General features: G+C 38.2%; 38 protein-coding genes, 1 tRNA gene and 1 other RNA gene (1 of these 40 only partly in view). 18 read left to right on the forward strand and 22 right to left on the reverse strand.

Annotated elements, in window-relative coordinates:
- Window positions 1–132 carry the final stretch of an alpha/beta hydrolase gene (locus tag ACUN24_RS18495; protein ID WP_445563840.1) on the forward strand. The gene continues 987 nt to the left of window position 1, outside the view, so the window shows 132 of its 1,119 coding nt (coding positions 988–1,119); its start codon lies beyond the left edge, outside the window; it ends in the stop codon at window positions 130–132.
- A 101-nt stretch (window positions 133–233) separates the two neighbouring features.
- On the opposite strand, the gene ku is transcribed toward ACUN24_RS18495, so the two are convergent.
- Complete coding sequence (ku, locus tag ACUN24_RS18500; protein ID WP_445563841.1) at window positions 234–1,004, reverse strand: non-homologous end joining protein Ku; 771 nt, start codon at window positions 1,002–1,004, stop codon at window positions 234–236.
- A 130-nt stretch (window positions 1,005–1,134) separates the two neighbouring features.
- On the opposite strand from ku, the gene ACUN24_RS18505 reads away from it, so the two are divergent.
- The gene (locus ACUN24_RS18505; RefSeq protein ID WP_445563842.1) at window positions 1,135–3,405 is read left to right on the forward strand and encodes a glycosyltransferase; all 2,271 of its coding nucleotides are present in this window, start codon (window positions 1,135–1,137) and stop codon (window positions 3,403–3,405) included.
- Between the two features lie 431 nt (window positions 3,406–3,836).
- Window positions 3,837–5,069 carry an IS4 family transposase gene (locus tag ACUN24_RS18510; protein WP_445565116.1) on the forward strand — a complete coding sequence of 411 codons (1,233 nt, stop codon included), beginning with the start codon at window positions 3,837–3,839 and terminating at the stop codon, window positions 5,067–5,069.
- A gap of 167 nt (window positions 5,070–5,236) precedes the next feature.
- Here the strand turns inward: ACUN24_RS18510 and ACUN24_RS18515 are convergent, their stop codons facing one another.
- The gene (locus ACUN24_RS18515; protein WP_445563843.1) at window positions 5,237–6,709 is read right to left on the reverse strand and encodes a glycoside hydrolase family 130 protein; all 1,473 of its coding nucleotides are present in this window, start codon (window positions 6,707–6,709) and stop codon (window positions 5,237–5,239) included.
- A 151-nt stretch (window positions 6,710–6,860) separates the two neighbouring features.
- Between ACUN24_RS18515 and ACUN24_RS18520 the strand changes: the two genes are divergently transcribed.
- Entirely contained in the window at window positions 6,861–7,928 is a 1,068-nt protein-coding gene (locus ACUN24_RS18520; RefSeq protein ID WP_445563844.1) for a sensor histidine kinase, read from the forward strand.
- Here ACUN24_RS18520 and ACUN24_RS18525 read toward each other — a convergent pair.
- Window positions 7,914–9,017: a metallophosphoesterase gene (locus tag ACUN24_RS18525; protein WP_445563845.1), complete on the reverse strand. Its 1,104-nt coding sequence runs from the start codon at window positions 9,015–9,017 to the stop codon at window positions 7,914–7,916. The two genes, ACUN24_RS18520 and ACUN24_RS18525, sit on opposite strands and share 15 nt — an antisense overlap.
- 373 nt (window positions 9,018–9,390) lie before the next feature.
- On the opposite strand from ACUN24_RS18525, the gene ACUN24_RS18530 reads away from it, so the two are divergent.
- A complete protein-coding gene (locus tag ACUN24_RS18530) occupies window positions 9,391–10,593 on the forward strand; it encodes a DUF763 domain-containing protein (protein ID WP_445563846.1) in 1,203 nt (400 codons plus the stop codon).
- Between the two features lie 913 nt (window positions 10,594–11,506).
- Here ACUN24_RS18530 and ACUN24_RS18535 read toward each other — a convergent pair.
- Window positions 11,507–12,973, reverse strand: coding sequence for a glutamate synthase subunit beta (locus ACUN24_RS18535; RefSeq protein ID WP_445563847.1), 1,467 nt, complete (start codon window positions 12,971–12,973; stop codon window positions 11,507–11,509).
- Window positions 12,974–12,976: 3 nt separating this feature from the next.
- Window positions 12,977–17,476, reverse strand: coding sequence for a glutamate synthase large subunit (gene gltB / locus ACUN24_RS18540; protein ID WP_445563848.1), 4,500 nt, complete (start codon window positions 17,474–17,476; stop codon window positions 12,977–12,979).
- Window positions 17,477–17,898: 422 nt separating this feature from the next.
- Here gltB and ffs point away from each other — a divergent pair.
- Both ffs and fsa read left to right on the forward strand, forming a co-directional pair.
- Window positions 17,899–17,998: signal recognition particle sRNA small type (gene ffs / locus ACUN24_RS18545), an RNA gene on the forward strand.
- Between the two features lie 91 nt (window positions 17,999–18,089).
- On the forward strand, window positions 18,090–18,749 hold the full coding sequence (fsa, locus tag ACUN24_RS18550) for a fructose-6-phosphate aldolase (protein ID WP_121287853.1): 660 nt from the start codon (window positions 18,090–18,092) through the stop codon (window positions 18,747–18,749).
- Between the two features lie 736 nt (window positions 18,750–19,485).
- On the opposite strand, the gene ACUN24_RS18555 is transcribed toward fsa, so the two are convergent.
- Both ACUN24_RS18555 and ACUN24_RS18560 read right to left on the reverse strand, forming a co-directional pair.
- The gene (locus tag ACUN24_RS18555; protein WP_445563849.1) at window positions 19,486–20,025 is read right to left on the reverse strand and encodes a D-glycero-alpha-D-manno-heptose-1,7-bisphosphate 7-phosphatase; all 540 of its coding nucleotides are present in this window, start codon (window positions 20,023–20,025) and stop codon (window positions 19,486–19,488) included.
- Window positions 20,026–20,166: 141 nt separating this feature from the next.
- A complete protein-coding gene (locus ACUN24_RS18560) occupies window positions 20,167–21,453 on the reverse strand; it encodes a sugar MFS transporter (RefSeq protein WP_445563850.1) in 1,287 nt (428 codons plus the stop codon).
- Window positions 21,454–21,947: 494 nt separating this feature from the next.
- On the opposite strand from ACUN24_RS18560, the gene ACUN24_RS18565 reads away from it, so the two are divergent.
- Window positions 21,948–22,020 (forward strand) — tRNA-Lys (locus ACUN24_RS18565).
- A gap of 141 nt (window positions 22,021–22,161) precedes the next feature.
- Here the strand turns inward: ACUN24_RS18565 and ACUN24_RS18570 are convergent.
- A complete protein-coding gene (locus tag ACUN24_RS18570; RefSeq protein ID WP_445563851.1) occupies window positions 22,162–23,097 on the reverse strand; it encodes an ISAon1 family transposase in 936 nt (311 codons plus the stop codon).
- A gap of 28 nt (window positions 23,098–23,125) precedes the next feature.
- Window positions 23,126–23,440, reverse strand: a complete 315-nt coding sequence (locus tag ACUN24_RS18575) for an ISAon1 family transposase N-terminal region protein (protein WP_445563852.1) — start codon at window positions 23,438–23,440, stop codon at window positions 23,126–23,128.
- A gap of 232 nt (window positions 23,441–23,672) precedes the next feature.
- On the opposite strand from ACUN24_RS18575, the gene ACUN24_RS18580 reads away from it, so the two are divergent.
- From ACUN24_RS18580 to ACUN24_RS18605, 6 genes are all read left to right on the forward strand, one after another.
- Window positions 23,673–23,909, forward strand: coding sequence for an Arm DNA-binding domain-containing protein (locus ACUN24_RS18580; RefSeq protein ID WP_445563853.1), 237 nt, complete (start codon window positions 23,673–23,675; stop codon window positions 23,907–23,909).
- Between the two features lie 63 nt (window positions 23,910–23,972).
- Window positions 23,973–24,788: an SDR family oxidoreductase gene (locus tag ACUN24_RS18585; RefSeq protein WP_445563854.1), complete on the forward strand. Its 816-nt coding sequence runs from the start codon at window positions 23,973–23,975 to the stop codon at window positions 24,786–24,788.
- A gap of 78 nt (window positions 24,789–24,866) precedes the next feature.
- The gene (locus tag ACUN24_RS18590; RefSeq protein ID WP_445563855.1) at window positions 24,867–25,781 is read left to right on the forward strand and encodes a helix-turn-helix domain-containing protein; all 915 of its coding nucleotides are present in this window, start codon (window positions 24,867–24,869) and stop codon (window positions 25,779–25,781) included.
- Between the two features lie 1,068 nt (window positions 25,782–26,849).
- Window positions 26,850–28,127: a DKNYY domain-containing protein gene (locus tag ACUN24_RS18595; protein ID WP_445563856.1), complete on the forward strand. Its 1,278-nt coding sequence runs from the start codon at window positions 26,850–26,852 to the stop codon at window positions 28,125–28,127.
- A gap of 451 nt (window positions 28,128–28,578) precedes the next feature.
- Window positions 28,579–30,267: a hypothetical protein gene (locus tag ACUN24_RS18600; RefSeq protein ID WP_445563857.1), complete on the forward strand. Its 1,689-nt coding sequence runs from the start codon at window positions 28,579–28,581 to the stop codon at window positions 30,265–30,267.
- A gap of 151 nt (window positions 30,268–30,418) precedes the next feature.
- A complete protein-coding gene (locus tag ACUN24_RS18605; RefSeq protein WP_445563858.1) occupies window positions 30,419–30,940 on the forward strand; it encodes a hypothetical protein in 522 nt (173 codons plus the stop codon).
- A gap of 67 nt (window positions 30,941–31,007) precedes the next feature.
- Here the strand turns inward: ACUN24_RS18605 and ACUN24_RS18610 are convergent, their stop codons facing one another.
- Window positions 31,008–31,538: a hypothetical protein gene (locus tag ACUN24_RS18610; RefSeq protein WP_445563859.1), complete on the reverse strand. Its 531-nt coding sequence runs from the start codon at window positions 31,536–31,538 to the stop codon at window positions 31,008–31,010.
- 376 nt (window positions 31,539–31,914) lie between these two features.
- On the opposite strand from ACUN24_RS18610, the gene ACUN24_RS18615 reads away from it, so the two are divergent.
- The gene (locus ACUN24_RS18615; protein WP_445563860.1) at window positions 31,915–32,703 is read left to right on the forward strand and encodes a M48 family metalloprotease; all 789 of its coding nucleotides are present in this window, start codon (window positions 31,915–31,917) and stop codon (window positions 32,701–32,703) included.
- 197 nt (window positions 32,704–32,900) lie between these two features.
- On the opposite strand, the gene ACUN24_RS18620 is transcribed toward ACUN24_RS18615, so the two are convergent.
- From ACUN24_RS18620 to ACUN24_RS18665, 10 genes are all read right to left on the reverse strand, one after another.
- Window positions 32,901–33,176 carry a hypothetical protein gene (locus tag ACUN24_RS18620; protein WP_445563861.1) on the reverse strand — a complete coding sequence of 92 codons (276 nt, stop codon included), beginning with the start codon at window positions 33,174–33,176 and terminating at the stop codon, window positions 32,901–32,903.
- Between the two features lie 199 nt (window positions 33,177–33,375).
- Window positions 33,376–36,138, reverse strand: a complete 2,763-nt coding sequence (locus ACUN24_RS18625; protein WP_445563862.1) for an outer membrane beta-barrel protein — start codon at window positions 36,136–36,138, stop codon at window positions 33,376–33,378.
- A 163-nt stretch (window positions 36,139–36,301) separates the two neighbouring features.
- The gene (locus ACUN24_RS18630) at window positions 36,302–37,288 is read right to left on the reverse strand and encodes a FecR family protein (RefSeq protein WP_445563863.1); all 987 of its coding nucleotides are present in this window, start codon (window positions 37,286–37,288) and stop codon (window positions 36,302–36,304) included.
- A gap of 87 nt (window positions 37,289–37,375) precedes the next feature.
- Entirely contained in the window at window positions 37,376–37,960 is a 585-nt protein-coding gene (locus ACUN24_RS18635) for an RNA polymerase sigma factor (protein WP_445563864.1), read from the reverse strand.
- 1,080 nt (window positions 37,961–39,040) lie between these two features.
- A complete protein-coding gene (locus ACUN24_RS18640) occupies window positions 39,041–39,718 on the reverse strand; it encodes a glycoside hydrolase family 11 protein (protein WP_445563865.1) in 678 nt (225 codons plus the stop codon).
- Between the two features lie 13 nt (window positions 39,719–39,731).
- Window positions 39,732–41,486: a S41 family peptidase gene (locus ACUN24_RS18645; RefSeq protein ID WP_445563866.1), complete on the reverse strand. Its 1,755-nt coding sequence runs from the start codon at window positions 41,484–41,486 to the stop codon at window positions 39,732–39,734.
- A 553-nt stretch (window positions 41,487–42,039) separates the two neighbouring features.
- Window positions 42,040–43,359 (reverse strand): gluconate:H+ symporter, encoded by a 1,320-nt coding sequence (locus ACUN24_RS18650; protein ID WP_445563867.1) that lies wholly within the window; start codon window positions 43,357–43,359, stop codon window positions 42,040–42,042.
- Window positions 43,360–43,368: 9 nt separating this feature from the next.
- Window positions 43,369–45,084, reverse strand: a complete 1,716-nt coding sequence (locus tag ACUN24_RS18655) for an IlvD/Edd family dehydratase (RefSeq protein ID WP_445563868.1) — start codon at window positions 45,082–45,084, stop codon at window positions 43,369–43,371.
- 134 nt (window positions 45,085–45,218) lie between these two features.
- Window positions 45,219–46,055: a fumarylacetoacetate hydrolase family protein gene (locus ACUN24_RS18660; protein WP_445563869.1), complete on the reverse strand. Its 837-nt coding sequence runs from the start codon at window positions 46,053–46,055 to the stop codon at window positions 45,219–45,221.
- A 602-nt stretch (window positions 46,056–46,657) separates the two neighbouring features.
- Entirely contained in the window at window positions 46,658–47,545 is an 888-nt protein-coding gene (locus ACUN24_RS18665) for an AraC family transcriptional regulator (RefSeq protein ID WP_445563870.1), read from the reverse strand.
- Between the two features lie 563 nt (window positions 47,546–48,108).
- Here ACUN24_RS18665 and ACUN24_RS18670 point away from each other — a divergent pair.
- Both ACUN24_RS18670 and ACUN24_RS18675 read left to right on the forward strand, forming a co-directional pair.
- Window positions 48,109–51,282, forward strand: coding sequence for a SusC/RagA family TonB-linked outer membrane protein (locus ACUN24_RS18670; protein ID WP_445563871.1), 3,174 nt, complete (start codon window positions 48,109–48,111; stop codon window positions 51,280–51,282).
- 13 nt (window positions 51,283–51,295) lie between these two features.
- Complete coding sequence (locus tag ACUN24_RS18675) at window positions 51,296–52,846, forward strand: SusD/RagB family nutrient-binding outer membrane lipoprotein (RefSeq protein WP_445563872.1); 1,551 nt, start codon at window positions 51,296–51,298, stop codon at window positions 52,844–52,846.
- A gap of 135 nt (window positions 52,847–52,981) precedes the next feature.
- Here the strand turns inward: ACUN24_RS18675 and ACUN24_RS18680 are convergent, their stop codons facing one another.
- Window positions 52,982–53,689 carry a LytR/AlgR family response regulator transcription factor gene (locus ACUN24_RS18680; protein ID WP_445563873.1) on the reverse strand — a complete coding sequence of 236 codons (708 nt, stop codon included), beginning with the start codon at window positions 53,687–53,689 and terminating at the stop codon, window positions 52,982–52,984.
- Complete coding sequence (locus ACUN24_RS18685; protein ID WP_445563874.1) at window positions 53,686–55,356, reverse strand: histidine kinase; 1,671 nt, start codon at window positions 55,354–55,356, stop codon at window positions 53,686–53,688. Before ACUN24_RS18685 ends, ACUN24_RS18680 begins: the two co-directional genes overlap by 4 nt.
- Before the next feature lie 114 nt (window positions 55,357–55,470).
- On the opposite strand from ACUN24_RS18685, the gene ACUN24_RS18690 reads away from it, so the two are divergent.
- Window positions 55,471–56,859 carry a serine hydrolase gene (locus ACUN24_RS18690; protein ID WP_445563875.1) on the forward strand — a complete coding sequence of 463 codons (1,389 nt, stop codon included), beginning with the start codon at window positions 55,471–55,473 and terminating at the stop codon, window positions 56,857–56,859.
- Window positions 56,860–57,671 lie beyond the last annotated feature (812 nt).

Here is a 57,671-nt window from a genome sequence, read left to right on the forward strand (position 1 = left end):
GCAGGCGTTAAAGTGAATACAAAGAATTATGAGGGCGTTACGCATGAGTTCTTTGGTATGGCTTCGCTTGTATCCGAAGCAAAGGCTGCTCAGGCTTATGCCGCTGATCAGTTAAAAGCTGCTTTTAAATAAAAAACAGCCCTGGAGTGGTATTTACTCCAGGGCTGTTCTTTCATGGCGTTTTGCGTTGAGCGTTTTTAACTCAAAACTCCCAACTGCAGACTCCAAACTAACTAAGCTCCTTTCTTCGAGCCTAAACTCTGCATCAATTGATCATACAAATCATCACTTGAAGCTTTTTGAGGTTTCATCTTTTTCACGGTAGCTCGTTTTCCTTTAGCTTTTGCCTTAATGATTTTCAATAATTCATTACTGTAATCATCTTTAAATGTACTGAGGTCAAATTTTGAGCTGTATTGTTTGATCAAAGCCAGCCCTACATCCATTTCTTTTTTGGTAATGGTAATATCATCAACCTTATTAATTTCCGACAGGCTCCTGATTTCCTGTTCGAATCTGATTTTTGTAATTACAATTACATGTTCCATAGGATGGATTACACAAAGGTTTTCTGTGTTCCTTAATACAAACCTGGCAACACCAGCTTTACCCGATTTCTCTAAGGCCTTTAGCAATAATCCATAAGCTTTTTTGCCTTGCTTTTCAGGCTCGGTATAATAAGAAGTTTCGTAATAAATAGGGTTTATATCCTTAATATCAACAAAATTCTCCAGTTCAATAATCTTAGTTTTTTCAGGTGCAGCCTCTTCAAAATCGTGCTTATCTAAAATAACGTACCTGTCTTTTAAAAAATAGCCTTTAACTATCTTCTCAAAGGGTACCTCTTTATGTGTATTTTCATTCACTCTTAGAAATTTAATCTTTGCCTGATCACGTTCATCGAGCATATCTAAATCAAGATTACTATTCTGGACTCCTGAAAACAACTTAATCGGGATATTTACCAAACCAAACCCAATCGAACCTTTCCATATTGATCTCATAGCTTAATATTTACTTACTAACAAGCTCCTAAAACAGATTGTTTTGGGTTTATTAAGTGTAAATTGAGGAAATCACAAACTATTTAGATAATGCAATGTTATTTAAGTATCAACCCTATCTGAAATACATATGAAAATTGCCTATATTTCAACCTATCCTCCTCGCGAATGTGGTTTAGCAACATTTAATCAGAATTTGGTTAACGCATTAAGTTTAAATCCTGCTTACAATCCGCAAAAAAGTTTTGTTGTTGCCTTAAATGAATCAGATGATGTTAATGAACACGATTACCCAAACGAAGTAAAATTTGTCATCCGTCAACAAAATCAAAAAGATTATATTGATGCTGCAGATTTTATCAATAACAGTGATGTAGATAGCTGTATCATTGAACATGAATTTGGTATATATGGAGGCAACAGCGGCGTATTTTTATTGTCTTTAATTAACAGATTAAAAAAACCATTCATTACCATTTTGCATACGGTTTTAAAAGAACCAAATTTTATGCAGCAAACCATTATTAAAGAGATTGCGGTTAAATCGTCTAAAATAGTGGTGATGAGCAAAAAAGCAGTCTTATTTTTAACTAGTATTTACCAAATCCCGAAGGTTTCTATCAAATTAATAGAGCATGGTGTTCCAGATCTGGAACCTATACCAAATAACGAAATTGCACAAAGTAAACTTTTTAAAAACCGAAAAGTGCTTTTTACTTTTGGTTTAATTAGCAGGAATAAAGGTTTAGAAACGGTAATTAAAGCTTTACCCAGCATTGTAGCGCAACATCCTGATGTTTTATATGTGATTTTAGGCAATACCCATCCTGGCGTGGTAAAGCATAATGGTGAAGAATATCGAGATAGTTTAAAAGCATTGGCGAAAGATTTAGGGGTTGAAAACAATATTGCTTTCGTCAATAAATTTGTATCTGAAGAAGAATTGCATCAATATTTAACGGCCTGTTATTTATATATTACGCCTTATTTAAATGAAGCCCAAATTACCAGCGGTACCTTATCTTATGCGGTAGGCGCTGGTGCGGCAGTAGTTTCTACCCCATACTGGCATGCGCAGGAGCTTTTAGCCGATAACAGAGGAAAATTATTTGATTTTAAGAACGATGTACAATTGGCAACCATTGTAAACGAACTTTTAAGTGACCAAGATAAATATCAAAAACTAAAGCAAAACGCTTACGAATATGGATTAAATCTTCGTTGGCCAGCTATTGGAAGTGTTTATCTTAATGTGTTGAATGAGGCATTATCAGCAGAAGCCAAATCTGAAAGAACGATCCCGCCAATAATAGATGTAGAAGGGATGCCTGTACTGAATTTAAATCACATTTCATTACTAACCGACGATACCGGAATTATACAACATGCGCGTTTTGGTATTCCAAATTTGAAGGAAGGCTATTGTATTGATGATAATGCCAGGGCCTTAATTATGGCACTAATGGCTATAGAGCAGGGTAAAAACCCTAAAGCTTTAAAATTGATGCCCGTTTATCTTAGTTTTATTCAATATATGCAAACAGATGATGGAAATTTCAGGAATTTCCTGAGTTTTAACCGCAATTATCTGGATGAAATAGGTTCTGAAGATTCTTTTGGCCGGACCATCTGGTCATTGGGCTATTTAGTTTGCAGTGCACCCAACAATTCTTACCGTGAATTCGGCAGGGAATTATTTTCGCATGCTATTCCACATTTCAGTGAATTAAAATACCTCCGAGGAAAAGCAAATACCATTATTGGTTTATCCTATTACCTGTGTGCTCATCCTGGTGATGAATTAATTACAAAAGAAATCAATTTGCTGGCCAATTCATTAATGGCATCATATAAAGACAATAAAGATGGCGATTGGCATTGGTTTGAAGATATTCTGACCTATGATAATGCAATACTTCCTTTGGCATTGCTTCATCATTATGAAGTTACCGGGAATACTGCATCTTATAAAATTGCCATGGAAAGTATCGAATTTTTAAATAGTTTCTCATTCGAAAACGGGTATTTAAATCCTGTCGGCAATGCCGGATGGATGAAAAAACACGGTAAAAATCCAATTTACGATCAACAGGCTATAGAAACAATGGCAATGGTTTTACTCTACGCTAAAAGCTTCGAGGTGACTAAAGATGATCAATATTTAAGTTTAATGCATATCAGCTATGAGTGGTTTTTAGGAAAAAATAGCTTACATATTCCTTTGTACGATTTTGAAACACATGGTTGTGCAGATGGGCTACAGTTTAATAGTGTAAACAGGAATCAAGGTGCTGAGAGTACTCTGGCTTATTTTATTTCACATTTGGCTATTCTAAAGGCAGCAGAAGCAGAATATGAAACCTTGTCTTCCCCCTTAGTGGAGGCAGATAAATGTAGCTAAAGATTAATTTGTCTTGGAAATATTAAGGCTGGTTCAGAATTGAGCCAGCTTTTTTTTTGCAGAAAAAAGCCAGAACATCCTTAAATGAATTAAGATGACTTAGGTGGTCAATATTATTTTGAAAATCAGGGTTTGGTGCGCTTCGGTTACAGCAGTCCTGCTATCTCTTCAAGTCCTCAACATGCTTCGCTCCGGGCTTTCCGTTCTATCAGGCTTATTTAAATTTGGCATGTGGTTCTTAGGATTTTAGATTCACAGCTACCCTCGGTCTGTGTCCTCACCAATGTTATTAACTTAGTGTTTTAAATATTTGAAAATCAAATTATTATGTTGATATTTAACTATTAAACAAGTAAAGTAAATGAGTATAATTTCTTCGAATCAAAAATTGGAGCAACATAAAGTGGCTCCTAAAAAAAACATTTGATTTCATTCAGGATAAAAACAGTTTTTCCCAATACCTTAAAGAACCAATCTTTTTTACCCGTAAGCGGAGTTTAAGCTTCCCTGTTGTTGTATCTATCGTATTAAATCTTTTTAAAGAATCTGTAGAGTATAATCTTTCTACAATTTTGCCTAGTTTATCCTCAAAAGCGGTAACAGGTGCAGCTTTTTCTAAGGCTCGATATAAAATATCCATCTCCTTTTTTAAGGATCTGAACAAAATACTGGCAGATTACCACAAACAGAACCCTTCACAACTTTGGAGGGGATATCAATTGATTGCCGGTGATGGCTCTACTGTTGGGTTACCACCTTCCAGGCAGATAAAAGACTTTTTTGGAATCTATTCAGAAAAAGGTGGTAGTGTAAAAAGTTGTTTAGCACAGATTTTTATGTTTTATGATGTTTTTAGTGGGGCAATTCTTTCTAAAAGGATATCAAAGATGGAGAAAACAGAAAAAACACTTTTTGATGCATGCATTGAAGAACTCCCAGGCCGTAAATCCATAGTTATTTTAGACCGGGGGTTTGGATATTTTCATATCTGCAAAAGCCTTTACGCAGTAAAACAGAATTTCTGCATTCGCATAAGCACCGCTCAGTCCTGTTTTGCAAAACGGATAACCCAACAGACTGAAAACGATTTTATAACAGAGTGGGATCCAAGCCCAAATGAAAGAAAATCCTGTTTAAAACATGGGTTAAATACTGAAAAAATCGTTGTTAGGGTTACAAAAATCCAATTGAAAACTGGAGAGATAGAAATACTTGTTTCTTCCTTATTTGATATGAATGATATCTGCACAGAGAATATGAAAGTGCTTTATGGCCTAAGATGGCCTGTAGAAGAAGGCTTTAAAAAACTAAAACCAAAGATGAAACTAGAGCAGTTTGGTTGTCGAAAACCTGATGGAATATTCCAGGAGTTTGAAGCACATATATTTATGATGAATCTGGTAGCTTTATTAGGCATCCAGGCACAGCAGGAGATCGACAAGAACAAAAAAAGAAAACTAAAATATAAATACAATTGGCAAAATGCTTTCAGGTTTGTTAGAAAAGTAATTATCCAAATACTAAATACGCTAAACCCAGAGCATATCATTCAATCTCTTATTAAACTAATAGCATCTTCTAAAATACCCATAAAACCAGACAGAAGCTTTATTAGGGTAACATTTAAAAAGAGGAAAAACAGAGCTCACCAAACATATAAATAGCTTAAGTTAATAGCATTGGTGTCCTCACAGACCGAAATTTCGATTAAATAACCATGGTCTGTGAGGACACAGACCATGGAAAGGGATCAAACCCCGCAGGTTTTCAAAACCTGCGGGGTTTGATGATATTAATTCATTGCCCACATTGTAACCAGAAATATCGTTAATTATTTATCATTATTCTCCAACAATTTATTCAACAGCAGCTCTAAATTTACCGTTGCAAAAGAAGAACTATAATCAGATAATCCGTAAGGAATAATCAGTTCACCGTTGCTGATGATCGAACCGCAGGAATATACCACGTTAGGCACATAACCTTCACGTTCATCATTATTAGGAATAATCAATGGTTCTTTTAAATGGCCTATTTCTATACTTGGGTCTTCAAGATCCAATAAACTTACGCCAATGCAGTACCTGCGCATTGGACCCACTCCATGCGTAATTACAATCCATCCTTTTTCTGTTTCTATCGGAGAACCACAATTGCCGATTTGTACCAGTTCCCAATCGTAACGGGGCTGTTTTAACAGGATTGGGTTTTCCCAAACATTAACTTTGTCCGAAAACATCAGGTAATTATTCCAGCCATCTATCCGGCTCATCATTACATATTTTCCTTTAATTTTTCTTGGAAATAAGGCCAGGTTTTTGTTTTGTGCACCATCGCCATAAAGTGGAATCACTTTAAACTCGTAAAAATCTTCAGTTTGTACCAGTTTGGGGATAATTAAAGAACCATCAAAAGCTGTATACGTGGCATAGTACAGCACTTTTCCATCATCTTTAATAAATTTCACGAAACGTGCATCCTCAATCCCTTTACGTTCAAATTCTGAAATAGGAAAAATTACACGATCAGATATGTCTGTATCTTTTGAGAAAGTGATGGTGTGATAGGTATCTGATAACCAAAGTACTTTATCGTATTCAATTAAACGGGAAGGATTTTCTTTATGTAAAATTTTAGAATCTTTGATGATATTGCTCAAACTGGTATATTCAAATTTGTCATCCAGTTTTGATTCAATTTCTTCTAATACTGAAGGATCAATCTGCGCATAAGCTGCTTTTTTAAGGAATAGTTTTTTAACGTAAATCGCATTTTTTACTACCTCGGCTTCATCAACATAATTCCCTACTGGCAAAACCTGGATATTATTGTTTTTATCAATTAATGCACGCCTGAAAACAATCGAAGAAATATGCCCCTCGCCTACGGCCCTAAAGCTGATGATTACCCTCTTTTCACCTTCCACTAAATCGGTTTGATCAGGATCATCAACAATACTGGGATTAAAAAAAGCAGCAGATTCTATTGAATATTCGTGGGTAAAGTAAGCACCAATCAGCAATCTGGTGTATTCATCTATATCTTCAAATTCGGTGCCTAATGCAGCAAATTGTTTTTTTAGCTTTTTACAGTGCCGGGTCAGGATTTTGGTAATATTCCGGTGTCTTTTAGAATATTCCTGTAATATGGGCGATATCAGCGAAAATACTTTTTCATCTGAAAACTCTAAAACCTTCCTGATTACCTCTAATGCTCTCTCCTCTCCATTAAAAAAAAAACGTGCAATAACTCTTTTAGTATCTGGGTTAACCTTAACAGGTTTACGTTCTATGTATAATCTCATTATTTTAGCTGTTTTATTGTAATTTTAACGCTTTCCGCATGATGTCATCCAACGCTATAATAACGGAAGTTACGACTTAATTGTTTATATTATTTACAGTATTTGCACATAATTTTTACCTTTAATTATTCTCCCTTTTAAAGCAGATAACATGATTCCATCAGACGAAACCTTACGTTTAGAAAAATTAAAATACTACGAAATTGTAAGCACGCCTGCAGAAAGTGCTTTTGATCAGATCGCACAATTGGCTGCTGAAATATTTGATGTTCCGAATGCAGGCATCGGTTTTCAGACAGAAGGGGACATTTTTGTGAAAGCTCAAATGGGATCAGCCATCGGCTTACCTTTAAAAAATGATGCCTTTACTTTTTTTACCTCTGCTCCCCTCATGTCGCCTGAAGGTTATCCTCTTGGTCTGATTTACGTTGCCGATACTAAATTTAAAACGGCCGAAGCGCAGCAGCTAAAAATGCTGAGTAATTTAGCGGATATGGTGATGGAAAAACTGGAGTCTAGAATTGCAGTTAGAAAAGCTTTAAGAGCCTACGATGATCGTTTACACGTGCTTGTTCATGATCTTAAAAACCCTATGACGACCATTTCACTTCAGTCTGAATTACTGGGACGCATCCCGGGTATTGATGATAAAGCTGCATTAATTGCTGGTAAGATTAATGCGCAATCGAAAAGAATGATTGATAATTTGAACGGTATTTTAAGCGCTGCCCGGAAAGAAGGTAACTCATTTAAGCCTAAGAAAGATAAAGTAGATATAAAAGCAATATTAGAACAGGTAAAACTTGCACTCAATTTATCCCTTAAACATAAAAATCAATCCGTTTTAATTGATATTAACGAACCCGTTGAAATTTTTGCTGATCCTGATAAATTAGCAACGATTTTTAGTGAATTACTTAACAATGCCATCAAGTTTTCTCCAGCAGGAAAAGAGATTTACATCACCCATGAAATAGCTGATAATGCGGTAACGATTGCGATAAAAGACAATGGCGTGGGCCTGAACGAAGAAGACCTGGAAAAAGTTTTTATGAAATTCGCCCGGTTGAGTCCGGTAAGCACCAATCAGGAAAACACTTATGGGTTAGGACTGATTACCGCAAATGCATTAGTAGATATCCATAAAGGAAAGTTATGGGTAGAAAGCGATGGAAAAGACCTGGGCACAACTTTTTACGTAACATTACCCATTAAATAGGTTTGAATCTGATAATTCGCTGAGTTTCATTTCTTCGAGCAAAATTCTTTCAGGAATGGCATTTCTATGATATGACCATTTTATTAATCTTATAAGGCCGTTTTCAATTTCAATACCCGTTATATCGCCATCACTAAAACAGCAACATCCGCTATTAAAGTAACCTGGTTTGTATTTACCGAAGCTTGGTGCTTTATCTCCTTCTTTTATCCGCTTATGAAGCTCTGTGTTTAAAAAAGCAAGATCAGCAGCATTCTTTTCCTTTTTCGCTTTTTTTAATTTCACATAAATCCGTTCCAGATGAGTTAAAGATGCAAAAACCGGCTGATGCGTGTGCCCGGTAATTAAAGCCATATTCTTTTTTGTCATTATCCAGTTGTACATCAATGTATTATGCGCTGTTTTAAGCTGATTGTCATAGGCCGGTGTATTGGGATTAATTTGCAGGTACGATTGTAGTGGTGCCCAAATGGTACTCACAAACCACTTGCTAAACCAGTTTCCGTCACTCTGTAAATCGCCCTGGTGTCCGTGAGTTAAAAAAATATCAAGTTTACTTTCTCCTACTGGCAACCTTAAAATAGCTCCTTCGTAAATACGGATTTTAGTTCCATAAATTCTGTTGAGGTTAAACCCGGCTAAAGGATCATTATCCCAATATAAATCATGGTTACCAAATATCTTAGTGAATCGTTTTTTTGAAATAAAGGCTTTTTCTGCTTCGAAAGTAGCCTGATTGTGTTTAATCACAGATTCCAACAAATTCTCCCAAAGTTCCTCGCTATCGCCCAGATTGATATAATGGAAATCTTGTTGATTATAAAATTCGAGTGCTTTCAGGTAATTCTTTTCGGCTAAAGTGAAATCATCAGCATAATCGCGGGCACCTTTATGCTGATCTGATAAAATGATAAATTTATCTGTATCAGCAATTTCAAAAATAAGTCCCCGTTTCCCTGGTGTTGCATTGATGTTTTTGTAAAGTTTATTTAAAGCTTCATGGATACGTTTACGGTTGGGCCTTGAGCCAAATCTATTCGACATGCGGATAATCCAGGCACTGAGTAAACGTTGTAAAAGTCGTCGCATGTATAAAATGAGCCTTAGCTGGTAAATAGTTTCTTAAAATAACAAAAAATATCATGAATCGTTTTTGTCATTACGTCATTCCCAACTTGATTGGGAATCTTAAAGCAAATATAAATTGTTAATGCTTAGGCCCTTAAATGACCTCATATGTCTTATATGGTTAAAAAAATAATAATTCTAATTATATGGCAATAATTTAACCATATAAGGCATTTAAGAAAATATAAGCTTATGCCTCTTCAAATGCATTTCAAAAGATCTTTCATTACATCAAATAGCTATCACATTAGTGTAATACATTTAATTGGTTTATTTCCGCTCTTTCCATAGTAAAATTAGTTTCATCAAATATATTTTACTAATTTTGTTAGCATTGAAAAGATCAGGAAGCGCAGATTTACCCTTACACTATGGCCACGTGCCGCCATGGTTGGCCCAGCGTATGGCTACACTTGGTTTAGCGATAACGGAAGCTATATTACTGGAATATGGTAAAGCAGAAGTAATACGCCGTTTAAGCAGTCCCTTTTGGTTTCAGAGTTTAGGTGCGGTAATGGGGATGGATTGGCATTCTTCCGGAATTACCACATCGGTGATGGGTGCCTTAAAGAAATCGATTAATCCCTTGTCAAAAGAGCTAGGCATTTACATTTGTGGAGGCAAAGGAAAACACAGCAGAGAAACGCCAAATGAACTTTTAAAAATTGCTGATAAAACGGGGTTAAATGGAACCGAATTGGTTCGGGCAAGTAAACTCAGTGCAAAGGTAGACAATACTGCCATTCAAGACAGTTTTCAATTGTACCTTCATAGTTTTATTTTAAGCAGCGAAGGCGATTGGGCTGTAGTGCAACAAGGCATGAGCGATAGCAGCTCAACAGCAAGAAGATACCACTGGCATTCTGAAAATTTAAAATCTTTTGTAGAAGAACCGCATACAGGCATTTGTGGTATTAATCAAGGTAAAATCCTGAACCTAACGGCTAATGATGCTGATCAGGCAAGGCAGAGCATGATGAGTATGACGGCTGAATCGCCAACACGGATGATCAGTGAAATACAAAAGCTGGTAATGCCCGATCATCATGAGGTAAAATCGAAAGATGTAGATTTAAAACGTTTGGGAAGTATTTTGTGGCTGGCCCAGGAAAAGCAACCCAGCGATTTTGAAGAATTATTATTACTCGAAGGCATGGGACCAAGAACCTTACAATCTATGGCTTTAGTGAGTGAGGTGATTTACGGTACGCCTTCACGGTTTACCGATCCCGCCCGTTATTCTTTTGCGCATGGAGGCAAAGATGGGCATCCCTTCCCTGTTCCGGTAAACGTTTATGATGAAACGATAAATGTTTTACAAAAAGCAATTGAAAAAGCGAAGATTGGAAACACCGATAAACAACAAGCCATTAAATCATTGCATCAAATTGCGCGTAATGCAGAAAAAGACTTTGTTCCGAATATGGATTTTGAAAAGGTGATTCAAAAAGAACGTGCTGAAAGCTGGAAATATTGTGGCAGAACAATTTTTGGGAAAGAAAAGCCACCAAAAAGTGAACAGTTAAAGTTGTTTTAAACACTATAAATAATCCTCCTCTAGTGAGGGCTATATCCCGTAAAGAATCGTCATCCTGAATTTATTTCAGGATCTATCCCAGTAATTATGTTTTAAGTATTCCATTCCGTGGTTTCTGTGTTTCCGTGGCAGAAATTGCGCATATGATGAAAGGTCTTAGCGAGACGCTAAGACTAGAAAAAGGGAGTTAACTTATTGTATAAAATTAAAAAGAGATGACAGAGGCGTTTTTTTAGTTTTAGGCCGCGAAGAATCGTCATTGCGAGAAGGCTTTTTCAGCCGACGAAGCAATCTTACAACGATCGCTACCAGCGTGCGCATTAAGATTGCTTCGTTCCTCGCAATGACGACCTTTCTTGCGAGATCTGTCATTGATAGTGAAGCCAAAGAATCTTTTCCAAAGACCATTTTTTCTCGCGACATTAATAAATCTGTGTTCATCCTGTTTATCTGTGTTAATTAATTCCGTGGTCTCAATGTTTCCGTGGCGGAAATAGCGCATATGATGAAAAGTCTTAGCGAGACGCTAAGACTAGAGAAGATTCGTCATTCCCAACTTGATTGGGAATCGTAATGCAAGCGCTTTAAGATTCCCGCCTGCGCGGGAAAGACTACCACTTTATTGGAGTCTGTCATTAATAGCGAAGTTGAAGAATCGTTCCAAATACTATTTTTTCTCACGACATTAACAAATGTGTGTTCATCCCATTTATCTGTGGTTAATTAATTCCGTGGCAGAAATAGCGCATATGATGAAAGGTCTTAGCGAGACGCTAAGACTAGAAAATTAATGGCTAAAACAACTACTAAACAGCATAATAGATACTGAAACAAGTTCAGTATGACGACATTATAAAAACAAAAAAGGTCGTGGTTTGCACCAAGACCCTAAAAATATAGAATTTAAAACCTACTAAGCGTATGCAACTGCATCTTTAGATGCCAGTTTAGTTGTTCCCATTAAGTATTCGTCTACCTTACGGCCAGCTTCTCTACCTTCTGAAATGGCCCAAACCACTAATGATTGTCCGCGGCGAACATCACCTGCGGCAAAAATCTTTCCGATATTGGTTTGGTAGGTGTGTTCAGATGCTTTTACGTTTCCGCGGTTATCTAACTCCACACCTAATTTCTCAATTAAACCTTCTTTTTGAGGATGTAAGAAGCCCATTGCTAAAAGTACGAGTTCGCATGGAAGATCTCTTTCGGTACCAGCTACTTCTTTAAAAGTAACCGGACGCCCGTTTGCATCAATTTCCCATTCTACATCAACTACTTTTAATGCTTTAAGGTTTCCTTTTTCGTCAGCAATAAAGTTTTTGGTATTTACCGACCAAGCCCTTTGTGCACCTTCCTCGTGAGAAGAAGTATTTTTTAGCAACATTGGGTAATTTGGCCAGGGCATATGCTCGTTACGTGCCTGTGGTGGCATCGGCATAATCTCAAATTGTGTTACTGATTTCGCCCCGTGACGGTTAGAAGTACCGATACAATCAGAGCCCGTATCGCCACCACCAATTACGATTACATTTTTACCTGTAGCCATAATATCTTCCGCTTCAACGGCTCTGCTCGCTACACGTTTATTTTGTTGTTTCAGGAAATCCATTGCAAAATGAACCCCTTTAGCAGAACGGCCATCAATTGGTAAATCGCGTGGAATAGTTGAACCGCCAGCTAGTACAATCGCATTAAAATCGCGTAACAATGTACCTATCTCAACATTCTCACCTACATTGGCATTACATTTAAAAATGATGCCCTCTTCTTTCATTAAATCAATACGGCGATCTACTACATTTTTCTGTAGTTTAAAATCAGGAATACCGTACCTCAATAAACCACCCGGAGCATCATCACGTTCGAAAACGGTAACTTCATGCCCAACTTTATTTAACTGAGCAGCAGCAGCTAAGCCCGCCGGACCTGAACCAATTACAGCCACTTTTTTACCAGTTCTGATTAATGGTGCTTTTGCTTTGATAAATCCTTTTTCGAAAGCAATTTCAATGATATGTTTTTCAATTTCCTCAATAGAAACCGGTGGACGATTAATGCCTAATACACATGCAGATTCGCATGGTGCAGGGCAAATTCTGCCTGTAAATTCAGGGAAATTATTGGTACTTAATAAAATATTGGCAGCTAATTCCCATTTACCTTGATAAACTGCGTCGTTAAATTCTGGTATCACGTTACCCAACGGGCAGCCTGACTGGCAGAATGGTACGCCGCAATCCATACAACGGGCAGCCTGATTGTTTAATTCTTTTGAGGGTAATTCATTTAAAAATTCCCCATAGTGTTTTACACGTGTTGCAGCCGCTTCTCTGGTGGGCGCAACTCTGTCGTATTCCTGAAATCCTGTTACTTTTCCCATGGCCTAGTGTGTTTTTACTTGTTGGTTACGTTTGCTTAAAACTGCTTTGTATTCTTTAGGGAATACTTTTACGAAATGAGCAGATTGAGTTTTCCAGTCGCTTAAGATAAACTCAGCTACCTTACTATCCGTTAGGCGGATATGCGTTTTAAGTAAAGCTAAAATACGCTCTTCATCTTCAGCTTGTAATGGATCAAGATCAACCATTTCTTTATTGCATTTGCGTGCAAAAGTTCCATTGGCATCATAAATCCAGGCCACACCGCCACTCATACCTGCAGCGAAATTGCTTCCGGTATCACCAAGAATCAGCACTTCGCCACCGGTCATGTATTCACAACCATGGTCGCCTACTCCTTCCACAACAGCTGTTGCACCAGAGTTACGTACGGCAAAACGCTCACCTGCTTTACCACGGGCAAATAACTCGCCGGAAGTTGCGCCATAAAGGGCTACGTTACCGATAATGATATTTTGTTCTGGAATAAAAGTGGAGTTGGAGAAAGGGTAAATCGCTAACCTCGCACCTGATAAACCTTTACCCACGTAATCGTTTGCTTCACCTTCCAGTGATAAGGTTACCCCACGGGTATTGAAAGCACCGAAACTCTGTCCGGCCGAACCTACAAATTTAAAGTTGATCGTATCCGGAGGTAAACCAGCACCTAAATGAACTTTAGAGATTTCATTCGATAACATGGTACCCAATGCACGGTCGGTATTTTTCACTTCGAAACTGGCAAATACAGGTTCGTTATTGTCAATAGCAGGCTGTGCAGCAGCAATTAATTGATGATCTAAAACATGATCCAAACCATGATCCTGACCCTCTGTATTAAATAAAGGCAAGCCATTTTCCTCTGCTTTATATAAGATAGCTGACAAATCAAGATGTTTCAGTTTCCAGTCTTCAGCAGGCAGTTCGCGTACTTTTAAAATGTCAGCCTGACCGATCATTTCGTGGATGGTTCTGAAACCTAATTCAGCCATAATCTCACGTAATTCCTCGGCAAGGAAATGAAATAAGTTTACTACATGATCAGCATCGCCGGTAAATAACTTTCTTAATTCCGGATCTTGTGTTGCAACACCAACCGGACAAGTATTTAAATGGCATTTACGCATCATAATACATCCCGAAGTTACCAGGGCTGCTGTAGCAACCCCCCATTCTTCGGCGCCTAATAATGCAGCAATAGCGATATCTCTACCTGTTTTAAGCTGACCATCTGTTTGTAACACAATACGGTTACGCAATTTGTTTTTAACTAATGTTTGGTGTGCTTCTGCCAAACCTAACTCCCATGGTAAACCAGCATGTTGGATAGAGGTTAAAGGAGATGCTCCCGTTCCACCATCAAAACCAGATACCAGAATCACATCAGCGTGCGCTTTAGCAACACCCGCGGCAATGGTACCCACACCAGCTTTAGAAACCAATTTCACATTGATTCTTGCGGCACGGTTGGCATTTTTTAAATCAAAAATCAGCTGGGCCAAATCTTCGATCGAATAAATATCATGATGCGGTGGAGGTGAAATTAAACCAACCCCTGGCGTAGAGTGACGAACTTTTGCAATCCAGTCATCCACTTTGTGTCCTGGTAATTGACCACCTTCTCCCGGTTTAGCTCCCTGAGCCATTTTAATCTGTAACTCATCAGCATTGGTTAAATAATAACTCGTTACACCAAAACGTGCGGAAGCAACTTGTTTAATGGCAGAACGCATGCTATCGCCATTTGGCAATTTCGTATAACGCATTTCATCTTCACCACCTTCGCCGGTATTGCTCTTGCCACCGATACGGTTCATGGCAATAGCTAAAGTAGAGTGTGCTTCATGAGAAATTGAACCGAATGACATTGCCCCGGTTGCAAATCTTTTTAAAATTGCCTCAGTTGATTCTACCTCACTTAAAGGTACTGAAGGGCGACTATAGTTGAATTCGAACAATCCACGGATGGTGTAAGCTTGTTGTGTTTGCTCATTCACCAATTTAGAGTATTGTTTAAAAATATTGTAATCGTTTTTACGTGTTGCGTTTTGTAACAAGTGAATGGTTTGCGGATTAAACAAATGCGCTTCACCTTTACGGCGGAATTTATACGTTCCGCCTGCTGGCAACAAGTTTTCGGTTTGTGTTACGGGGCCAAAACTGCGGTGATGTTTAATTAACGTTTCTTTTGCAATTTCATCCAGCCCTAAACCACCAATACGTGAAACCGCACCGGTGAAATAAGTATTCACTACTTGTTTATTTAAACCTAAAATTTCGAAAATCTGTGCACCTTGATAAGACTGCAAGGTAGAGATGCCCATTTTAGAGAAAATTTTAAGTAATCCACTGTTTACTGCGTAGATATAGTTTTTAGTCAACTGCTCAACGGATAAACCTGACTCTTCTTTAAACTCATTAATGGTTTCTAAAGCCAGGTAAGGGTTAATTGCGGTAACACCAAAGCCCAATAAAGTGGCAAAATGATGTACTTCCCAGATATCGCCAGCCTCTATCACAATACCTACCGCACCACGGTATCCTTTGCGGATTAAATGATGGTGTACAGCAGAAACGGCCAATAAAGAAGGCATTGCAGCATGCTCAGAGTCAATAGCCCTGTCAGTTAATACAATTACCTGGAAACCATCCTCAACCGCATCAACCGCATAACGGCACAAACGGTCTAAGGCTTTTGCCATAGCGCCGGGCTTGCCATCAGCCCTGAAATAAGTCTGTAAAGTTTTCGCCTGGAAAACACCTGTATCAATACTTCTTAACTTCTCTAATTCCTGGTTGGTTAAAATCGGATGTTTAATGGCAACGCAATGTGCTTGTAATGGATTTTCTTCCAAAAGATTGCCATTACTACCCATAAAACTAGCCAAACTCATCACCACCTTTTCACGGATAGGATCTATCGGCGGATTGGTTACCTGGGCAAATAACTGCTTAAAATAAGATGATAAATGCTGGGGACGTTTTGATAATATAGCCAGCGGAGTATCCGTACCCATTGAGCCAATTGGTTCTTTGGCTTCGATGGCCATTGGCTTAAGCAAAAGATCAATATCTTCCCTGCTGTAACCAAAAACCTGTTGATATTTAAAAATAGACTCAGTAGATAAGCCGGTGAACATTACACGTGGCTCCGGTAATTCCTCCAAACGGATCTGGTATTGATTAATCCAATCGCTATAAGGGCTTTTACCACAAACTTCTCCTTTAATTTCGTTATCGCTGATAATTCTGCCCTGCTCCATATCCACCACGAACATTTTGCCTGGCGTTAAACGGCCTTTTTCGATTACAGTACTTTGATCGATGGCTAATGCACCAGCCTCAGACCCCATAATTACGCGGTCATCTGAAGTAATGGCATACCGGGAAGGACGAAGTCCGTTACGATCTAAAGTTGCACCGATTAATTTACCATCGGTAAAAGCAATGGCAGCAGGTCCGTCCCATGGCTCCATTAAAGTAGCGTGAAATTCGTAGAATGCCTTTTTAACAGGATCCATATCTTCATTGCCATCCCATGCCTCCGGAACCAACATCATTAATACATGAGGCAGGGTTCTTCCAGAATGAAGCAATAATTCAATAACATTATCTAAACAGCCTGAATCTGAATTCGTTTCGTCAATTACAGGCAGTAACATATCCAGTTCTTCTGGTGTAAAGTAAGCAGAAGCAAAAGACTTAACGCCTGCCCTGAACCAGTTTAAATTTCCTTGCAAAGTATTAATCTCACCATTATGTGCAATAAAGCGGAATGGTTGTGCTAACCTCCATGAAGGGAAAGTATTGGTTGCAAAACGCGAGTGAACCAGGCCTAAAGCCGAAACCATGCGCTTATCAGAAAGATCGGTAAAATAGGTACGTACCTGTAAGGAAGTTAGCTGACCTTTGTATATAATGGTTTGCGCAGAAAGCGAAACAATATAAAAGTCTTTACCACCATGAACGGTGTTTACGATCAGTTTAATCAGGTAATTTTTAAAAATATAAAGTTTACGTTCAAAATCAGCACCTGGCGCTACCGCATAAGGACGAGCGATAAACACCTGCTCAATTTCTGGCTCAACAGAAAGGGCCATATTGCCAATATCCGTTGTGTCAACATCAACTTTTCTAAAGCCTAAAATTTCCAGGCCTAGTTTTTCGGCGGCACGGTAAATCAATTCTCTGCACTCTTCTCTGGATCTGATATCCTTTGGCATAAATAACATACCAACACCATAATTATTGGTTTCAGGTAAGCTAAAGCCAGCTTTTAAACATTCGTCGTAAAAAAATTCGTGAGGAATCTGAATCATAATACCTGCACCATCGCCTGTATTTGGTTCTGCTCCACATGCCCCTCTATGATCTAGATTCTCTAAAATAGTAAGTGCATCAGAGATGATTTGATGCGATTTTCGCCCTTTCACATGCGCAACGAACCCAATACCGCAGGCATCGTGTTCAAATTGCGCATCGTACAATCCACTGTTTGGTTCCATTCTTTGCTCGTTAGTTGTTAGTGTATAGGAAACACTAAGATATAAAAAACAAACCTTAAATTACAGAGTTGACATGATTTTTAGAATAATTTTAGTCCTTAGGTAATATAAAGTGTTTCTATTAAAAAAATGACAATTATTCATTTAAAAAATTACCATATTGACAATGATAATATTATACAATTAATTCATTTTTTAACCCAAAATCAGACATAAATCGTTTTAATTATTGATTTATTAATGAATATTTAATTTAAATACAAATACCTCATACATGAAGTTATTTAACTTGCATTTCCTCCTGTTGTTTAAAAATACACATTTCAATTTTATTAATTTACTAATCAGCCACATAGCCTAAAAGATAAAAAAAATGCAAAAATGCATTTCGTGAAACAACTTCTTTTTCTACCTTTGTGGCCGGGCAAGTCTTTTACGACCAGCTCCCTTTGAACTCCCCCAGGGTGGGAACACAGCAAGGGTAGAAGGTTGTAGCGGTGCGATAGAAGGTGCTTGCCCTTTTTTTTACCCCCTAACCCCCTGAAGGGGGGATATTAAATTCTTCAGGGGTTCTAGCAGCAGAACCTAATAATCATTTTAAGAATTTATAAACATGAAATTTTTTATTGACACAGCAAATCTTGATCAAATCAAAGAAGCACAAGATCTTGGCATTTTAGATGGCGTAACCACCAACCCTAGCTTAATGGCTAAAGAAGGTATTACCGGCGAAGAAAATGTAATTAACCATTATAAAGCGATTTGCGATATCGTTGACGATAATGTAAGTGCTGAAGTTATTGCGACTACTTTCGATGAGATTGTTAAAGAAGGTGAAGCTTTAGCTGCTTTAAACCCTAAAATTGTGGTTAAAGTTCCCATGATTAAAGATGGCGTTAAAGCCATTAAATATTTCTCTTCAAAAGGAATTAAAACCAATTGTACTTTAATTTTCTCTGCCGGACAAGCTTTATTGGCTGCAAAAGCAGGAGCTACTTACGTTTCTCCGTTTTTAGGCCGTTTAGATGATATTTCTAGCGATGGTTTGGTTTTAATTGAAGATATCAGGACTATTTTTGATAACTACGGTTACGAAACTCAGATTTTAGCTGCATCAATCCGCGGACCATTACACATTGTAAACTGCGCAAAATTAGGTGCTGATGTAATTACTGCACCATTAGCTGCTATTGTAGGCTTATTAAAACACCCACTAACAGATAGCGGTTTAGCTACATTTTTAGCTGACCACGCTAAAGCTGCTGGCAAATAAGAATAATAAAGTCGAAAGTCTTTAGTCCTAAGTTTTGAGTCGGGTTTCCGGTTTAAGACTTAGGATTTTTTGTTTTATGGGCACCTTACGAAATCTCAATGGGCAAGCGCGTGGAAGGATTTCGTAAGTATGAGTAGGAAAATCGTAATAGAATTTCAGAAGCTTACGACTGACGAAGTTACCCACCACTCCTTCCCTTTCTAAACTTCGTAAGTCATTGCGATTTTTTTGGAGCGCAGAAACAGTGCTAATCGGTTTCTGTAGTCCCGCTCATTATATTCCGGTAAATGTTCGATAATGACAAATTTATCGGAAACCGGAATGCCATTTCAATCAGGGCTAGGTGGCCAGGGCATCTTACGAAATCTCAAAGGGCGAGGGCATGGAAGGATTTCGTAAGTATTGGGCAAGGAAAAGCGCAGTAGAGATCACAGGCTTCTGACTGACGAAGTTACCCACCACTCTTTCCCTTTTCTAAACTTCGTAAGTCATTGCTGCATTTCTGCGTTAACGATGGAAACGGCATCCTTTTTGGCTGTCATCCTGAGCGTAGTCGAAGGACAGCCAAAAAGATATAGTGTACAGCGTGTTAAAACGCCCAAATCATTGAAATAGATAATGTAAGGTGGATGATGGGCAAATTGCAGGTTACATCTCCCATATTACATTTTCCATATTATATCCTTTTTTGACCATTAAGAAGTTAAGATCATTAAGGTTGTTATGGGCGATTTGCTTATTCCAAACTCCTAACTCCGGACTCTAGACTAAAGACTAAAGACTCACGACTAAGGACTTCCTTAATCTTCTCATAACTGATCTGCTCATCAGGTTCAATCAGAATACCCTTCACTCCTGCCCCATTTGCGGCTTCAACGTCTCTGGGTTTATCACCGATCATGACAGATTGTGCCGGGTCGATATCGTACATGTCAATGGCATCTAAAATCATTCCGGAAGCTGGTTTTCTGCATTTGCACTCACCGCCAACAGTTGGGTGATGCGGGCAATAATAAAAACCAGCAATATCGGCTCCTTTAGCCACAAAAGCATTGCGGAGCATTTGGTGCATAATGGCCAGTTCCTGCTCGGTATAGCGCTTTAAGGCAATGCCACCCTGATTGGTAATTACTATGAGGAGATAACCTTCATCAAATAGTTTTTTTAATACTGGAATTTGATAATCTAAGATTTTAAAATCTTCAACACGGCAGATGTAATCGTAAATTTCGTGGTTAAGTACACCGTCACGGTCGAGAAAAATAGCTTTGTTCATTATTGAGATATGAGATTTGAGAAATGAGATTTTAGACTCAGATCTCGTTTATAATTCGCCAAAATAACTGAAAATTAAGGACAAAAGAAAGCCCAATCTTTAATGCGATCGGGCTTAATCATAAAATTTATTTGGTTCTGGTTATTTTAAATTCAATCCTGCCTTGTGGCCTTTTATCGCAAAAAACAGGATATATAAGTAACAAGGCAATACGGTTAAAAGATAGGCCAATTGAAAGTTAACATGTAATTTTTCATTTAAAAAAGCGTATAGAAGTGGCATTATGGCTCCTCCAGCTATCCCCATTACCATAATCGCCGAACCGATTTTGGTAAATTTACCTAAGTGGCTAATGCCAAGCGGGAAAATTGCCGGCCACATGAGCGAATTGGCTAAACCCAATAAGGCTACAAAAATTACGGCAAACCAACTCGAAATGGCAAAAGATAAAATGGTAAAGATAATGCCTAAAATGGCGCATATTCTAAGGGCTTTTTGCTGAGAGATATATTTGGGAATGGTAACGATACCAATAATATAGCCGATTAACATACTAAACAATGTAATTGAAGTTAATTTACCACTAATCTCGGTGCTAATCCCTAACTCGCGACCATAAATACCAATAATATCACCAGCCATCACTTCTGCACCTACATACACAAAAATACAAAGGGCGCCCAGGAATAAATGCGGAAACTGGAATATACTTTGATGTTTTACAACAGCGCCTTTACTTTCATCTATAACATCCTCTTCAACCTCTACCTCAGGTAAATCAGTAAATTTAATAAAAACAGCAAAAACGCAAAAAACGATAGCTAAAACAATATAAGGCATATTTACACGACCCAAAACATCGTTCAATAACTGCTCGTGAACAGCGCCGGTTGCCGCTTTGATCTGTTTCTCTACTTCTGAGGCATTTTTCAAAAACAAACTGCCCATAACCAAAGGCACAATCATTCCGGCAAATTTATTACAGATCCCTGCAATACTGATGCGTTTTGCAGCACTTTCTATTGGGCCAATAATAGTTAAATACGGATTTGATGCTGTTTGCAGCAAAGCCAATGCGGCTCCCTGAACAAAAATCCCGGTTAAGAACAAGCCAAAAGTCCTGGTTTGGGCTGCAGGTATAAATATCAACGACCCCAGTCCTAAAATTACCAGACCTAAAATAATTCCATTTTTAAAACCCACTTTCTTCAGGATCCATGAAGATGGCAGCGCCAGAAAGAAGTAAGCCATGTATGATGCAAAGGTTACAAAGAAGGCCTGTAAGTTTGATAATCCGAAAGATAATTTAAAAAAAGGAATTAAGGTTCCATTTGCCCAGGTTACAAAGCCAAAAATAAAGAATAGGGCGCATATAATAATAAGCGGTTTCGGCCCTTGCGCTTGCCCCGGTTTTGTTGTTTGTTGCATAAAGTTTTGGTTCGGTTTATTTGATTTGACCAAACTAAACAATAATATTTAATAAAAATCGATCAAACGTTTGCGTAATTTCAACTTTGACCAAAAAGGGCTTTCGTTAGTGCTCAAGCACATAAAACAGGTATGCTCCAGACCGGTATCAATAGCAGTTTTCATTCTCGAAATTACCTGGTAACCTTGCAATATTCAAAAGGAAAGAATCTTGTACGTGTTTTGCCCTTTCCTCTTTTTACCTTTATGGTATTGGCATTATGATATGGAGCGTGTTAGCAAAAAAATAGCGCAATAAAGGAAGCGGGCATGGGTTAACATTAAATCAGCGCAATAAAACTGTCAAATCTATTTTAAAAAGTAGAGCTAAATAATTAATTTACCTATAAATCAATACACTAACACCTTTCTCGATTTTTTATTTGCATGAAACAGTGTATAACCGTATATTTGCACCACTTTAAAGGAAACGGATAACGTTTTTAAACAAAGTAGATTCCGTAGCTCAGCTGGTAGAGCATTACACTTTTAATGTAGTGGTCCTGGGTTCGAATCCCAGCGGGATCACAGAAGATAGTATCAAAACTACGTAAAAGCTTGCAAATCAAACGATTGCAAGCTTTTTTTGTTTTACCGGAAACACCAAAATATGCAATAAATCGCATAAAAAATTGAGTGATTCGGTGAGTAGTTTTACAGAGTGGCATTTTAGGCATATATCTGAGTTAGTCTATAAAGAAAGAATTTGATGCACCTGACTCCCCTAAACTGCGACCTGAACGCCTTGATCTTAGCATTAAAAGATTCTGCAGAAGCATTTGTCGACCTGTTATCGAAATAATTTAAGATAGTTTCGGAATGGTTCTGAATTGATCTAGAAATAGTGCCAAATGCCTTGAATCCTGCTTGTCTAACTTTTTCGTGCCATTTGGCCAACTTGGCCAGGCCCAGTAGCTTTTCAGTTGTACCATCGAATATTTGGCTCAGCTCCATGCTCAATGAATAAGCTTCATTAAGGTCTGGGTACCTTTCGAATAATAACGCTGCCCGTTCTTTTTGGTTTGGCGTCCATTCGAAAGCTTTTTTATACAGTACATACCTGCTCCTGGCAAGAAGCTGTTTGAGGGAGTCCCCATTATGAAAAATTTCGGGACTAAAGGTGCTGTTGTGTTTTTTGGCATGTTCAATTGCCCCGTTCTCCATATCGATCGCATCCCATCGGTATCTGATCCTGATCTCCTGAACAGCTTCTGTTGCAAGTTTTTGAACATGGAAACGGTCAGTTACCCTTACAGCACAGGGAAAACATTTTTTGGCGATGAGCTCCATATTCCCTGCCATGTCCAGTGTGATCTCCAAAACCTTTTTGCGTTCCCTTTCTGGGATTTTATTAATAATGGAAATTACTGCTTCGGCTTTTGTACCTGCAACAACGGCTATGATAGCCCCCTTTTTACCCTTTGCTGCCTTGTTGGTCAGGACCGTATAAAGCTCACCATGGGACAGGCTGGTTTCATCTATGGAAAGGTACTTACCCAGGTTATGGGGATAAAGTAGCCATTTATCGGCATGTTTTCTCTGTTCCCATACTTTAAATTCGCTTAGGTAATCGCGGTAGTGGCGCAACAGTTTTCTGCCATCCACACCATAGAATTTGCCGATGGTATGGATATCATTCGGTGCTGTATCGATTGATCTCTTTTAAAAAAGCCGCGAATTCCCCTGTCATTCGCGTCCCTTTTTCAACTAATGTCCAGTTCCGGTACATTAACATACCCGTTTCGGTGTTGATCCATCTACGGCGTTTGATGTGCAAAAACACCTTGTGCCCACGGATAGGGAAATCCTGGACACTTATCTCAGGGAAAAAGCCCTTAGATAGTAATTTGACCGGTCCCCAGTCTAATGGTGGGGTTTTGAACTCTTCAAGATGGATATGGAAAATGTCTGAGTCTTCGATAACTCCTGTGAATTCAAAATTTTCCAATATAAAGTCTGGCAAAAATAATCTAAGTAATGAACTAATGTCCGATGGCATATATAGAGATAAGTATAAAATACAAAGATATTTTTTTACTAGTGCTCCACAACTTTTGGCATTGATCCTGGCATACTCACTAAAAACGATGTAAGTTGTTGACTTACATAAAGTTAAATTATTAAACGCCTTAATACGATTAGACTGCAAGGCTAAATTGTTAACTTTAAATCAGTCGATTATGAAAACTAATTTCAGTCTGCTCTTCTACCTGAAGAAACCAAAAAACTATCTTAAAGGTGCTGTTCCTGTTTATCTAAGGATTACCGTTGACGGAAAACGTGTGGAAATGTCCGCCAGTAGAAAATGTGAGCCGGAATTGTGGAACATCAGCTCAGGCACCATATATACCTGTTTTATGGCTGTCTGTTCCCCCTTTTTGGCACAAAGTTCAGTAAAAACAATACAAATTTCCTGAATTCGTCTTACCTGCCATCAATTCGTTAATTCGACCTTTATACCATAATTTAAAATTAAAAAAATGAGGAAGACAATTTTAATAACCGGAGCAAGCAGTGGGTTAGGAAAAGAAACGGCAAAACTATTTCAGAGAGAAGGTTGGAACGTTATTGCCACAATGCGTAAACCTGAAAGTGAAACGGAATTAAATCTATTAGAAAATGTTCTGGTAACCAGACTGGACGTTTTGGATTTAGATTCTATTGAAACCGCGGTAAATAAGGGGATCGAAACATTTGGAAGGATTGATGTCTTACTTAATAATGCGGGTTATGGTGCCTATGGTCCTTTAGAATCTTTTTCAAGAGAGCAAATCATCCGTCAGTTTAATACAAACGTGATTGGCCTTTTAGATGTTACCAAAGCATTGCTACCACATTTTCGTGGAAATAGCAGCGGCACAATCATTAACATTTCTTCTATTGGAGGCAAAATGGCATTTCCGTTAGGAGCGCTGTACCATGGAACTAAATTTGCTGTGGAAGGCATTTCTGAATCCTTGAAATATGAAGTTTCAGAATTTGGAGGTAAAGTAAAGATCATCGAGCCAGGTGCTATCACTACTGACTTTACGAGCCGTTCACTTGATTTTAGCAACAATGAGACTTACACAGAATACCAACCCTTTATTGGAAAAATCATGTCAGCTATGCATTCCTTATTTCAAAATGCTTCACCGGCAAGTGTTATTGCTAATGTCATTTACCTGGCAGCTACAGATGATACTATGCAATTGAGATACATAGCAGGCGAAGATGCGGAATTTATGATCGCAAATCACAAGCAGAATGATGATGAATCTTTTGAGGCAGGAATAAAAGCCCAATTCGGAATTTAGTCCCATTAACCTGATTATTGGAACCATTGCATTGGTAACGGCTTCAATAATCACCATATTTACGAAAATCCCTATGACATGATGAGTAAAATTATTCATTTACAAACGATCTCAGAGATATTTTTACTATTCGGACTTGGTAGCGATATCCACCATCCTCTAGTTGGCGTGGTAGACTTTAGCAAAGTGAATCAGCAAATAGACTGTGAAATAAAAATGTCTGCAGATTACTACTCAATCATGTTTAAAAACTACCCTGATAATAAAATCAAGTATGGTCGCAAGATCATTGATTTTCAGGATGGTAGTTTAATCTGCATGGCACCCAATCAGGTCCTTGAAATTGACAATAATGAGCAAGCGTCAGAAAACATAATGGGTTGGGGATTATTCTTTCATCCTGATCTAATCCGGGCAACCTCCTTAAATGACAAAATGAAGGACTACAGCTTTTTTTCTTATGAAACTTCCGAAGCGCTTCATTTGTCCGAAAAGGAAAAGCATGTGTTATATGACTGCATATCCAAAATTAACACTGAACTTGAAGAAAATATAGACGTACATAGCCAAAACATTATCGTTTCCACGATTGAATTGCTGCTCAATTATTGCAGCCGTTTTTACGGACGGCAATTTATAACAAGGAAGAGTTCCAATAATTCAGTTCTCGTTCAGTTTGAGAAAATCCTCACCGAGTATTACAACCTGGACAATAAAAAAGAAAAGGGCTTGCCTACTGTAAAATACCTATCCGAAAAGGTGCATTTATCACCTGGATATTTAAGCGATTTACTCAAAAAAGAAACCGGTAAAAATACCCAGGACCATATTCATTTTTATTTAATTGAGGAAGCTAAAAGCAAGCTGATAAGTACAAATAAATCTGTAAGTGAGATCGCATATGAATTAGGCTTTGATTATCCTCAATACTTTAATAAACTATTCAAACAAAAAACAGGGAAAACTCCTATCGAATTCAGGAATATGAATTGATGCTAGCAATGAAAAAAGAATAATAAAAATCAAGAGAACGTTTTGCAGATTAAGATATCTTCAAACTTATTAGATATAAATAAGTGGTTCGGCATAACACAATTGAATTATTATCATTAAATGGTGAGGTACTAACGCAGTTATTTTTTAAGCTTTGTGATCTGCTCATACCAAAATCATATTTGATTTCATCTTTGTATGCGTTGACTTAGATCCATACCTTTTTTCTTTTCTCCTTGTATCTTGATGGTTCTACTGGGGTGTCTTGTGGCGCTATGTAAACGGTTCCATAAGGATACTTAGCAGATCAACGCCCAGCTTTCCGGTTGTTCCGATAATAGAAATCCTTGAAAAATATTTATCAAAGCATTTTTAATGACTTCTAAACCTTCCTATCATGAAAGTGATTAAATTTCAAAATGGTAATGCAAAAAACATATCCTATCTAGAAGATGAATTTTAAATTGAGTTACCAATTGATTACAGAAATTTTTTAATTGAGAACAATGGAGAAAATCCAAAATTTATATCAGTTAATCTTCCTTTTTCAGATTGGCAATGCGTTCCTCAAGCTTAGCTAGTACAACTTACCACAACAATTAAAAATGAAAATCCAATGCACTTTGGAATAATCTATTGTAAGAAGAACACTGAATATAACACCGCGATCAGGAGTAGTATTGAAAGCAAGCATGCTCCGACTAGCCTGTCATTCTTTGAGTTGCGATTGATTATATAAACACTCAGAATAATGCCAAGTAGTGCAAATATTGCATAGACAGCTTTCATTGATTATTCGGGTTCATTGAGTGAAGATATGTAATATCCCGATTAGTCACAACATACTATTCTTAAGAAGAAATTATTAACTTCTGGATATTAATAATTATCGTATCGCCAATACCATCATAAAATGGCACACATCACCAATAAAGATTCTATCATAAACAGTATATGGGCATGCATCTTATTACACTCATTGGCGAATTTCGTTCATTTGTGAAGAATAGGAGAAACAAACAGTTTCAAAAGAAAATTGTATCTATGTAGCAGATCAAATGCACGTTTATGAAGCCTGTTAAAATTGTAGCCATCCTGATCATCTTAATTTCATTAGTGGGAGGTTACCTGATCTTTAAAAAAACCCAGTATAATAATGCACATGAGGGCATCAACTTAACATCGGAGGTAATTAACTACCCCTACAGCAGATACTGCTTCAGTAAAGGAAAGATTTATTTTAACAAACCCGGATTAGGTTACTTTTGGGTAAAAGGTGCTGATTTAGCTACCTTCCTGCCTCTAAAGGACTTGTCATATAAGGGGAACATGGGAAAAGATTCCCATCATGTTTTTTTCAAGGCAGATAAAGTAGCCGGCTTGAGGCCCGCAACGACAACGTATTTAGGCAATAATTTTTGTAGGGATGGACGAAAGGTATTTTACGCCAATATGGAGATGAAAGAAGCAGATGCTGCCACCTTTGCCCATTTGCGTGGCTATTATGCCTTCGATAAAAATCACCTCTATTACAAACAGAACATCATATCGGGAGCTGATGTAAACTCCTTGCACCAGATGGAATATGGACCCGATGGATCGGCACAGGCAGATGAATACATTTCCGACAGGAAGAATGTATTTTTCAAAGGCGTAAAAATCAAGGGAGCAAATCCATTAAGATTTAAGGTATTGAATTCACCAGATGACCAAGCACAATATGCCTTCGACGGGAATCATTATTTCAGCGATCAACACATTATATCTGCAGAAAAGCATAAGCCTGAAAAAGGTGGCTTAAAACTGCTCTCCCTTGACGGGGATTTCGGCCGGCACCCGATTTTTTACAGCGGAACCGATTTTTATTGCTATGATAACCAACGTCATGAACTTGTTTCTATGGGGAGCCTTGATAATACTGCGCCATTGACTACGATTGACAATGGCATTTACACTGACGGAAAACAGGTATATTTTACATTTGGCAAATGGAACAAAACGGGTGGGCGCATGCCACGCTACACCGGGCACACAACAGGTATATGTGCTGTGGATGGAGTTGATGCCAGAGATTTTAAGCCTTCAAGTAGCGATGTAACTATAGAGGGTACAGCAGGAACAATTTACCATTGCGGCAGCCAATACTATTTTCATCCTAAATACAGAAACAACGGTAACTACCATCAGGCTTTAATGATTATTGGAACAGATGGAAAAATAAAGGAGCTCCCAATAAAAAATGCCTTGTCTAAATCCATCGATGACTATGAAGGCCCTTCCATATTTAGTAGGGAATTTTATAGGCGTTTATTTAATCCGGATTGGGACGACCATGCCAGCTTATAACGTAAAAAACATGACGTTCAGCATGAATACTTTGAACATTTAAATCGCTTTTTTTTTGCTAATGGAACCTATAATAGAAGATTTAGAGCGAAAAAAATTCATCTTAAACATAGTGCTATAATCAAGATGAATTTTAATTAAACTACCTTGAAAAGATTGTCTATGATAAATTTAAACCTTATCCTATAAAAGGAAGAGAAATCTATTCCCTTTTAGGCAAGCCATAAGTTTCTTCAGCACTTTTTATTCCAGATTTAACCAATGGTAAAGGAAATATAGACGATAAAAAACCTGCGGTTAACAGCTACAATAGAAATAATCAAGATTACGCTTCCTTTCAAAGGTTTTTTAGGTTAAACGATTTCTTCGATTTTTATGATAAAAACAATAAATAGCCTTTAGATAATAATGAATTAAGGCCAAAGAATATTTTAAAACAATATATTTATATATGAAAAGGAACCGTCTACTAATTATATGTTTAAGCATCAGTTTTTTTGTGAGTATATTAACAAGTTCTTGCACCTCTGGGTTAAATGACAGGCAAAAATTATTTCTTGATTACGCAAAACTGGAGGATAAATATCACGGCACCGGATATTATCATAATTTCGACTTATATGACGTAAACACAAAAGCTCCAGTTTATATGGATAGCGCTTTCAATATTGCTCGTTTTAAAACAAAACTTTTAAAAAACTTCAAACTGATTGATAATGGTGGTGAGTTTACGGCAGATTTTGGAGGCCTGGAACTTCAGTACCCTCATCAATTGGTGATGATAAAAAATGAAAACGGCACTGTAAGTACAAAGCTCTCTGTTTTTGTACCCGATAAATATTACAAATTTTCTGTCGATAAAGATGATCTCGGCAAATCCATCATGAAAGATAGTGTTGAAGTAACCCTACTCGACATGACAAATGATGGCGCAACCTTAATGATCGAAAATAAAGGCATGAGACAGAGTTACGACTACACATATGACAATGTTGACAAGAAAGATTTTAGTGAAAAAGAAAAATATAAAGAACCAAAATTGCCCGGATATCATAACTATTTATTTATTGGCGAACAGGTAGATTCACCGAACATGCCTACAACGAGCAATAAAGATAATTTAATAAAAAAAGATTTTTCTCGCTTGGCCATCACCTTATCCAACGAAAAAGGGAAGACGCTGGAAAGCAAAGGTGATATTAATGATTTTAGACATTATTTATGGTACAGAAATAATGACATGCCCTACCCCGAATTAACTGCTAATTACGCTGACATCAAACAGAAGTACAAAGAATTGGATGAAGACACATTGCATAAATTTCATCCGATTTATATCGTAACACTTAGAGCAAGCGGCAAGGTTGGTAAAGTAGATTTCTTTTTAAGATCAGATAAAGGACATATAGAAACAATCGATATTGGCGATGTCATTACTCAAAAAAAAGAAAATCAGTCTACTGTGATCCCACAAAATGAAATACTGCCCATTGCAAACATCACTAAAGATAACATGGGTAAATTATTGAAGATAAATTGTACAACAGTATCCGGGAAATTAAATGAACCAGACCAGATCCTGATTTATGCATCACTGCCGCATAGTTACAATGCGAGAAGCATGAGTATAAGCTTTAGTGATATCAAACTTATTGGAGATGCAAAAGACACCACTGCTGTGAATGAATCTGAAGACGGAGACGATTATTTTGATGTAGGTTACAATAATCAGGGCAGTAATTTAAGTGCGATAAAGTTTTCGCCCAATCAGCAAATTGCAAAAAAAGTTGTCGGAAAAATAGCTGTGGATGTCGCCTATTACTACGATAAAACTTTTACCCTCCATAATTTACCTAAGTGGATAAAAATAGATAAAGACGGCACAACTTTAAGCTTTTACAATAATGAACCTGCACTATTGACATTGGTAGAATTTTTAGTGTTCGGAAAAGGATCCGCAACAATACCAATGGATATTCTCGTTCAAAAGTACGACGATGCAACTAAACTGCTTACCAATAAATATGCTACAAAAGTAAATCAAATTACCATCAGGTTTAAAAAGACTGATAGTGGTTTGAGCGAAGAAATTCCTTTTGAATTGGATATTCCGCAGGCAAAAAAAGAAGATAAGAATTAATTTTTCGGGTATGGAGTCGAAAAGCGGCCAGGCTGTTTTGCTTTTTTATTCCATCATTGATTAATTTAAAAAAAACGAAGTAGCATCACGTGTGTGAATAAGTTAACACTAAATGATAATAAAAATGTTATTCAATAAAACACAAGTAATTATGAGAAAGCAATTCATTATCGTCTGTTTAGTTTTAACTGGTATATTTAACGTTGCCCAGGCACAGGAAAACTTACAAATAGCATGGCCGGGTGAGTACAAATGGAAAATAGGTTCTGACCAAAAAAGTGGAAATACGCGTATGGTTGAACTGTTAGCTGGAAATGAGTCTTTTAAAAACTGGACCATCATCGGCACCATGCTGTCGTTGATGGGATCTACATCCGTTTCCGTAGAACAGGCCATGAACGCGACCTATAATCGAACCCTAAAAAACGCCCCTAAAGCAAAGCTCAAAATGATTGAAAAGGGAACCAAATCGGGTTCGCCCTGGATATTGTTCCGCATCGAGTCGCCAAGGTTCAACAATAGCGCCATCCCCGAGTCGCAACTCTATTACATCATTCAGGGTAAAAGTGCTTTATACTCCAATTTCGTAGCTGTGAAGCAACCCACCCTGAGTGTGCTGTTCGTAGAAAAATGGGCTAAGGTTTTTAAAAATAGTATGTTGGTGAGTAAATAACGGAGACTGCAAAAGTGATCACCTCGTAGATGACACTTCCTTCGTAGCATCAGTACAAGATCATAGGTTATAAACCAGTTTTATCGATTTTATGACCAAATCGTCCTGGTTTTACTTTCACATCTCCATCTATCCATTCTGACTGGACATAAAATTGACCATGATCTTTGATTAAAATAAATTCGGGGTTCATCCTTTTACCTGTTTGATAGCCAGATACATTTTTAAGATGAGTTAAAATTAGTTTAGAACCCTTTGCTGTAGCGCTTAACTCATCAACAAACGCCATTTGGAAACCTTTTCCTTCCGCGGTAATCTTTTTGTTTGTGATCTTGATGTCTAATTCCCAGCCTGCGTTTTGCCCGGCGATATCGCCATAACTGAAATAGGCGGAATATTTGCCGACCCAGGTTGATGGGATTGCCGCATCGGTACACTCAGCTTTTTGTTCGTATGGCTGTTCGGCGTTATGATCGCTGTAACTTGTTGCAAAAAATGAACTTGCAGGAGCCTGAATTGCATCTTGACTCACCGTTTTTTCCCTGCAGCTGCTCAATATGATCAAACTTGCTGCGCTGATTAAAAATACCCTTTTCATGGATTTAAAACAGATTAAGTCTAAAAATGATTTAATTAATTTTCCACTACCTCAACGTTGTCAATAAAAGCTATCGGCCTATTCTCTTAAAAAAACCTGTACCTACCCTATTTAATCATATAGAAAGTGCTGTTTTATTTTTTGTGGTTAATCAAATCCATAACAATCAACGGCTCCCTGGCAATCGCCATGCTACAAAATCTATTGAAAGGCCGAAGTAAAACCATGGAAATATTTTCAATTTCCAAAAAAAAATTAACCAGCAGCTAAACCATTTTATAATTTTCGGTGCCTTTTTAATGATATTGCTAACTACAACTCAAACATTTAAACCATGTTGCTGTTATGCTATCAATCTTATATAAACGAAATCATTATGAAAAACAAAATTACCCATTTAGCACTTAGCGCATTGTTGCTTGGCTCCGTATCATTTGCATCGGCACAAATTAAATTAAATTCCAAGGGTATTGGTGCGCTTGAAAAAGGCGTAAAGGCCGCAACTTTCTCAGATGCAGACGCATCGAGGCTTGCTAAAGAAGCAGTGGGTTACATGGATACGCACAATACTGTAGCGTCGGAAAAAGATCCATATACCATTAGACTTAAAAAAATATTCGCCAAACACAAGAATGAAGGTGGATTGGCGCTCAATTTTAAAGTGTATAAAGTAAAAGATATCAATGCTTTCGCATGTGCAGATGGTAGTGTGCGCGTATTTTCATCATTGATGGATATCATGACCGACGACGAATTGTTAGGAATTATCGGTCACGAAATTGGACACGTTGCCAATAAAGATTCTCGTGATGCAGTAAAAAGTGCTTATAAAAGAGAAGCAATGATGGATGCTGCAGCCTCGCAATCTGGCGTAGTTAACAGCTTATCAGAAAGTCAGTTGGGGAGTTTTGCTATCGCGATTTTAGATAGCAAATATAGCCGTAAACAAGAAAGTGAAGCCGATGAGTATGCATACAATTTCATGAAGAAACACAACTATAAAGTAACAGCCCTGGCCAGTGCATTTAATAAGTTTGCTGAAATGGAAAATTCTTCAGGTACCAAAAAGAGCAATTCAGAAAAGATGCTAAGCTCACATCCAGATAGCGCCGACCGTGCTGCGAAAGTGCTTGCAAGAGCGAAAAAAGATGGCTTAGCAGGATAGATACACTGTGAAGTCTTTTTTTTTAGTTACACGCTTTAAAATTCTGCTAATTAAAAAATACTTCCGCTCATAACGGCAATTTAAAGCTGGCAAACCTAAGGTTTGCCAGCTTTTTTTTAGTGATCCTAAAACTCACCCTATCACGCATGATGGCGCTTTAAACCTTTTAGAGGAAATCACTATTGGGAAATGGCACATTACTTCCACCACTGTCGTTTTTCTTCAGTTATAGCCGCTTTACTGGCCGGGCGATTATCATTAGAGATTGCGCTTACATAATTCTGCCAGCCATACTTTTCATATTGTGGCGGAACCGTGATGCCATCAATATCGCTAAACGGAGAATCATAGATAGTAATATCACCCAATTGCAGCTTTTGCGATTGTTTACTGCCATTTGCGATCCAATTGCCGCTGAACTGATTGTGGCCTTTATAAGACATTATACCATTACCTGAACAAGCTATTTTCAATCGTTCTTTTACATTCACATTAGCTTCCCCCCGAACCGCTTAAATTTATCATGCCTTCTTTGTTAACCAAATCAAATGCATTAAGATACATCATATCCCTCTTTAGTTATGATTTTACTAAACTGACGAAGTGTGTGCAATTCTTTCTGCTGAGCATTTGCTGCCAATTCACTGAACAAGACAAGCTCTCACCATCTAATTATTTTAAATAATCATCATTATTTATACCTCTTTTGTTTTTCTTAATCGCCGACTTAAGACCTCCAAACTTATAGTTTACGCTAAAATTGAATCTTCGGAAATTGTTTCTGAAATTGTAATCTGAGACAAAATCCGGCGTAGTAAACCTGGTATACCAATTTCTGTACCTTTCAAATGGATTACTAACAGAGGCTGATAGGGAAAGACTTTTATTAAAAAACTTCTTATTTAAACTAAGTGAAGAATTGTATGATGATCTTGATTTCCCCTGAAGATATATTTCAGGGCTATTCGTTCCGAAATCCAAAGAAATGCGGAAGTCATACTTTTCTAAAAACTTGGAAAACGAAACATTTGTATTCCCTTTAAACCCCCGGTTAGAAGCAAAATGTCCGTTTGATGTGCCATTAAGCCATAAATATGATATTCTACCATTGGCATTTACGGTAAAACCTGTTGCTATAGGGTAGCTGAAACTTAGGTTGAAACCTAGATCATCATTTTTTCCGATATTTTGATAGGTATATCTTGTTACGGAATCTTTACCCAAGGCAGCGACCTCTTGAACTGAGTTATTGGCAAAAAGATAATTGACCGAAAGATTTAAAGAGCCCTTTTTAGAATTACTATAGGTTAACTCAAAATTATGGTTTAAAACCGGTAGTAAGTCGGGGTTTCCGGTTTCCCAATATAGGGTATTCGATTTATTTTCAAATGGATTAAGTTGCGTAATACCTGGTCTTTGAATTCGTTGGGTATATCCTAATGTTAGGTTGCTCTGACTTCCAAAATTTCTTTGAAAAACTACAGTTGGAATAAAATTGCTATAAGTACGGTCCACTTTCGAATTAACGGATATAAAATCAGCATTAATTGTCGTAATTTCAAGGCGCATACCTGCTTTAACGCCCCATTTCTTGAACTTTAAATGATAACTATTATAAAAGCCATAAACGTTATTTGAATATTTAAAGGAGTTAAGTGTATTGTTAGACACATCATCTTCGCTTCCAGGCACAAAACTTTTATAGCTAAAATCGCTATAGTTATCCCTTAATATCGCTTTTGCACCGCCCTCAATATTCAAAGACTTAAAGGGGTGTACATAATCCAATTGGATGGTCTGTTCTTTCGCTCCCGACTTATTGAATTGCCCCCTGTCATTTTCAAGATAATTGAAACGTTCAGTTGCAATACGACCGTTATTTTCCGTATAATTGGATTCGTTGTATTTGTAAGACGCAGTTAAAAACTGGTCTTTCTTCCCGGGAAATCCTAATTGATAATTTAGTCCAAGATCTTTTCCTTGCGTATGATCTTTCCCCGAATAATCAATATGATAGGATTGTTCAATAACACGCTGACTATTCATCAAACTAAAAAATTGATCACTTTCCTGGAGATTCTTGTTGTTGTTTAAGCCTAATGTACCTGTTATTAAATTAAGGGAGTCAATTTCGTAGCTAATTTCTACATTTCCATACAAAGCATTTCTTGAGTTGGTCATCACTCCCTGTTCAGTAGAAAGTGTATTGATGAACGATGTGCCTAATTGGGAATTTTTAAAAGTTGAGGAGGGACTATCTTGCCAATTGCTCCCAAAAAAGCCATTAATTCCAATTTTGTTAGATTTTAAGGTAAGCGAACCACTTACACCCCTTTGATTTAAAGTGTTATAAGATGTACCCAGGGATGCATTATAACCTTGTTCTATTTTTTTATTAGTGATGACATTTATTATTCCTGCTATGCCTTCAGCATCATATTTAGAAGGAGGATTGGTAATTACCTCAATACTTTGGATGGTATTTGCTGGCATAGTCCTAAAAACATCTGACGGGTTATTTGCTATGAGTGAAGATGGACGCCCATTAATTAAAACCCTGAAATTAGTGTTGCCTTTTACTTCTATTTTATCGTCACCAGTTACCGATACCATGGGAACTTTTCTTAATAAATCCAAAACACTTAGAATATCCTTTTCCGGGTCTGATTGCACATTATATGTCAAACGATCAATTTCCTGCTTAATTAGCGGCCTGGACGCGGTTACTATAACTTCTTTCAATTTGGTTGAAGATGTAGTGAGTGTAATATCAGGCAATTGGATTACTTTATTGTCGGCCAATGTAAGTGAAACAGACAGACTATCCATCCCTAAAGCGTATATTTTAACTAAATAATCTCCCTTTTTGCTGGCCGCAAGTTTAAAATTTCCGCTGGTATCTGTTTGGACAGTCTGGATGGTTTTATTAATATCCAGCTGAATTAAACTTACTGTAGCAAAGGGTAAGCCCTGTTTGTTGATGTCAATAACACGGCCATCTATTAAATATCCCGTTTGCTGGTTATTTCTTTCCAATAAAATATTGCCATCTATCTGTCTAAAAGAAAAAAATGTATTGTGTAATAATTCGTTAAGCGTTTCTTGCACCGTTCTTACCCGAAAAGGCAAATTTAGGCTCTTAAGCGCTTTAACATCTGCCTTGCGGTAAAAAAAGCGGAGGCTTGTTTGCCTTTCGATTTTTTCAAGGCCGCTGATCAAACTTTCATACCGTAAGCCAATAGATACCTTTTCTGTAGACATATCTTGCCCTCTACCCGGCTTAGCGATCAGCACTCCGAACGTTGTTGACAACAAAATAACTACTATTCCACTTACGCGCATCAATTGACGGGTTAATAATTTATTACACAGTTTATTACCGGTTAAAAAGGCACACAATGCCACCGGTTTCTGCTTTTTTGCAGAAATATTCATACTTTTATATGTTTTAAGTGATTACCAAATGATTTAAAACCCCGGTTTCCGGGACACCTGTAAGCCGATGGCCGTCGGCTTGCAGGTTCTATTCTTGCTACTATACTTCCTGGAGTACAAATTAGCCCTGAATGCTATTATTTTTCCTTGTTCATTTCTTTTATTAGTTACATCCCTCCCCGTCTATGAGAATACTTCCATCTGATTTAGTTTGATAGGTTGCATTGTTAAAGGCACAGATCACCTTTAATATTTTATCTAATTTATCACCTTCAAGTGCTGTCCCTGTAAAGCGACAGTCTTTGGTTTTATCATTTTTAAAATTGATCTTCACGTTGAAACGCTCCTCTAGCTCCAAAGCCGCATCGGCAAAAGTGACGTCCTCGAAATGCAGATCGGCTTTCTGCCAGGCAATGGCCTGTTTGGCATCCACATTAGTTTGGATAGATTTACTATTCAGTAAATTATAACTTATCTGTTGATTAGGCGTAAGAATGCCTAACTGCTTATCGCCATTAGCAACGCTAACCTTCCCACGTGTTACCGTTACAACAATGGTATGGCTGGTTTTATCTTCTTTAATATCAAAAGCCGTCCCCAAAACAGTAGTAACTACCTTTCCCGTATGTATAATAAATGGCTTGCCTGCATCATGTTTAATGTCAAAATAAGCTTGTCCTGAAAGATAAACCTCTCTTGTTTTACCATTAAATTCTTTAGGATACTCTAACTGAGAATTTGAATTTATCCAAACCTTACTACCATCCGCTAATGTGATCTGCTTTTGTTGATTTAAGGGAACGCTCAATGCAATTAACTGTGTGGGGCGTACAAGGCTTTGCAATGCTGGCCATTCCAGGTATAGGGTAAAACAAATTGCGAGTACAGCTGCTACTGCAGCAATGCGCCGCCACAAGTAATTGCGTTGCAGGATCACAACTCGCTCAGATTTAGTTGCCTGGATGCTATTTTGTATCTCGCCGAGTACCTCTGCCAGCCATTGATTTTTACGGCTTTGATTAAGATGCTTCCATTTTGAATGTGGGTTATTGCTTTGCTCAAGCCAATTTTCTACCATTTCATTTTCTTCCTGTGAAGTTTTTCCTTCCAGGTACCGGTCCAATAAAGCTTCTATGATATTTCGATTCATCTTATAGAAATTTAACAGTAGTCGTATGAACTGCTGTTTGGTACTATAAGAAAATGATATTTTTTTTTCTGACGTGCAAACCTGGGCTTAAGAAAGCCACAAAACCAAAAGAATTGAAAAATAAGTGCCTGATAATGATTTTCTTATATGGGTTAAAGCGGTAGACAACTGGTTTTTTACCGTTTGCTCCGACAATTGAAGCTTTTCTGCAATTTCAGAAATACTTAGATTTTCTTCCCGGCTTAAATGATAAATTTCTTTTACTTTGGGCGATAACCCATTAATACAATTTTCGATGGTTCGCTGAAGTTCTTTAGCGGCTATTTGCTGTTCAACATTCGGCTGATAAGCATTCGACAATGATTGCAGCATTACAGCATACTCTTCGCGGGTAGTATTCCGCCGTATTTTATCGATAATGCGATAGCGGGTAATTGCAAACAGATAGGTTTTTAAATTAGAAGTGATATTTAATTGTTTCCTGTCTTCCCAAAGCTTTAGAAAAAGATCATGAATAATATCCCTCGCATCCTCCAGACTATATAACTTTGATGCTGCGAAATTTGAAAGACTTTCTGCATAGCGACTATAAATTTCGGCAATAGCTGTTTCATCATCATCCCGCAAAAGTTGAATCAGTTGACTATCCGCTAATTGTTTTACTGTCCCCATTTGTCAAAGTACCAAATATAAGGTTTTAATGATACTCTACAATTCAGCCGCATCAACCAGTCGAATGAAATATCAAATACCTTGATTAATTTAAGCCAACTTAATGTAAATCTCATTTTTGCAATTGTCCACATGATTAGTCCTTCTAAAGCGTACTTCACTTTCTCATTTCATGTCAACCACCATTCCCAATCGGCCCCGTTCATTCCTTCCTCATATTTATTAAAAACACGGATATGGATTTCATTTGGATGTTGGCTCTTGAGGTCTAGCAGATCCTGATCAGTGAGCGTTTCCTCCTTAAATTGAAAACTTACGGTTTTAGAACGTTCTATCTTTTCCCATGCCTCCTTTGCCTGGAAAAGGCTTTAGAGATAATTAAATAATCTTGTTTATCCAGTTAAAATACTGGTTAGATAACTTACCATTTATTGTACAGATTGTACAAACCGAACATCTTGTGTATTTTAAGAAGCAAAGCTATGCTTTACAGTGGGCGGGGTTCGTGCGGAAATGTCAACATTTTTTTTGCGTAAATTTAAAAATATGAAAAACAAATTAGCTCTTATTTTATCTATTACAATAAGTTTTCCGATATTAATTATTTCAGTATATTTTTTATTAAAAAAATCAGACTCTACGAACCTACTTCTGTCTCTAATTGGTTTAGGCTGCATGATAGGATCATTTATACTAATAATTCTAACTTTTTATCCACGAAAAGGAAAGGGCTTGGAATGAAAGATAGGGATATTTTCCATCAAAAAAACCGTGAGGTACTGATAAACTTATCGTAGTTATTTTCTAAGCTTAGAATCTCTCTGGAGAACTGTGTGATTATATAGTCTCTTGAATGTGGCTTCTTCAAAATACCTTAAAGGTATAGTAAATTAGCTGGGTCTGCCTTCTATATACGAAATATACTACTGGTTTAAATTTACCACTCCTTCTTTGTCTTTTATCTCAAGGTTCTGGACAGCCATGTTAGTCTTTTCACCCGATCCATTGCTAACTTGGTGGTTCCGCAAATATCGAAATCGCCAATCTGAGAACTTATTGAGCTGTGTATCATTTGTAGACTTAGGGAACTTTCGATTTACTTGTTTCATCTACAGTAATATCTGAACTTCCACTACTTTTACTTCCTTCTGATTCCATTATCTGATAATCCCAAGTAGTCCCCAAATTCATGTCCTTGCTTTTCCATGCGGCAACATGATTTGCAAAGGTCACAGTTCCACTTGAACGTTTTGTTTTCCTGACACTCCAATACTGCTGAAAAGTTTGATTGCCGTCAATCGAAGGTTGATTGGTTCGTGTAGTCTGATATATATTGTACGTTCCTCCATCGCTTGAAAAGGTGCCTTTTGATATTCCACCTGGAGGTATCCAATCACCATAATTTTCAACAACGTAATATTCAATAAGTGGATTTCTTGTCCAACCATAAACAGCCAGATATCCGTTCTTACCACCATCAAAACTTCCTGAAAAACTAATAACCCGATCAGCTTTTCCAATCATCCAACCTTTCCCCGCGGTAAAATTCCCAATATTAGACCATACAGTTTTATATCTACCATTAGGTCCTAAAACCATAGAGGCTGTTCCACTATTCCTATCGTTCCAAAAAGAGTAGTAAAAGCCATTATTTATTCCTGTTTGATTATTCGTTATGCTTTGTCCGTTCGATTGTTGCTCGATAAATAAAAATATCAACAGTAGAAATACTCCGAATTTGTTTTTTGAAGTTAACATACGATTTATTGAATTAGTATAGACGTTTAATATGCAATAAGTTCTTAAATACAAATTCTATAGCTGCATCTCTATTTTCCAATACGTCCTGAACAGAATTAGATACCTCATAATCAGGAATAGTTCCTCTTTTCTGTAAAACTGGGGATATTGCTAACACGGAATGTAAAAGTGGTATTGTAATGGCAGTTTCGGTATGGCCACCTAATATTGATATTTTTTGGACGCCATTACTAAGTCCAGCATATCCGGACGTTTCACTTCCGACCAAAATGGCATTCGTATACTCTTTGAAAAGTCCTGCGGCTGTACCGCCCGCAGAAACCATTCCGCCATTAATCAGCACAACCAACTTCCCGTTAAAATGATATTCTTCGATTGGATCAAATTTCTTTAAGTCACGTAAGGCCTCATATCTGGTCACCTTAAAAGTTCCATCCTTTTGCCTAGCCAGACCATAGTCTTCATCTAATCTAAGTTTAACCCCGGTTGTTTTCAAAAAGTATTCATCATTCCCCAACGCAATTATTTCTTTTGATGGAATTATGGGCTTATCAATAAAGTATTGAAGTAAAAAAGCAGCATTTTCTCCCCTACCACCACTATTATCTCTTAAATCGATAATTAAGTTTCCAATTCTGTTAGCAGAAATTTCCTTAAAACATTTTTTATAATAATCAGGAAAGGTATTTTCGGGTTCACTGAAGCTGTTTTTAAAAAATCTATCAATCTTGAGAATTGCATAATTTCCATGCTTATTAACCTCAAAATTGAAGGCATCTTTAGATGGGATTGAAGATGGATATCGTTTAGCTCTGAGTGCTATGTAATTTTGTTCAGAGATTGGTTCCACTTGTGCGGTCAAAATTTTATTAGACTTATAATCCCGGTAGGAAATATTGTAAGATACTTTTTCTCCAAAGATCTGCGGATATAATTTACCAAACAGCATAAAGTAAGAAACTCCTATTTTATGTAGTGTAGGAGATATACTTTTACCATCGGAAGAAAAATGTTCCAATATTTCTGATAAAATCTCATTACTTAAATGATCGTCTATTGCCAGAATTTCGGAGCCTTCCGGAATTTGCAGATTACTCAAGTTGTTTACTATGAAAATCCGCTCATCTTTAACATAAATTTGAAAGGGTAGCCATTTTTGATTAGCTATAATATCGCCCAAATGGTTAAAAGCCTTTACACTTGTATGGTCATCGTGAATAGTGGCAATCATTTTAAGTACAATTTTGTAAAAATCTTTTGCCTGCAAAGGTTTGGAAGCGTCCAACATTAATTTGTCTACCATTTCCTCAAATTCCTCTGGCGATTGATTTGTATAAAGTCCTGGATGTGTTTTGATAAGAGCTCTTTTAAACTTATTGAGATCTGCCTGCATGTCTTCGGGCTGATAGATTGTGGGTTTTTGTGCAATTCCAGCTTCAGGTGTAAAGTTATCCTTGATAAACAAAGATATGTCACCGTCCTGGTTCACCGTCATTTCACCTTTGGAAGTATCAAATAACAACTCAATACCAGCCTTATAATACATGAATTGATCTTTGACACCAGCTTCCAGCGGAAATGCACTCTGCCCGCTCGCCTGGGCTGTTAATGCCGTATCATTTTTACTGATGGTTATTTTGAGTGTCGATTTTTTGCTACTATAAATACCTAAGTAGCTGTCTCTGGCTTGCATCTTAATCGTTTGTGCAGCTACGCCAAAGGTAAATTTGATAAAGATTGATAAGAATATAAAGATTTTTTTCATGATAAGAGCTTTCTTATAAGACGAATATAATATAAAATGCATCACTTTAATAACTTTCCGGATGGCTTTTAAACTGTGAGAATTGACCCAAATTCATATCATATCAGGTTACAAAAAATAGTGTTAAAAAAATACGTACAGGTTTTAAAGGCCAGATAATTACAAGGGTTTTATGTCAAAACATGCAAATGCCTTTGGTAATTAGTAGTTCTAACTATTTGGAAGTCTATAAAATAAATTATTGTTCGATCCACTTTATTTCCTATTAGAATATTAGGTGCAAATCCCAGCGGGATCAAAGAAGATAGCATCAGAACTAAGTAAAAGCTTTAAAAGTAAATGACTAAAGGCTTTTTTGTTTGCCGGAAGAGCCTAAAAAAGGCTAATAAATCACAATAAATTCACAAAACTTTAGTAAGGGATTCTGGCGTAAATTAAAATCTATATTTTGCTTTTCAAATTATAGAAACACGTGCCAATTAAGCGGACGCATTGAAAATCTTAAACGCGTACCGGAAAATTCAAAACGATTATTAAAGGTAATGATGATGATCTATCTAAACATCACCTCGTTCATAATCAGTATTCCGATAAGTCCGATAACCGAAACCAGCGTTTCCATGAGCGACCAGGACAAAAATGTTTGTTTGATAGATAATCCTAAATACTCTTTGAATAGCCAGAAAGAGGAGTCATTTACGTGAGAACAAAACAGGCTCCCTGATCCAACTGCAAGCACCATTAAATTTGGATCGGCACCATGAGGCCCAACAAGCGGATAAACGATACCGGCAGCGGTGAGGCCAGCTACGGTAGCCGAACCCAGGCAAAGCCTTAACACCGCCGTTATTAACCAGGCCAATAATAAAGGTGGCAGGGTTAGCCCTTGCAAAATTGCGGCAAGGCTGTTGCTCACCCCTGTTTCTACAAATACTTGTTTCAAAATGCCAGCGCTGCCAATTATTAAAAGAATCATCGCTATATCTTTTGTTGCATCAACATAAATAGCCATGATGTCAATCAGCTTTTTACCTGACCTAACTCCTAGTGTAAATGTTGCAATACAAATGGTTAATATCATGGCAATAGTTGGATCACCAATAAATCCGGCAAAATTTACAACAACCATATTGTCACTACATATCCGGGTGATCAACGTGGTACCCAAAATGATAAGCACAGGTAACAATGCAGAAACCACACTATTTGTGATCCCCGGCAATTCATGATCAGGCAATTCATCGGCCCGCAAGGTAACTGTTGGGCTGGATTTCATATTGATTAATACTTTTGCAAAAAGTGGCCCCGCAATAATGATGGCAGGTATGGCCACAATTAAACCATAGGTAAAAGTCTTAACCAGATCTGCATTAAACTGGGTAACCAAAGCCATGGGCGATGGATGAGGTGGCAAAAAACCATGCATTACGGAAAGCGATGCAAGCATAGGCAAGCCTACATATACCAGGGGTAATTTATAGTTGTACGCTACCGAAAAAATAATTGGAATAAGCAATACAAACCCAACATTATAAAACAATGGAATGCCTACTATAAAACCTGTTAAAGACATGGCCCAGGTGATGTGTTTAGCGCCGAATGTTTTTTTTAATACCGAAGCTATTTTTTGAGCGGCACCACTCGAGGCGACGAGTTTTCCGAGCATGGCACCCAAAACGATGATGATAGCCAGCGATCCTAATGTATCACCTAATCCTTTATTAACCGTTTGCGGAATACTGGCGGCGGGCATACCTAACAATAAAGCTGCCCCTACCGATACGATTAAAAACGCAAGAAAGGTATTAACCTTCGCCCAGGCAATTAATAATACAAGTGTAATTATACAGCCAAAAAGAATCAGTACATCCATGTTTCTGCTTTAATGAGAGTCTCTGGTTACTGTTGAACCTGAGCCACCTACTAAAAAGTCCAGATCTGCACCTTTATCTGCCTGCTGAACATGGTTTACATATAAGTTTACATAACCACGTGTTGCAGCAGGAATTGGCGGTACCCAATTGCTTCGCCTCAGGGCTAATTCTTCATCACTCACTTCAAGGTGGATACGTTTATTGGCTACATCCAGCTCAATCATGTCGCCGTTTTCTACCAGCGCTAAATTCCCACCAATAGCAGACTCTGGCGATACGTGCAGTATAACCGTGCCATAGGCCGTACCACTCATCCTGCCATCCGATATCCTTACCATATCGGTTACGCCTTTGTCAAGTAGCTTTTTTGGTAAAGTCATGTTACCTACCTCAGGCATCCCCGGATAGCCGACCGGACCAACCGTTTTCAAGACCATCACACAAGTTTCATCGATATCCAGATCAGGGTCGTCTACTCTCGCATGGTAATCCTCAATATTTTCAAACACTACTGCCCTACCCCGGTGCTGCATCAAAGCAGGCGTAGCTGCTGATGGCTTTATAACCGCTCCGTTAATTGCCAGATTACCTTTTAGTACCGTAATGCCGGCTTCCTGAATAATTGGCTGCTCAAATTCATAAATAACTTCCTTATTGTAATTTATTCCTTTATCAGCAATGTTCTCAGCATGCGTTTTCCCACTTACCGTTAGGGTATCCATTTTTAAAACAGATTGCATTTGTTTTATAACAGCAGGTAAACCACCAGCATAGTAAAAATCTTCCATCAAAAATTTCCCAGAAGGCATAAGATTTACCAGAAGCGGCATTTTACTGCCAATATCATCAAAATCGTCTAAGTTTAGCGGTACTCCCATACGCCCTGCAATAGCGGTGAGGTGAATAATAAAGTTTGAGGAACCTCCTACCGCAGCATTTACCTTAATGGCATTTTCAAAAGCATCCCGTGTTAGTATTTTAGAAATTTTCAGGTCTTCTTTAACCATTTCAACTATTCTCCTTCCCGATAGCTGTGCAAGCCTTTTCCGCCGGGAATCAACGGCAGGTATAGCCGCACCACCGGAAAGGCTCATGCCTAAAGCTTCAACCATGCAAGCCATAGTAGAAGCCGTGCCCATGGTCATACAGTGGCCCGGACTTCGAGACATGCAACTTTCTACTTCTGCATATTCATCATAAGTAATTTCGCCTTTCTTTAATTCCTCTGTCAGCTTCCATACGCTTGTTCCTGAGCCGATGTCATGTCCGTGATATTTTCCGTTTAACATGGGTCCACCAGGAACCACAATTGTCGGTAAATCTACACTTGCCGCTCCCATTAGCGTAGAAGGCGTCGTTTTATCGCAACCCGTAAGTAATACTACACCATCAATAGGATTGCCTCTTATTGATTCCTCGGCATCCATACTGGCCAGGTTACGGAACAACATAGCGGTGGGTTTCATGAGCGTTTCTCCCAATGACATGATGGGAAATTCGAGCGGAAAGCCGCCAGCCTCCAATACCCCGCGACGAACACTTTCGGCAATATCACGCAGGTGTGCATTGCAAGGTGTAAGTTCAGACCACGTATTACAGATCCCGATTACCGGTCTGCCATCAAACATGTCTTCGGGCATGCCCTGGTTTTTCATCCAGCTGCGGTAGATGAGACCCATTTTATCTTTTTTCCCAAACCAGGTCGAACTTCTATATGATTTCATATTTAGAATATGCTATGTTGCGCTATTTTTTACTTCTTTAATTAGATTTTTTAGCTAGTGGACGTATCTATTGAAAAATCGTTTCACTTGCTTGGGCAGAGGTTTCTAAACCTATAATTTATTTACCTTGCTGATCACGCTACGGTATTTATAAGTGAACCAATCTCTGAAATGGTTATTTTTACGATATCTCCGCTTTGTAAAGTAAAATCATCAGTGGGAATTATTCCTGTACCTGTCATTAAATAGGTTCCATGAGGGAAATCCAATTCCCGAAACAAATAAGACACTAAATCCTTGTGCTTACGTTTCATTTGATTAATGGATATTTTCTCTTGAAAAAGGATTGCTGAATCTCTGGATATTTCGATGCTGATATTCGTATCCGGATCTATTGACCCCTCTGTTACTAAAAGGCAAGGACCTAAAGCGGTAGCCCCATTGTATGATTTTGCCTGTGGTAAATAAAGCGGATTTTCGCCCTCGATATCCCTCGATGATACATCATTACCGATTGTATAACCTTCTATAGTGCCTGCTGAGCAAATAAATAAGGTCAATTCCGGTTCAGGTACGTTCCACTTAGAATCTGCCCTGATCCGTATGTTTGCTCCAGAACCCACTGTACGGTATGATGGTGACTTAAAAAAAAGTTCCGGCCGGTCTGCATCATATACCCTGGCATAAAAATCCCCGCCTTTTGCTTCTTTTGATTCCTCTATTCTGGCTTCCCTGCTACGAAAATAAGTTACACCAGATGCCCATACCTCCTGGTTACCTATAGGCGTTAAAACAGCTGAATTGGTGAGCGATTGTAAATCTTCGTTAGGCTGGAGATGTTGCAACTCACTGCTGACCACTTTAAAGAGGTTACTCCTGTTTACAAACTTATCCCAGCTTTTCTCTTCTGTTAAAAAATATTGGTTATCGTGGTTGATAATAATCCCGCTGGAGGTGTTATAAATTCTCATAATTATTTGGTTAAGTTTTTTTGGATCGAAAATTAAGTTTGAACTTTATTTAAGTATCCAGGCGGTAAAATTGAAAAGCAAATAAGTCCTTTTAAAGCACATTTATAGCATAATGTTAATATAATACAATAAAATGCTTCAATACTAAAATTACTGGTTTGTGTTGCCTGATTTGATTACTTTGTAGCTTTTCGCTTCGCTATGGGCACTATTTAATCAGCATCTTAACCGCTCTTGCATTTCCATCCAGCTAGGCCATAGCACGGCATCCCCGTTCTACTTAAATCGGCCTAACAAATTTTTGGGAATCCACAGGCCAAGCCTATGCAGAAACTTCAATACAAAAATTTTCAGCCGACACTTTTGTTTCTTTTGGTGCCAAAAGAAAAAGGCCTGTCCGGCTAGGACAAATAAGAACACCCCGTCCTGCGGACACCCCTCTAAAAGAGGGGAATTATATACCGGCTGATATTTCAACGTCATTTCACTGATTTTGTTAATAAATTGCCTCTAAGGCCGACGGCTATGAACAAAAAATGTCTGCAGTAAACTATTATCTGTAGTAAACTATTAAAGAAATATTAATAAGCGAACTGAGCTTACTACGCAAATTTCTTCTCTTCAGTTTTAAGATAATTATATCTATAGTCCATTGGATTTTTTTTCGTAAGCGCTTTAAACTGGTGATAGAAGTGGGAAATATTGTTGTAGCCACAGGCATAGCCTACCTCAGTCATGTTAAATTCCTCTTCTAATAACAATCTGCATGCATTTCCAATTCTCACTTCCATTAAAAACTGGATATATGTTTTCTTTGTTTTGGATTTAAAGTACCTGCAAAAAGAGTGCTTTCCCATATTAATTAATGCAGCCACCTCTTCTAACCCTACTTTTTTGTGGTAATTATTAAACGTGTATTCGAATATCGCGTTAATGCGGCTTTGATCGATGCTGTTTACTTCCGGGTTAAAGCCGTTAGATGATATAATTTCATATTCTTTCGAAGCTGCTATTATTTCTAAAGCAGATAATAAACTGATCAATTTACGGGCAGGCGATTCGTTGAGCATTTCCTCCGCTATTTTGCCAACCTTTCGCCTGGTTGCTCCTTTTAAACGCAAACCGAGCTTACTTGTATTTAGCAGTTTCACAATCGGACTAATTTCAGGAAGATTCAAAAATGCATCACCCCAGATGTTGTTTTCAAAAAGAACCACGATGGTTTCTCCAACTTTTTCGGTTTCGCTTTCCAGGTATTTTTGTTCACAACGGAAAGTATGTGGCAGGTTTGATCCAAATAAAAATACATCACCATTTTTAAATGGACCAACGTGGTCGCCTATCAGGCAGGTGCCGTAGGTTCTTTTAACAACTAATAGTTCGCACTCGGGGTGATAATGCCAGGCGCTTAATATCGCATGTCCTATATCTTTATGGATATTAAAAGAATGCTCCGGGTTTGGAGTAGCCTTTTTTAACGTAGCCTTCATGTTTATAATTGGTTAACTATAGCATGAAATTATAAATTATGTACGATATAATGCATATCTATTACCTTTTGTTGGGAGTTATATTAACAACGTCAGGGTTTATTATTTGGGCATCAGATTGGTTTCATGTCAAAACAATCCCGTAAGTAATTGATAAACAGACATATTTTGAATACTTTATCATACAGCAACCAATACCGGAAAGAAATATCTATGTTAATATGTTACAATTTTTTGCTGTAATACTGAAATTGCTTTTCATTAAAGTTGTCTTTATTTGCTTGAGTAACATAACTGTTTCAAAACCAAATATAAAAGAAATTGAGGCTTCTATTCTTCGCAACTATTTTCTTTAAATAAACTATTTAGCCCAGGCATATTTGCCCTGGATGATTAGAACAGAGATTGATTAACTAACAAACCAATATAATCATATGAGATAGATTTACTTCACATTCAAACACCATACCTAGTCGTTAAACGCTGCGTATGCTCCACACTGACAGCACCGCCTTTGCGGTTATTTAAGCTGTTTATTAAAAACCAATTCTAACCAAATTATAATGATGAAAAAAAAATTACTTCCACTGGTATTTACCTGTACTGTGTTAACGGTATTCATTCTTTTCGAATCCGCGAGTGCTTCAGCTGGTGGGCTAACAACCGCAATATTTAGCAAATCTTTACCAGCAAAAAAGTTAAAATTAGCTCCGATAGGCATTACAGGTAAAGTTACCGATGAACAGGGCGTTGGTTTACCCGGCGTTAGCGTTGCTGAAAAGGGAACGCGAAATGCCACTATAACCAGTTCATCCGGCAGTTATACGATAAATGTTTCCAATACCAATGCCGTGTTGGTGTTCACATCCATTGGTTATAAACCGGTAGAAATAACGGTAAATACAAAAACCGTTGTTAATGTTTCTATGGTGGCGGTTACAAATGCTTTAAATGAGGTTATCGTAACTGCCCTCGGTATAAAGAGGGAGGCCAAAAGCCTGGGCTATTCGGCTCAAAAAGCTGATGTACAGGCACTGCAAACCAACCGCACAACTAACCTTGCCAATGCACTTGAGGGCCAGATCGCCGGATTGGACGTTTCCCCTCCCGCTGCAGGGCCAGGTGGGAGTACAAAGATTCGTTTACGTGGACAATCTTCTTTCACTGCAGACAATTCGCCGCTAATCGTAATCAATGGCTTGCCAATGTCGCAGGGCGCAAGCAGCAGTAATGGTTATACACAAAACGTAGACCAGGGAGATAACCTGCAAGGTATCAATCAGGACGATATCGAATCGATGACTGTTCTGAAAGGTTCTACCGCTGCAGCCTTGTATGGTTCGCGTGCCGTTAACGGAGCAATCATTATTACCACAAAGTCGGGGTCTAAGAATAGTGGAATAGGGATTGACTTTAACTCTAATTTCACTTTAAACCAGGCGCTGGATTTTACAGATTTTCAATATGAATACGGCCAGGGTGAAAATAATATTCGTCCCTCATCACAAGGTACTGCGCAGAGTTCTGGTGCATGGAGTTTTGGAGTGCCGTTTGACAATGTACCAACATATCAGTTCGACGGCGTTCAGCGTCCTTATGCGCCTGTTAAAGACCGGATAAGTAAGTTCTTCAGACTTGCACCATCATGGAGTAATACCGTTGCACTTTCTGGCGGTAATGACAAAGGAAGTTTTCGGGTATCCCTCTCTAATCAGGACGCTCAGGGTATAGTGCCAAACAACGATTTTCATAAAAAGATTTTTAACGTTGGCATTAACTATAAACTTACCGAAAAATTATCTGCACAATTTTACGTTAACTACGATCACCAGTTTAATAACAATCCGCCACTTGTTGGTGTACAGGGCAATTCAATTCCTACCTCAATTTACAGGTTGGCTAACTCCATTTCTTTTGATGTACTGAAAGCGGGTGCAATAGATGCCAACGGAAACGAAACACCTACTTCTAGGTTTGCTACCGTTACCAACCCCTACTGGATATTAGAGAAGCAATTTCAAAGACAAACAAAAGATCACTTGTTAGGTACTGCTGTGGTACGCTATCAGTTTTTCGATTGGTTATATCTTCAGGGCAGGGCGAATATGGACCTTTTGCAAACTACCTATGAATCGAACACGCCGACGGGCACGCTGGCTGTATCTGCAGCACCAACAGGGCTGTATAACGGTAGCTACGGGATAAGTACATCAAGTACACGACAGAATAATTTTGACTTCCTGCTGGGTGGCGGGCATAAGTGGAAAGATTTTTCATTTAATGCAACAGTAGGTGGTAATCACTTTCCCTTAATTACATCAACATTTAACGAGGCGGTAACCAATTTTTACATCAGAGATTTATATACCATTGGAAACGGTGTTACGGCAAATTCGAGTTACAACCTGACTAAACAAACCGTAAATTCATTGTATGGTACAGCAGAATTTTCCTACAAAAATTTATTATACCTAAATGTTACCGGCCGTACAGACTGGTATTCGGTACTGGCCAGAGATATAGATCATTATTTCTATCCTTCAGTTAGCGGAAGTTTCGTTTTTTCGGAATTACTTCCAAAAGCAAAATGGTTAAATTTTGGAAAGCTTAGGGTTGCTGTTGCAGAAACTGGAAGCGCCCAGGGGGTTGGTGCTTATAATGCATTAACATTTTTGCTTGCTCAAAATTCATTCAACGGGCTTCCTTTAGGCAGTATTAACGGAACAGCTTCACCAAATACCCGGATTAAGCCTTTCGGCGTAAATGAAAAAGAAATAGGTATTGAGTTGCGTATGTTCAACAGTAGAGTAAATCTGGACGTAGCTGCATACGATAAAAAAACGACTAATCAAGCCGTTCCAATAAGCCTGTCTGCAGCAAGCGGTTACAGCACCACGTTAGTTAACTTGGGTGGTTTGGACAATAAAGGATTGGAATTTAACCTGGAATTAATCCCTGTCCAAAACAAAAACTTTACCTGGAAAACGGCTTTTAACTCTGCTTTCAACTCTTCAAAAGTATTGTCATTAGCGAACAACCAATCGCAGCTTGTAGTGGGCAGTCCTGAGTTTTTTGGGTCTATTGTAGATGTGGTAGGTTTACCCCTGAACCAGATTGTAGGTTCAACTTACAAGCGGGATGCTGCCGGAAATATCATATTATCAGGAGGCAAACCTGTAGCAAGTGCTAAACCAGTTAATTTTGGCAGTGGCCTTCCTAAAGCAACAGGCGGTTGGCTAAATACGTTAAATTACAAAGGCTTTACCTTTATTGCCCATATTGATTATAAAGCAGGTGGTAAAGTGCTATCGAGCACAAGTTTAAATTTATTAAGAGAAGGTTTATCAAAAGAGTCGTTACCTGGCCGTGTGGGTGGCGTAATTTTTCCTGGCGTAAACGCTACTGACGGATTACCAAACACCACCGCTGTAAATGCCGAAGATTTTTACGCAAATTATCGTTCAACGAATATCTTAGATCCATTTATTTACAGCTCAAGCTTTGTTAAATTAAGAAACCTTTCGCTGGGATACGACTTGTCTAGATTTATCAATAAAAAATATGTGAAAAGCTTAGTGCTTTCTGCGGTATGTCATAATGTATTGATCATCAAAAAATATACGCCCAACATTGATCCCGAAGCAATTGCCTCAAGCGGAGATAACTTAACAGGTTACGAACAGGCATCGCTACCAACAACACGTACTTACGGATTTAACTTAAATGTAAAATTCTAACGCTTTATACAATATGAAAAATTTAATCAGAATTATAGCCATCGCCATCTGGGTTACAGTAATTTCCAGTTGCAATAAAGGGTTTGATAAATTAAATATTAATCCAAATAATCCGACAGAACTCGACGCGGCATTCTTGTTCACCAGTGCACAATTCGGAACGCATGGAGCCACGATGGAAACCGAGCCAACCATTGTGCAGCAGTTTGTAAATCCGTTTTCGGGAATCACCTCGGCGTTTAATTTTAACCAGCTGAATCAAACCTATACTTCGTCAAAATGGAATGCTGAGTATACGGGAACAAATACTGGCGCAACAAGTTCTTCAGGCCCTGTTCAATTATTGGTCCAGATATTAAGCCAGCTCAAAGGCAATGCAGCAAGAACAAATTTATATAACGAAGCCAGAATCTGGAAAGCTTATCAATTTATGATGCTGGTAGACAGTTACGGAAACGTGCCTTATACTGAAGCCGGACAAGCTTATTTATCAAATGTGCTTACCCCTAAATACGATAACCAGGCAGCGATTTACACCGACCTGATTAAAGAAGTTACGGAGGCAACGGCAGCTTTAGATCCGGCAAAGGATATCGTAAAGGCTGATGTGTTTTACGGTGGCAATATCGCCCAATGGAAAAGATTGGGTTATTCCTTATTGCTTCGGTTGGGCATGAGGTATAGTAAACTAGATCCGGCAAAAGCGCAAGCTATTGTGCAAGCTGCAGTAGCGGGTGGTGTAATGACATCAAATGCCGACAACTGTTACCTGAAATACAATACCACTTACGTGAATCCTGTGAGCCAGACAATTACGGCAATAGCAAACACCTATTATTTAGCGGCTCCCTTTGTAGATCAGCTAAAAAATAGTGGTGATCCGCGATTGAAGTTTATATCCGGTAAATATGCCAACCCATTAGCTGCACCTACATCCGTACCAGATACCATATCTGCAAACCAGTTCGGACTTCCTGTGGGCTATAGCAGTGCTACTTTATCAACTGCTCCCGGATTTAGAGGTGCTAACGGCTCTGGCTTTAATTATTCACAGGTTAATTATAGTATTTTCGGCAGTTTAACCGCCCCGCAATTTTTTATCACCCACGCTCAAACGCAATTCCTGCTGGCAGAGGCCGCTGTTAGAGGCTGGATAACCGGTGGCAGTACACCAGATGTTTATTATGCTAATGGTATACGTGCGGCAATGGACCAATGGACAACCTATAACCCCGCAGCCATTATTCCTTTAGCTACGCAAAATGCATTCATTAATAATCCCGTTAACGCTTATAATACGGCAAATGCGCTTAACCTGATTAATACGCAATATTGGGTGGCTTCCTGGGGCAATGGTACCGAAGCATTTGCGAACTTCAGGAGAAGTGGTTTTCCAGCCTTATCGCCCAATACCATCGCAGGGCAAAACATAACCGGTGGTTTTGTTCGCCGCTTTGTTTATCCAACGCTTGAGCTTTCTGCAAATGCAACGAATTACCAGGCAGCGGTTGCAGACAATGGTGGGCCGGATAATATGGACACGCGCATTTTTTGGGATAAATAGAAAAACCCTGAGTAGTTCTCCAAATTTGCCTTTTTGATCAGCAAATTCGAAATCGGTCTTGTAAAACATCTTTACAGGACCGATTTTTTTCAATTCCTGCTATAAAAAGCATAATGCCTTTACATCAAGTTTGGTCTATCTATTTAAACCTAATTTATCTTTAATTGTTGGATATCTGGTTCTTCCGATCGGCAACTCAGTTCCATTTTTGAGCCTTAAAAAGTTTCGGCCGCCAGCTTTATTCAAAAAACATTCAAATTGTGCTATAGAAACCAGGTATGACTTGTGTATTCGCAAAAAAGAATGGCTTAAAAGCTGCGACAATTGTTCTAAAGTCTTATCATGCAGGAAGTATTCGCCACTTTCAAGATGAATTTCAGAATAGATATCCGAGCCTCTAAAGAAAGCGACATGCGCTATGGCTATGATTTTCAATGTGCCTTTAGATTTGACAGAGAGAAATTTTAGCTGCTTTGTGCCCATATCTATCGTTGAACCTGCCCTGTCAAGGGCAAGCTTCAATCTTTCCTTTTCAAAAGGTTTAGAAACAAAATCTACTACTCCATAATCAAAGGCATCTACAGCCTTTTCCTTTTGCGCCGATACAATGATAGTATGAAAGGATTCTGCGGCAAACTGCTGTAAAATTCTGAGTCCATCTTCACCATTTAGGTTCAGGTCTAACATCACCAGGTCAAGCTTATTGGTTTCAAGGTAAACTTTTGCATCAGCCAGATTCCCTATGCAAGAAATTTCAGACAAAATAGGACCCAAAATCTCCCGGCACATGCGTTCAATCCGACGGGCGATTAAAAATTCGTCTTCAATTATTAATATCTTCATTTGCTTATTATGATTTTGGTTATCCAACCCTCTGCAATCTCGTGTGTGTGGAACAGCCAATTCTTGCCATAACTTTCATTGAGCCGCGCCTGGATGTATTTATGGCCAGTTCCTGTACCCTGCATTCTTGATTCAAACTTATTTGCGGTAACCTTAAAAGTGTAAAATTTCCCGGCTTTGTCAGTTGAATAAGTTAAATCAAACCTAATCGTTCCATCCTTGAGCGGCCGGCTGTGCGTAATTCCATTTTCAAGGAGCGTATGGATGATGGCCGGAGGTATGAATTCTTCTGCATGAATACCCGTAACATTAAAAAGATATGTGATGCCTTTACGATATTGCATAATCTTGAGATGGAAGTTGCAGAGTGCGATCTCATTTTCGATGGGAATCAATGATTTTTCGGCCATTTCAGAAAGCAATTCAAATTCGCCTGAGAGCGCTGTGATCATTTTTACGCCATCATTTGGCGATTGCTCAACCAGTTCAGTCAATGCAGTTAGGGTGTTCATCAAAAAATGTGGTTGAATGCTCTTTTTTAATAATTCAATTTTTAAACGTTGCGATAACAGCAAATTCTCCTGTGCTTCGTTCATTACTTTTTTAAAACGTTTGCTTAAAAGATACAACATGCTGATCAGGAGAAAACCAAAACTAATGTATAAACTGTAGTCATAATTTATAAACACATTAGTTAAAACACTGCAAGTAAGCGCTGCTAAAACTGCCAGATACCCCTGTGCCCTTATCAGTGCGGCTTTTAGCACGGTAGTTAAACAAGCAATCCCCATGAGCATACCAAGAACTTTCGATGTAAAGTCATATCGTCCATGATAAAAAATAAATGCGGCCATCAGGGCCATGATAACAATTGAGTTAAAAATATAAGGCCTGAAAGCGCTGAACTGGCGGTTAAGGAAATATGGAATCAACATGGAAATAATTAGGGTCAGTACTCCTATAACTTCCAGACGGATAAATTGAAAAGGGTAAGTATAGTTCCATACTGCTGGCAAATATTCGATAGCAAGCAATGCAAGAAACAATAAACATAAACAAGCAAATACCAGAAAGAGCGGCTCTGAGCGATGTACGAGGTAGAGAAAAACATAGTAGATGGTTCCGGTAAGAAATATACCACCAAGCATAGACATCATGATGAGGATCAGTTTGGGAAACTGTGTCAAATCCTCATAAGCACCTGCATGGGCATTGAAAAACGTATACTTCCGTTGGTAGTGGAAATTGGAGATTCGCAAAGCAAGGACGTGATGGCCTGGTTTTGAAACTGAATCTATAAGGCCGAGTATTAAATGGTGATACCCGGGAATTTCCAGGACCTTACTATCCGCTACCCTGCCGCTTGAACCAATATATCTTCCGTCCCAATAAGCATCGTAAGAGCCGAGGGCAATCACCTGGACTGCAAAAGGCGAAAGGGCTTTTCCTCTTCCCACCATGTTAAAGTGGAAGCGCATGGTATAGATGCCTTTGTAAGTGGTTTCGTTAGATTTATCCCAGGCACTATCATTATAGCTGTAAGAATACCACTTTGGATCGCTTCCGGTTTTCAACCGAACTTCCGTAGGCCGGGTTGAAGGAACCGTGCATCCGCTTAGCATTAATACAAGGGCTGAAATAGAAAGAACAATTATTTTAAGCATCATCCAAAGATAAGTAGTTTAGCAAATTTAGAACAGTCGTTCACAAGCCCCAGGTGCCGTTCACAAGGCATTTCTATAAAGTTATATAGTATGCTGATATTATTGTAAAAAAAAGCCATGACACTTTCAGCGAAAAAAATATTCATCCTTCTATTTCTTGTAATACAGGGGGGCTATGTATTTGCCCAACAAGATTTAACAAGAAAAATAGACTCAGTAATTCGCCTTGCTAATAAAAGAGGTGTATTTAACGGGAACATTCTCATTAAAAAGAGTGGTAAAATCCTTTACGAAGCATCCATGGGATATGCCGACGCAAGCAAAAAATCAACTCTTAGCAAAAACTTGTTATTTGATATCGGTTCGGTGAGCAAGGAATTTAATGGCGTTAGTATCATGATGTTACAGGAAAGAGGGCTTTTGAAGCTTGAAGATCCATTGTCAAAATACATCCCGGGTTTGGGCAAATGGTCCGAGCGGGTACTGATAAAACATTTGATAAATTACACCAGTGGTATTCCATTATTTAACTTGTTGGCCCAGGAGAAAGATGAGGTTATTTTTGAGAACCTGCGGGCCCTGAATGATCTACAATTTGAACCCGGCAGCGCCTATCTTTATAATCACTATAACGTTTTTCTGCAGATGCGAATAATCGAAAAAGTAAGTGGGCTAAGCTATGCAGATTTTATAAAAGAAAATATATTTACCCCCTTAGAGATGAATAATTCTGTGGTGGATTACCCGACAAACGGCATAAGAATTGCAAAGGCTTTCGATAATGAGTTCAAGCCAACAGCATATACGCAAAGCATGAGCGGATGGGTACGTTTGACTGCCGAAGATCTTGGTAAATGGGTCGACGCACTTGACCATTACCGGCTTATCTCGGCCGAATCGTATAAAAGCTTATCAGAAAACTTTCCCGGTGGAGAAAGTAGCCTTGGATCTACAAGTTTTGCGAACGGACAATTAACCTGGCACCAGCATCAGGGCTCCAACAGCAATTTTGAGGCGCTCCTTTACAGCCTGCCACAAGAAAACATCCTGATTATCATAATGACCAACAACCAGCAGATGAAAGTTCATGGCATTAAGTCTGCCATATTGGGAATTTTGCAAAATCAGCATGTCGACGTGCCTAAAAAATCAGTGTATTTGCAGGTCAGGGAAAAAATATTGGCTAACCGGATTAAAGGACTGGCATATTATAACCTGTTGCGGGCAAACCACTTTGATAGCTATGATTTTTCTTTCGAAATCGGCGATTTACTCAGCACAGGCAAGTATTTGCAACGTAGAGAACATCTTGATGATGCCATCTATATTTATAACCTGGCAGTCAGGCTTAAGGGGCAACCTTCAGATATTGCTTACGGCTATGAGCTAATGGGAAACTGCTATTTAAGTAAAAAGGATAAACCCCAGGCAATAAAATCTTATCAAAAGGCGATAGAAGTAGATCCTGGTAATAAGAATGCGAAGGCAATGCTTTCAACACTTTAAAACAATTAGCGTAACGCACTATGCAAATCAAAGCAAGAAGGTTAAGTTTTAGCATCCCGATAGCAGGGGGAACAGGTCATTAGACAGCTATCAATGACAGACTCCAAAAAGAGGTCGTCATTGCGAGGCACGAAGCAATCTTAATGCGCACGCTGTTAGCGATCGTTGTAAGATTGCTTCGTCGGCTGAAAAAGCCTTCTCGCAATGACGATCCCACGGGGGAGATTTATCTCCATTAAATTCTACTGTCACTCATATTGATTTTAAACAACCCATAAACTGATGGAGTCACAAAAATATGGGTAACATTCTTATTAACCTGAGTTCGATTATTAAATCTCATTTTGTGGCGTTTTAATCAAGTTTTCTGCTAAAGCGGTCGTCACCCTGAATTTATTTCAGGGTCTTTCACGCTAAAAAGATGCTGAAATAAATTCAGCATGACGATCTCGTTATCCCAAGGCGCTAAAAAACAATTATTTTGATTAAAGTATTAATCGAATTCAGGTTATTAATTTTACCCGTATCTTGGATGCTCTACTGATTATTTAAAAAAAGGCCGTCATTGCGAGGCACGAAGCAATCCTAAAGCGCACGCTGTTAGCGATCGTTGTAAGATTGCTTCGTCGGCTGAAAAAGCCTTCTCGTAATGACGATCCCACGGGGGAGATTTATCTCCATTAAATTCTACTGTCACTCATATTGATTTTAAACAACGCATAAACTGATGGAGTCACAAAAATATGGGTAACATTCTTATTAATTTTACCCGTATCTTGGATGCTCCACTAATTATTTTGTAATTTACCTTA

The organism is Pedobacter sp. WC2501 (genome assembly GCF_052682415.1).

Excerpts from the sequence above, each read along its gene's own strand:
- ku (WP_445563841.1), bottom strand. The coding sequence starts at position 1,004 with ATGAGATCAATATGGAAAGGTTCGATTGGGTTTGGTTTGGTAAATATC.
- ACUN24_RS18505 (WP_445563842.1), top strand. The coding sequence starts at position 1,135 with ATGAAAATTGCCTATATTTCAACCTATCCTCCTCGCGAATGTGGTTTA.
- ACUN24_RS18515 (WP_445563843.1), bottom strand. The coding sequence starts at position 6,709 with ATGAGATTATACATAGAACGTAAACCTGTTAAGGTTAACCCAGATACT.
- ACUN24_RS18520 (WP_445563844.1), top strand. The coding sequence starts at position 6,861 with ATGATTCCATCAGACGAAACCTTACGTTTAGAAAAATTAAAATACTAC.
- ACUN24_RS18525 (WP_445563845.1), bottom strand. The coding sequence starts at position 9,017 with ATGCGACGACTTTTACAACGTTTACTCAGTGCCTGGATTATCCGCATG.
- ACUN24_RS18535 (WP_445563847.1), bottom strand. The coding sequence starts at position 12,973 with ATGGGAAAAGTAACAGGATTTCAGGAATACGACAGAGTTGCGCCCACC.
- gltB (WP_445563848.1), bottom strand. The coding sequence starts at position 17,476 with ATGGAACCAAACAGTGGATTGTACGATGCGCAATTTGAACACGATGCC.
- fsa (WP_121287853.1), top strand. The coding sequence starts at position 18,090 with ATGAAATTTTTTATTGACACAGCAAATCTTGATCAAATCAAAGAAGCA.
- ACUN24_RS18555 (WP_445563849.1), bottom strand. The coding sequence starts at position 20,025 with ATGAACAAAGCTATTTTTCTCGACCGTGACGGTGTACTTAACCACGAA.
- ACUN24_RS18560 (WP_445563850.1), bottom strand. The coding sequence starts at position 21,453 with ATGCAACAAACAACAAAACCGGGGCAAGCGCAAGGGCCGAAACCGCTT.
- ACUN24_RS18580 (WP_445563853.1), top strand. The coding sequence starts at position 23,673 with ATGAAAACTAATTTCAGTCTGCTCTTCTACCTGAAGAAACCAAAAAAC.
- ACUN24_RS18585 (WP_445563854.1), top strand. The coding sequence starts at position 23,973 with ATGAGGAAGACAATTTTAATAACCGGAGCAAGCAGTGGGTTAGGAAAA.
- ACUN24_RS18590 (WP_445563855.1), top strand. The coding sequence starts at position 24,867 with ATGATGAGTAAAATTATTCATTTACAAACGATCTCAGAGATATTTTTA.
- ACUN24_RS18595 (WP_445563856.1), top strand. The coding sequence starts at position 26,850 with ATGAAGCCTGTTAAAATTGTAGCCATCCTGATCATCTTAATTTCATTA.
- ACUN24_RS18600 (WP_445563857.1), top strand. The coding sequence starts at position 28,579 with ATGAAAAGGAACCGTCTACTAATTATATGTTTAAGCATCAGTTTTTTT.
- ACUN24_RS18605 (WP_445563858.1), top strand. The coding sequence starts at position 30,419 with ATGAGAAAGCAATTCATTATCGTCTGTTTAGTTTTAACTGGTATATTT.
- ACUN24_RS18610 (WP_445563859.1), bottom strand. The coding sequence starts at position 31,538 with ATGAAAAGGGTATTTTTAATCAGCGCAGCAAGTTTGATCATATTGAGC.
- ACUN24_RS18615 (WP_445563860.1), top strand. The coding sequence starts at position 31,915 with ATGAAAAACAAAATTACCCATTTAGCACTTAGCGCATTGTTGCTTGGC.
- ACUN24_RS18625 (WP_445563862.1), bottom strand. The coding sequence starts at position 36,138 with ATGAATATTTCTGCAAAAAAGCAGAAACCGGTGGCATTGTGTGCCTTT.
- ACUN24_RS18630 (WP_445563863.1), bottom strand. The coding sequence starts at position 37,288 with ATGAATCGAAATATCATAGAAGCTTTATTGGACCGGTACCTGGAAGGA.
- ACUN24_RS18635 (WP_445563864.1), bottom strand. The coding sequence starts at position 37,960 with ATGGGGACAGTAAAACAATTAGCGGATAGTCAACTGATTCAACTTTTG.
- ACUN24_RS18640 (WP_445563865.1), bottom strand. The coding sequence starts at position 39,718 with ATGTTAACTTCAAAAAACAAATTCGGAGTATTTCTACTGTTGATATTT.
- ACUN24_RS18645 (WP_445563866.1), bottom strand. The coding sequence starts at position 41,486 with ATGAAAAAAATCTTTATATTCTTATCAATCTTTATCAAATTTACCTTT.
- ACUN24_RS18650 (WP_445563867.1), bottom strand. The coding sequence starts at position 43,359 with ATGGATGTACTGATTCTTTTTGGCTGTATAATTACACTTGTATTATTA.
- ACUN24_RS18655 (WP_445563868.1), bottom strand. The coding sequence starts at position 45,084 with ATGAAATCATATAGAAGTTCGACCTGGTTTGGGAAAAAAGATAAAATG.
- ACUN24_RS18660 (WP_445563869.1), bottom strand. The coding sequence starts at position 46,055 with ATGAGAATTTATAACACCTCCAGCGGGATTATTATCAACCACGATAAC.
- ACUN24_RS18665 (WP_445563870.1), bottom strand. The coding sequence starts at position 47,545 with ATGAAGGCTACGTTAAAAAAGGCTACTCCAAACCCGGAGCATTCTTTT.
- ACUN24_RS18670 (WP_445563871.1), top strand. The coding sequence starts at position 48,109 with ATGATGAAAAAAAAATTACTTCCACTGGTATTTACCTGTACTGTGTTA.
- ACUN24_RS18675 (WP_445563872.1), top strand. The coding sequence starts at position 51,296 with ATGAAAAATTTAATCAGAATTATAGCCATCGCCATCTGGGTTACAGTA.
- ACUN24_RS18680 (WP_445563873.1), bottom strand. The coding sequence starts at position 53,689 with ATGAAGATATTAATAATTGAAGACGAATTTTTAATCGCCCGTCGGATT.
- ACUN24_RS18685 (WP_445563874.1), bottom strand. The coding sequence starts at position 55,356 with ATGATGCTTAAAATAATTGTTCTTTCTATTTCAGCCCTTGTATTAATG.
- ACUN24_RS18690 (WP_445563875.1), top strand. The coding sequence starts at position 55,471 with ATGACACTTTCAGCGAAAAAAATATTCATCCTTCTATTTCTTGTAATA.